Annotated in this window: 54 protein-coding genes and 2 pseudogenes (2 of these 56 running past the window's edge); 38 read left to right on the top strand and 18 right to left on the bottom strand. The window is 62.7% G+C overall.

Going from position 1 to position 56,688, the window contains the following annotated elements; all coding sequences use genetic code 11:
• From NKJ13_RS10845 to NKJ13_RS10800, 10 genes are all read left to right on the top strand, one after another.
• Positions 1 to 330, top strand: partial view of an IclR family transcriptional regulator gene (locus NKJ13_RS10845; RefSeq protein ID WP_352507026.1) — the end only. It extends 522 nt beyond the left edge of the window; only the last 330 of its 852 coding nucleotides appear in the window; the start codon falls outside the window, past its left edge; it ends in the stop codon at positions 328 to 330.
• 23 nt (positions 331 to 353) lie between these two features.
• Complete coding sequence (locus NKJ13_RS10840; RefSeq protein ID WP_352507025.1) at positions 354 to 1,385, top strand: sugar ABC transporter substrate-binding protein; 1,032 nt, start codon at positions 354 to 356, stop codon at positions 1,383 to 1,385.
• A gap of 141 nt (positions 1,386 to 1,526) precedes the next feature.
• Complete coding sequence (locus NKJ13_RS10835; RefSeq protein WP_352736873.1) at positions 1,527 to 2,510, top strand: ABC transporter permease; 984 nt, start codon at positions 1,527 to 1,529, stop codon at positions 2,508 to 2,510.
• Positions 2,500 to 4,032 carry a sugar ABC transporter ATP-binding protein gene (locus tag NKJ13_RS10830; protein WP_352507023.1) on the top strand — a complete coding sequence of 511 codons (1,533 nt, stop codon included), beginning with the start codon at positions 2,500 to 2,502 and terminating at the stop codon, positions 4,030 to 4,032. Before NKJ13_RS10835 ends, NKJ13_RS10830 begins: the two co-directional genes overlap by 11 nt.
• Before the next feature lie 30 nt (positions 4,033 to 4,062).
• A complete protein-coding gene (locus NKJ13_RS10825) occupies positions 4,063 to 5,058 on the top strand; it encodes an ABC transporter permease (RefSeq protein WP_352736872.1) in 996 nt (331 codons plus the stop codon).
• Between the two features lies 1 nt (position 5,059).
• Positions 5,060 to 5,845 carry an SDR family NAD(P)-dependent oxidoreductase gene (locus NKJ13_RS10820; RefSeq protein ID WP_352507021.1) on the top strand — a complete coding sequence of 262 codons (786 nt, stop codon included), beginning with the start codon at positions 5,060 to 5,062 and terminating at the stop codon, positions 5,843 to 5,845.
• 17 nt (positions 5,846 to 5,862) lie between these two features.
• Positions 5,863 to 7,068 (top strand): CaiB/BaiF CoA transferase family protein, encoded by a 1,206-nt coding sequence (locus NKJ13_RS10815; protein WP_352507020.1) that lies wholly within the window; start codon positions 5,863 to 5,865, stop codon positions 7,066 to 7,068.
• A gap of 2 nt (positions 7,069 to 7,070) precedes the next feature.
• A complete protein-coding gene (locus NKJ13_RS10810; protein ID WP_352686292.1) occupies positions 7,071 to 7,856 on the top strand; it encodes an enoyl-CoA hydratase/isomerase family protein in 786 nt (261 codons plus the stop codon).
• Entirely contained in the window at positions 7,853 to 9,628 is a 1,776-nt protein-coding gene (locus NKJ13_RS10805) for a CoA-transferase (protein ID WP_352686295.1), read from the top strand. The genes NKJ13_RS10810 and NKJ13_RS10805 overlap by 4 nt, the downstream gene beginning before the upstream one ends.
• A gap of 11 nt (positions 9,629 to 9,639) precedes the next feature.
• Positions 9,640 to 10,473, top strand: a complete 834-nt coding sequence (locus NKJ13_RS10800) for an SMP-30/gluconolactonase/LRE family protein (RefSeq protein WP_352736868.1) — start codon at positions 9,640 to 9,642, stop codon at positions 10,471 to 10,473.
• A 20-nt stretch (positions 10,474 to 10,493) separates the two neighbouring features.
• Here NKJ13_RS10800 and NKJ13_RS10795 read toward each other — a convergent pair whose 3' ends face one another.
• Positions 10,494 to 10,835: an antibiotic biosynthesis monooxygenase family protein gene (locus NKJ13_RS10795; RefSeq protein WP_352736866.1), complete on the bottom strand. Its 342-nt coding sequence runs from the start codon at positions 10,833 to 10,835 to the stop codon at positions 10,494 to 10,496.
• A gap of 169 nt (positions 10,836 to 11,004) precedes the next feature.
• A complete protein-coding gene (locus NKJ13_RS10790) occupies positions 11,005 to 11,499 on the bottom strand; it encodes an EF-hand domain-containing protein (protein ID WP_352476969.1) in 495 nt (164 codons plus the stop codon).
• A gap of 169 nt (positions 11,500 to 11,668) precedes the next feature.
• Between NKJ13_RS10790 and NKJ13_RS10785 the strand changes: the two genes are divergently transcribed.
• Positions 11,669 to 11,935 carry a DUF3606 domain-containing protein gene (locus NKJ13_RS10785; protein ID WP_352701054.1) on the top strand — a complete coding sequence of 89 codons (267 nt, stop codon included), beginning with the start codon at positions 11,669 to 11,671 and terminating at the stop codon, positions 11,933 to 11,935.
• A 33-nt stretch (positions 11,936 to 11,968) separates the two neighbouring features.
• On the opposite strand, the gene NKJ13_RS10780 is transcribed toward NKJ13_RS10785, so the two are convergent.
• Positions 11,969 to 12,517, bottom strand: coding sequence for a DNA-3-methyladenine glycosylase (locus NKJ13_RS10780; RefSeq protein ID WP_352736865.1), 549 nt, complete (start codon positions 12,515 to 12,517; stop codon positions 11,969 to 11,971).
• 94 nt (positions 12,518 to 12,611) lie between these two features.
• Positions 12,612 to 12,941: a hypothetical protein gene (locus tag NKJ13_RS10775; RefSeq protein ID WP_352507011.1), complete on the bottom strand. Its 330-nt coding sequence runs from the start codon at positions 12,939 to 12,941 to the stop codon at positions 12,612 to 12,614.
• Between the two features lie 243 nt (positions 12,942 to 13,184).
• Here NKJ13_RS10775 and NKJ13_RS10770 point away from each other — a divergent pair, with 243 nt between their 5' ends.
• Together NKJ13_RS10770 and NKJ13_RS10765 are read left to right on the top strand one after the other, a co-directional pair.
• Positions 13,185 to 13,703: a metallophosphoesterase gene (locus NKJ13_RS10770; protein WP_352736934.1), complete on the top strand. Its 519-nt coding sequence runs from the start codon at positions 13,185 to 13,187 to the stop codon at positions 13,701 to 13,703.
• Positions 13,704 to 13,777: 74 nt separating this feature from the next.
• Complete coding sequence (locus NKJ13_RS10765; RefSeq protein ID WP_352736936.1) at positions 13,778 to 14,086, top strand: hypothetical protein; 309 nt, start codon at positions 13,778 to 13,780, stop codon at positions 14,084 to 14,086.
• Between the two features lie 110 nt (positions 14,087 to 14,196).
• Here the strand turns inward: NKJ13_RS10765 and NKJ13_RS10760 are convergent, their stop codons facing one another.
• On the bottom strand, positions 14,197 to 14,430 hold the full coding sequence (locus NKJ13_RS10760) for a hypothetical protein (protein ID WP_254815811.1): 234 nt from the start codon (positions 14,428 to 14,430) through the stop codon (positions 14,197 to 14,199).
• A gap of 212 nt (positions 14,431 to 14,642) precedes the next feature.
• On the opposite strand from NKJ13_RS10760, the gene dcm reads away from it, so the two are divergent.
• Together dcm and NKJ13_RS10750 are read left to right on the top strand one after the other, a co-directional pair.
• A complete protein-coding gene (gene dcm / locus NKJ13_RS10755; protein WP_352736863.1) occupies positions 14,643 to 15,851 on the top strand; it encodes a DNA (cytosine-5-)-methyltransferase in 1,209 nt (402 codons plus the stop codon).
• Complete coding sequence (locus NKJ13_RS10750) at positions 15,832 to 16,299, top strand: very short patch repair endonuclease (RefSeq protein WP_352736861.1); 468 nt, start codon at positions 15,832 to 15,834, stop codon at positions 16,297 to 16,299. Before dcm ends, NKJ13_RS10750 begins: the two co-directional genes overlap by 20 nt.
• A 65-nt stretch (positions 16,300 to 16,364) precedes the next feature.
• Here the strand turns inward: NKJ13_RS10750 and NKJ13_RS10745 are convergent, their stop codons facing one another.
• From NKJ13_RS10745 to NKJ13_RS10730, 4 genes are read right to left on the bottom strand one after another with little or no spacing between them, the layout of a single operon-like run.
• Positions 16,365 to 16,793 (bottom strand): EcoRII N-terminal effector-binding domain-containing protein, encoded by a 429-nt coding sequence (locus tag NKJ13_RS10745; protein WP_352736859.1) that lies wholly within the window; start codon positions 16,791 to 16,793, stop codon positions 16,365 to 16,367.
• Positions 16,786 to 18,600: a DEAD/DEAH box helicase gene (locus NKJ13_RS10740; protein ID WP_352736857.1), complete on the bottom strand. Its 1,815-nt coding sequence runs from the start codon at positions 18,598 to 18,600 to the stop codon at positions 16,786 to 16,788. The genes NKJ13_RS10745 and NKJ13_RS10740 overlap by 8 nt, the downstream gene beginning before the upstream one ends.
• Complete coding sequence (locus tag NKJ13_RS10735; protein WP_352736855.1) at positions 18,593 to 19,417, bottom strand: HNH endonuclease; 825 nt, start codon at positions 19,415 to 19,417, stop codon at positions 18,593 to 18,595. The genes NKJ13_RS10740 and NKJ13_RS10735 overlap by 8 nt, the downstream gene beginning before the upstream one ends.
• 1 nt (position 19,418) lies before the next feature.
• On the bottom strand, positions 19,419 to 21,050 hold the full coding sequence (locus NKJ13_RS10730) for an ATP-binding protein (protein WP_352736853.1): 1,632 nt from the start codon (positions 21,048 to 21,050) through the stop codon (positions 19,419 to 19,421).
• A gap of 352 nt (positions 21,051 to 21,402) precedes the next feature.
• Here NKJ13_RS10730 and NKJ13_RS10725 point away from each other — a divergent pair.
• The 3 genes and pseudogenes from NKJ13_RS10725 to NKJ13_RS10715 all read left to right on the top strand — a co-directional run.
• Positions 21,403 to 21,708, top strand: a pseudogene (locus NKJ13_RS10725) (aspartate aminotransferase family protein); the annotation flags it as partial.
• Positions 21,709 to 21,722: 14 nt separating this feature from the next.
• The gene (locus tag NKJ13_RS10720) at positions 21,723 to 23,144 is read left to right on the top strand and encodes a glutamine synthetase family protein (RefSeq protein WP_352736852.1); all 1,422 of its coding nucleotides are present in this window, start codon (positions 21,723 to 21,725) and stop codon (positions 23,142 to 23,144) included.
• A gap of 86 nt (positions 23,145 to 23,230) precedes the next feature.
• Complete coding sequence (locus NKJ13_RS10715) at positions 23,231 to 23,953, top strand: UdgX family uracil-DNA binding protein (protein WP_352736933.1); 723 nt, start codon at positions 23,231 to 23,233, stop codon at positions 23,951 to 23,953.
• 1 nt (position 23,954) lies between these two features.
• On the opposite strand, the gene NKJ13_RS10710 is transcribed toward NKJ13_RS10715, so the two are convergent.
• The 4 genes from NKJ13_RS10710 to NKJ13_RS10695 all read right to left on the bottom strand — a co-directional run bounded on the left by NKJ13_RS10710 (position 23,955) and on the right by NKJ13_RS10695 (position 28,327).
• Positions 23,955 to 25,220, bottom strand: a complete 1,266-nt coding sequence (locus tag NKJ13_RS10710) for a glycerate kinase type-2 family protein (protein WP_352736850.1) — start codon at positions 25,218 to 25,220, stop codon at positions 23,955 to 23,957.
• Positions 25,217 to 25,720, bottom strand: a complete 504-nt coding sequence (locus tag NKJ13_RS10705) for a heme-degrading domain-containing protein (RefSeq protein ID WP_352736848.1) — start codon at positions 25,718 to 25,720, stop codon at positions 25,217 to 25,219. Before NKJ13_RS10705 ends, NKJ13_RS10710 begins: the two co-directional genes overlap by 4 nt.
• 74 nt (positions 25,721 to 25,794) lie before the next feature.
• Positions 25,795 to 27,108: a guanine deaminase gene (gene guaD, locus NKJ13_RS10700; RefSeq protein WP_352736846.1), complete on the bottom strand. Its 1,314-nt coding sequence runs from the start codon at positions 27,106 to 27,108 to the stop codon at positions 25,795 to 25,797.
• 1 nt (position 27,109) lies between these two features.
• On the bottom strand, positions 27,110 to 28,327 hold the full coding sequence (locus NKJ13_RS10695) for a urate hydroxylase PuuD (RefSeq protein ID WP_352505900.1): 1,218 nt from the start codon (positions 28,325 to 28,327) through the stop codon (positions 27,110 to 27,112).
• Between the two features lie 139 nt (positions 28,328 to 28,466).
• On the opposite strand from NKJ13_RS10695, the gene NKJ13_RS10690 reads away from it, so the two are divergent.
• The 4 genes from NKJ13_RS10690 (at position 28,467) to dps (ending at position 32,362) form a co-directional block, all read left to right on the top strand.
• Entirely contained in the window at positions 28,467 to 29,387 is a 921-nt protein-coding gene (locus tag NKJ13_RS10690) for a LysR family transcriptional regulator (protein WP_352480068.1), read from the top strand.
• Between the two features lie 75 nt (positions 29,388 to 29,462).
• Positions 29,463 to 30,476: an LLM class flavin-dependent oxidoreductase gene (locus NKJ13_RS10685; protein WP_352736845.1), complete on the top strand. Its 1,014-nt coding sequence runs from the start codon at positions 29,463 to 29,465 to the stop codon at positions 30,474 to 30,476.
• On the top strand, positions 30,473 to 31,726 hold the full coding sequence (locus tag NKJ13_RS10680) for an LLM class flavin-dependent oxidoreductase (RefSeq protein ID WP_352736844.1): 1,254 nt from the start codon (positions 30,473 to 30,475) through the stop codon (positions 31,724 to 31,726). Before NKJ13_RS10685 ends, NKJ13_RS10680 begins: the two co-directional genes overlap by 4 nt.
• A 147-nt stretch (positions 31,727 to 31,873) precedes the next feature.
• A complete protein-coding gene (dps, locus tag NKJ13_RS10675) occupies positions 31,874 to 32,362 on the top strand; it encodes a DNA starvation/stationary phase protection protein Dps (protein WP_023676226.1) in 489 nt (162 codons plus the stop codon).
• Between the two features lie 8 nt (positions 32,363 to 32,370).
• On the opposite strand, the gene xdhC is transcribed toward dps, so the two are convergent.
• From xdhC to uraH, 4 genes are all read right to left on the bottom strand, one after another.
• Positions 32,371 to 33,351, bottom strand: coding sequence for a xanthine dehydrogenase accessory protein XdhC (xdhC, locus tag NKJ13_RS10670; protein WP_352736932.1), 981 nt, complete (start codon positions 33,349 to 33,351; stop codon positions 32,371 to 32,373).
• A gap of 62 nt (positions 33,352 to 33,413) precedes the next feature.
• Entirely contained in the window at positions 33,414 to 35,765 is a 2,352-nt protein-coding gene (xdhB, locus tag NKJ13_RS10665; protein ID WP_352736931.1) for a xanthine dehydrogenase molybdopterin binding subunit, read from the bottom strand.
• A complete protein-coding gene (gene xdhA, locus NKJ13_RS10660) occupies positions 35,765 to 37,246 on the bottom strand; it encodes a xanthine dehydrogenase small subunit (RefSeq protein WP_352736842.1) in 1,482 nt (493 codons plus the stop codon). Before xdhA ends, xdhB begins: the two co-directional genes overlap by 1 nt.
• A gap of 1 nt (position 37,247) precedes the next feature.
• Positions 37,248 to 37,622, bottom strand: coding sequence for a hydroxyisourate hydrolase (gene uraH / locus NKJ13_RS10655; protein WP_352777717.1), 375 nt, complete (start codon positions 37,620 to 37,622; stop codon positions 37,248 to 37,250).
• 173 nt (positions 37,623 to 37,795) lie between these two features.
• Between uraH and puuE the strand changes: the two genes are divergently transcribed.
• From puuE to NKJ13_RS10595, 12 genes and pseudogenes are all read left to right on the top strand, one after another.
• On the top strand, positions 37,796 to 39,229 hold the full coding sequence (gene puuE, locus NKJ13_RS10650; protein WP_352736840.1) for an allantoinase PuuE: 1,434 nt from the start codon (positions 37,796 to 37,798) through the stop codon (positions 39,227 to 39,229).
• A gap of 63 nt (positions 39,230 to 39,292) precedes the next feature.
• Positions 39,293 to 40,141: a bifunctional allantoicase/(S)-ureidoglycine aminohydrolase gene (locus NKJ13_RS10645; protein ID WP_502896203.1), complete on the top strand. Its 849-nt coding sequence runs from the start codon at positions 39,293 to 39,295 to the stop codon at positions 40,139 to 40,141.
• Positions 40,138 to 40,641: an ureidoglycolate lyase gene (locus NKJ13_RS10640; protein ID WP_352505910.1), complete on the top strand. Its 504-nt coding sequence runs from the start codon at positions 40,138 to 40,140 to the stop codon at positions 40,639 to 40,641. Before NKJ13_RS10645 ends, NKJ13_RS10640 begins: the two co-directional genes overlap by 4 nt.
• Positions 40,641 to 41,234, top strand: coding sequence for a nucleoside deaminase (locus NKJ13_RS10635; protein WP_352505911.1), 594 nt, complete (start codon positions 40,641 to 40,643; stop codon positions 41,232 to 41,234). The genes NKJ13_RS10640 and NKJ13_RS10635 overlap by 1 nt, the downstream gene beginning before the upstream one ends.
• A gap of 69 nt (positions 41,235 to 41,303) precedes the next feature.
• Positions 41,304 to 43,286 carry a CocE/NonD family hydrolase gene (locus NKJ13_RS10630; RefSeq protein WP_352686590.1) on the top strand — a complete coding sequence of 661 codons (1,983 nt, stop codon included), beginning with the start codon at positions 41,304 to 41,306 and terminating at the stop codon, positions 43,284 to 43,286.
• Positions 43,287 to 43,441: 155 nt separating this feature from the next.
• Entirely contained in the window at positions 43,442 to 45,028 is a 1,587-nt protein-coding gene (locus tag NKJ13_RS10625; RefSeq protein ID WP_254816007.1) for an ABC transporter substrate-binding protein, read from the top strand.
• A 16-nt stretch (positions 45,029 to 45,044) separates the two neighbouring features.
• Positions 45,045 to 46,004: an ABC transporter permease gene (locus NKJ13_RS10620; RefSeq protein WP_352505913.1), complete on the top strand. Its 960-nt coding sequence runs from the start codon at positions 45,045 to 45,047 to the stop codon at positions 46,002 to 46,004.
• Positions 46,005 to 46,015: 11 nt separating this feature from the next.
• Complete coding sequence (locus tag NKJ13_RS10615; protein WP_254816006.1) at positions 46,016 to 46,843, top strand: ABC transporter permease; 828 nt, start codon at positions 46,016 to 46,018, stop codon at positions 46,841 to 46,843.
• Positions 46,843 to 48,528, top strand: a complete 1,686-nt coding sequence (locus NKJ13_RS10610; RefSeq protein ID WP_352736838.1) for an ABC transporter ATP-binding protein — start codon at positions 46,843 to 46,845, stop codon at positions 48,526 to 48,528. Before NKJ13_RS10615 ends, NKJ13_RS10610 begins: the two co-directional genes overlap by 1 nt.
• A 93-nt stretch (positions 48,529 to 48,621) precedes the next feature.
• Positions 48,622 to 49,461, top strand: a complete 840-nt coding sequence (locus NKJ13_RS10605) for an alkaline phosphatase family protein (protein WP_352686584.1) — start codon at positions 48,622 to 48,624, stop codon at positions 49,459 to 49,461.
• Between the two features lie 133 nt (positions 49,462 to 49,594).
• Positions 49,595 to 49,998: pseudogene (locus NKJ13_RS10600) on the top strand (sigma-70 family RNA polymerase sigma factor).
• Positions 49,995 to 50,663, top strand: a complete 669-nt coding sequence (locus NKJ13_RS10595) for an anti-sigma factor (protein WP_352686581.1) — start codon at positions 49,995 to 49,997, stop codon at positions 50,661 to 50,663. The pseudogene NKJ13_RS10600 and the gene NKJ13_RS10595 overlap by 4 nt, the downstream one beginning before the upstream one ends.
• Positions 50,664 to 50,990: 327 nt before the next feature.
• On the opposite strand, the gene NKJ13_RS10590 is transcribed toward NKJ13_RS10595, so the two are convergent.
• Positions 50,991 to 52,013: a substrate-binding domain-containing protein gene (locus NKJ13_RS10590; protein WP_031213013.1), complete on the bottom strand. Its 1,023-nt coding sequence runs from the start codon at positions 52,011 to 52,013 to the stop codon at positions 50,991 to 50,993.
• Between the two features lie 353 nt (positions 52,014 to 52,366).
• Here NKJ13_RS10590 and NKJ13_RS10585 point away from each other — a divergent pair, with 353 nt between their 5' ends.
• From NKJ13_RS10585 to bglA, 4 genes are all read left to right on the top strand, one after another.
• A complete protein-coding gene (locus NKJ13_RS10585; protein ID WP_352686578.1) occupies positions 52,367 to 53,722 on the top strand; it encodes an ABC transporter substrate-binding protein in 1,356 nt (451 codons plus the stop codon).
• A 225-nt stretch (positions 53,723 to 53,947) separates the two neighbouring features.
• Positions 53,948 to 54,961, top strand: coding sequence for a carbohydrate ABC transporter permease (locus tag NKJ13_RS10580; RefSeq protein ID WP_352505917.1), 1,014 nt, complete (start codon positions 53,948 to 53,950; stop codon positions 54,959 to 54,961).
• 1 nt (position 54,962) lies between these two features.
• Positions 54,963 to 56,117, top strand: a complete 1,155-nt coding sequence (locus NKJ13_RS10575; protein ID WP_352736836.1) for a carbohydrate ABC transporter permease — start codon at positions 54,963 to 54,965, stop codon at positions 56,115 to 56,117.
• A 4-nt stretch (positions 56,118 to 56,121) separates the two neighbouring features.
• A protein-coding gene (gene bglA / locus NKJ13_RS10570) for a beta-galactosidase BglA (RefSeq protein WP_352736834.1) crosses the window boundary here: on the top strand, positions 56,122 to 56,688 show its 5' end (the start). It continues 1,098 nt past the right edge of the window; 567 of the gene's 1,665 nt are visible here — the first part of the coding sequence; its start codon is at positions 56,122 to 56,124; its stop codon lies beyond the right edge, outside the window.

Here is a 56,688-nt window from a genome sequence, read left to right as displayed (position 1 = left end):
ATCGTCGCTGCAGGCGAAGGCCAAGGCAGCCGGGCGGAAATCGAAGCGCGGCTGAACGAAGTCGCAAGGCTCGGCTATGAAATGCGCGCCTCGCTGGCTGTCGAGGGCTGCATCAACATCTCGACGCCGGTGCGCGACCATACCGGCGCAGTCATTGCCGCGCTCACCGTCCCGTTCCTGCCGCAAAAGGCCGCGCGCTTCGATCGCAGCACCGTCTTTGAGCGGACTAAGGCGGCGGCCGAGACGATATCGGCGGCGATGGGCGCGGGCGAAGCTGCCGCCTCTTCACGTGCCGACCCGGAACGGCGGGACTATCCGTTCAGCAACTGACAAGAAATACAGGGAGAAGAAACATGAACTGGTCCAAATCGATGCTGTTTGCCTCGGCGGCCGTGCTGGCTCTGAGCGGCGCCGCGGCACAGGCCGAAAACATGCCGAAGCGCATCGGCTACGTCACCAACTACGCCACGCATGAGTGGTATCAGAACGTCATCAAGGGTATGCAGGCCCGCGCCAAGGAACTCGGTATCGAGCTCGAGGTGCAGGACGCCAATCTGGACGTCGCCAAGGAGGTCTCCGCCGCCGAAGATTTCATGGCCAAGGGCGTCGACGTCCTGATCATCACGCCCGTCAACGAGGAAGGCGTCGTGCCGCTGCTGCGCCAGGCGAAATCCAACAACGTTCCGGTCGTGCTCGAAGGCAATCCGGTTAAGGGCATGACCACAATGGTCGCGATCTGCGACTACGACACCGGCTACACCGCCGGCGTCGAAGCCGGCAAATACGCCAAGGAAAAGCTCGAAGGCAAAGCCAAGGTGATGAATGTCGGCCTGCCGCTGCTGTCCGCCACCGTCCTGCGGTCGCAGGGTTTCATGGACGGCCTGAAGACCATCATCCCCGACGCGGTCATGGTCCACGACCTCGACGGCGGCGGCAATCCCGATCGCGCACTCGAAGTCTCTTCGGCGGCTCTTGCCAAGAATGCCGACATCAACATCATCTACGGCATCAACGATTCCTCCTCGCTCGGCGGCCTTCAGGCCTGGAAAGCGGCCGGCAAGCCGCAGGACGGCCTGTTGACTGTCGGCACCGGTGGCGAAGGCCTCGCCTTCATCAATGCGATGCAGAACGAGCCGTCCTACCGGATCGAGGCCGCGATGTTCCCGGAAAAGGAAGGCTACACCGCCATCGATGCAGCGGTTAAGCTCTTCAACGGCGAAGAGGTGCCGGAACACATCGTCAGCCCGACCGCGCCGATGAACGGTGACGCCTGGAAGAAGTTCTACGACTACGATGGCACCACACGCAAAATCAAATGGGATGCCGTCAATTCGCTTCAGCCACCGGAAAAATGCATGAAAACTTCCGCCGATCTGAAGAAGTAAGGATTCCGGGTAGCCCTTCCCGCACGGCGGGAAGGGCAGCGGATCGGATATGCCGACGGAAAAACAGGGCAACCGTCCTGTTTTGGCCCGCAGGTTTCCAAACGGCGACGGCACCGATACGGGCCCGGAAATGAAATGGACATGAGCGAGCTTACGCAATCCTCTGCGCCAAGGCGTTTCATCGGCGGCCAGCTGCTGGGCAGCAGCCAGCTGGTGCTCGGCGTGATCCTGGCCGTGCTCTGCATCGCCATGTCGATTGCGGCGCCGCAATTCTATTCCGAGGCCAACATCATCGCCATCCTGCGCCAATGCGCGCTGGTGCTGATCGTTGCCTCCGGCATGACGATGCTGATCATCACCGCGGAAGTCGACCTGTCGGTCGGTGCATCGCTGGCTTTTGTCGGCTGTATCGGCATGGCCGTGCTCAATTCAACACACAGCCTGACGCTCGGCCTGCTGGCGGCACTCGCCTTTTCAGGCGCGGTCGGCCTGTTCAACGGGCTGGTCGTCACCATGCTCAAGGTGAACTCGCTGATCGCCACCATCGGCACCATGATGATGCTGCAGGGCGGCGTCTATCTGTTCACCCGCGAGGCGGTGCAGAACCACCACCGACTTGCCGGCTTCACCGATCTCGGCGCCGGCTATATCGGCGCGATCCCGCTGCCCGTGGTCGTTGCCGCGGTGATTTTCGCGCTGGCCGCGGCAACGCTGCGCTTCACCACGCTCGGCCGTTATCTCTACGCTGTCGGCGCCAACGAGCGCGCGGTTCGTCTCTCCGGCGTGCGCTCGCAACGCTTAAAACTCTTCGCCTTCGTCGTCACCGGCCTCTGCGTCGGCATTGCCGGCATGATCCTGTCGTCGCTGATGAATGCCGGCCAGCCGACCGCCGGCCGCGGCTTCGAGCTGACGGTGATTGCCGCCGTCATCCTCGGCGGCACCAGCCTGCTTGGCGGCCGCGGCTCGCTGCTTGGCACGTTGCTGGGCGTGCTGGTGCTGAAGGTCATCGACAACGGCATCATCATCCTCGGCTGGAACCAGGATCTGCAGCTGGTGGTGCCCGGAATCGTCATCATCCTGGCGACCTATCTCGACATCGTGCGGAACAGAGCCAATGTCGGTTGATTTCCTTCACCCCGCCGAAACCGTGGCTGTCGATAAAAGCGTGCCGGCGCTGGAGATGCGCGGCATCGGCAAGCGCTTTCCCGGCGTGGTGGCGCTGGATAACGTCGATCTGACCCTGGAACCCGGCAAGATCCATGCATTGATGGGCGAGAACGGCGCCGGCAAGTCGACGCTGATCAAGATCATGGCCGGGGTCTACGGCAAGGATGCCGGCACCATTCGCCTGCGCGGCCGCGAGGCCGACATCAAGTCGCCGCGCGACAGCCTGAAAGAGGGCATCAAGGTGGTGTTCCAGGAGATCGCGCTGATCGCCGAATTCAGCGTCGCCGAGAACATCTTCCTCGAAGGCTATCCGACCGGCAAAGGCGGGTCGATCGACTGGAAGAAGATCCGTGCCGATGCGGCCGCCCTGTTCAAGCGTATCGGCTTCAACGTCGACCCGGCGGCGCGCACGGGATCGCTGCCGGTCAGCCAGCAGCAGATGGTCGAGATCGCCCGCGCACTCGCCCATGAAGCACGCGTCGTGGTGATGGACGAGCCGACCTCCTCGCTGACGCCGAACGAGGTCTCGCTGCTGTTCACCGTCATTCGCCGGCTCGCCGCGCTCGGCATCGCCGTGCTCTATGTCAGCCACAAGCTCGACGAGGTCTTCGAGATCGCCGACACCGTGACCGTATTGCGCGACGGCCGCCACGTCTCGACCAGGCCGATCGGCGAGCACACCAACGATACGCTGATCCAGGACATGATCGGCCGGCGCATCGAAAACCTGTTCCCGCGCAAGCGCGGTGCACCAGGCAGCAAGGTCGCCCTTTCCGTGCAAGGACTTAGCACGGCTAAGAAGCTGAAGGACGTGTCGTTCGAAGCGCATGCCGGCGAAGTCCTCGGCTTCTTCGGCTTGATGGGGGCGGGTCGGACCGAGCTCGCCAAGGCGATTGTCGGCTTCGATCCGATCACCTCCGGCACTATTTCGGTCGATGGCAGCCCGCTGCTGCCGCACGACACGCACACCGGCGTCCGGCTCGGCATCGGCCTGCTCACCGAAGACCGCAAGAGCGAAGGGCTGATGGGCGAGCTGCCGGTCTACCAGAACGCCAGCCTCGCCTCGCTCGGTGCCTTCGCCAGGATGGGCTTCGTCGATAAGGCAAGCGAACGCAAAGCGGTGCAGGACTATGTCGACCGTTTCCGCATCAGGACGCCCAGCTTGTTCCAGCAGGTCAAGAACCTGTCGGGCGGCAATCAGCAGAAAGTGCTGATCTCGCGCTGGCTGATGCGCGGTCTCAAGGTGATCGTCGTCGACGAACCGACCCGCGGCATCGACGTCGGCGCCAAGTCGGAGATTTTTGCGCTCATCGACCGGCTCGCCGGCGAAGGCCTGGCGGTCGTCATGATGACGTCCGAAATGCCCGAGCTGCTGGGGCTTGCCGACCGCATCGCGGTGATGTGCGAAGGCCGCCTCACCGCTATCATGTCCCGCGACGAGGCCACGCAGGAGAACATCCTCAATGCGGCGATCGGCTAAGACGATGACGCCTCGGAACGGGACCAAGTGATGAGCCTGGCAGGCACCGACACGATGAAAGCTGGGCCGTCCATGCTGGCGCGGCTCGTCGCACGGCAGGAAGTGGCATTGCTCCTCTGCCTCATCCTGGTGATCGCGTTCTTTTCCTTCACCGCCGAGAATTTCTTCTCTGTGCGCAACATCACCAATGTGCTCGGTCAGGCTTCGCTAGCACTGACAGCCGGCATAGGCTGCGCCATCGTCTTCATCTCCGGCGAGGTCGACATCTCGATCGGGTCGCTGCTGGCGACCATCGCGCTGCCGCTGATCATCATCATGAACGACACCAACTCGCTTGTGCTCGGCATCAGCGGTGCGCTGCTGTTCGGGCTGATCATCGGCGTCGTGAATGGTTATCTGACGGCCTATGCCGGCATCAACTCGCTGATCGTGACCCTGGGCACGATGTTCATCATGCGCGGCGGTGTCTACCTCTACACCGGCCAGCGCGCCATCCCCGACGATGCAGCGCTCGACAGCTTCATCGCGCTGTCGGACGGTCGCCTGTTCAACGTCGTTCCCTATTCGGCTGTCATTGCCCTCGTTCTGCTCGCCGTCTTCGCCTACGTGATGCAGCACCGGCCGTTCGGGCGGCAGATCTATGCCGTCGGCGGCAATCCGGAAGCAGCGCGGCTGGCAGGCTACGACGTGCGCCGCGTCAAGTTCATCTGCTTCATCATCAGCGCGCTGCTGGCAACGGTAGCCGGCATTATCCTGGCCGCCCGCGTCGGCTCGGCGCAGCATACGGCTGGGCTGAATTTCGAGTTCCAGGTCGTCGCCGCCACCGTGCTCGGCGGGGTGAGCCTTGCCGGCGGCATCGGCAGCCTGACCGGCATGGCGCTCGGCGTGTTGATCCTGCAGTTCCTGTCCAACGGGCTGCGCGGGCTCGGCCTGCCGACCGAATGGCAATTGGTCATCACCGGCATGATCATCATTGCCGCCGTCGCTTTCGACGAAGCGAAGCGCCGGCGCGCCATTGGAGTCTGACATGGATCGTCTCAAAGGGAAAACCGCAATCGTCACCGGCGCCGCCGACGGCATCGGCCATGCGATCAGCGAGGCAATGGCGCGTGAGGGCGCGCACGTCTTCCTCGGCGACATCGATGATGAGAAGGGCGAAAAATTCGCAGCCGAGCTGCGCGCCGCCGGCCACCGCGCTGACTACATCCATTGCGACGTGGCGGAGGAGGCCGACATCGCCGCCCTGGTAGACGGCGCCGTCGGCAAAACCGGCCATCTCGACATTCTGGTCAACAATGCCGCCATCGCCATCGGCGGCATGCCGGTCCATGAGATGACCGACGAGCAGTGGCACCGGCTGATCGCAGTCAACCTGACCAGCGTGTTCCGCGGCTGCAAATATGCGCTGCCGCATATGATCGCGCAGAAATCGGGCTCGATCATCAACATGGCCTCGGCGCAAGGTCATATCGGGCTCGACGGCTGGACCGCCTATGCCGGCGCCAAAGGTGCGGTGATGGCGATGACGCGTCAGATGGCGGTCGAGTTCGGCCCGCTCAACATCCGCGTCAACTCGATCTCGCCCGGAACCATCAACACGCCGATGAACGACAAACTGATCAAGGAGATCGGCGGCAATCTCGCCAAGGCCTGGGTGAAAATGCATCCGCTCGGTCGCATCGGCAAACCGTCCGAAGTGGCAGAAGCCGCCGTCTATCTCGCCTCCGACGCCGCCGGCTTCACCACCGGTACCGACCTGCGCGTCGACGGCGGCCTCACCGCGGCACCCCGCTACGTACCCGACCTGCTTTGACAACCAATGAGACAAAAATGAACAAGGCCCTCGAAGGCGTCCGCATCCTCGATTTCAGCCATCTGCTGCAGGGGCCGTTCGCCACGCAGCTGCTCGGCGACATGGGCGCCGACGTCATCAAGATCGAGCGTTCAGGCGCCGGCGACATGTTCCGCGGCATGACCTTCTTCGCCAAATGGGTCGGCGGCTCCGAAAGCCCGAATTTCCTCGCTTGGAACCGCAACAAGCGCTCCATCGCGCTCAACCTGAAAAGCCGCAAGGTGCATGCCATCATCATGGACATGGCTGAGAAGGCCGATGTGGTGGTGCAGAATTTCCGCCCCGGCGTGCTCGCCAGGCTCGGCTATGGCTACGAGGATTTCAGGGCGGTCAATCCCGCCATCATCTATTGCTCGGGTTCCGGCTATGGCGAGGAGGGCCCCTACGTTGAGCGCCCCGGCCAGGACATGCTGATCCAGGGATTGTCCGGGCTGATCTCCAACACCGGCCGCGGCGATCAGGCTCCTGTTCCGGCCGGTGCCGGCCTGGCCGACCAGATCGGCGCCATGAACATGGTCTACGGCATCCTGTCGGCGCTCTACTATCGCGAGAAGACCGGCAAGGGCCAGAAGATCGAGGTCAATCTGCTCGCCGGCATGCTGGCGCATCTCAATCAGGAATATGTCGCCGTGCTCAATCTCGGTGAGGATTTCGTGCGCCCGAATTCCGGCATCGGCCACCCCGGCATGCAGGCGCCGTTCGGTGTCTATGAAGCGAAGGACGGCGGCTATGTGTCGATCGCCATGAGCCCGTTCAAGACGCTGTACGAAGTGCTGGAGGCGCCGCAGCTTGCCGTCTACGACGATCTGAAGACCCTGTTCGACAGGCGCGACGAGGTGTTCGACAAGGTCAACGCCGAAACCAGGAAGTTTGCCACGCAGGACCTGCTGGCGCGGCTGCTCGCAGCCGACATCTGGTGCGCCGAGGTGAAGGACATAAGGCGCGCAGCCGAGGACCCGCAGGTTAAGCACCTGGGCATGATCACCAGCTACGATCATCCGCGCGGCGGCAAGGTCAGGGTGGTCGCGCCGGCTGTCAAGATGAGCGAGACGCCGGCTACCATAGAGCGGCCGGCGCCGCTGGTCGGCCAGCATGGCCGCGAGATACTGGCCGAGTTCGGCCTCTCCAGCGGCGAGATTGCAGCGCTTGAGGCGTCCGGCGATATGACCGTGGATGCTGCCTGACGATGAGCGTTTACCAGACACTCAGCTTGGAAATATCCGGGCGCGTCGCAGTCGTCACCTTCCGGCGCGCCGATCAGCTCAACGCCATGAACCGGCTGATGCAAAGCGAGATCACCGAGGTTTTCGAGGCGCTGTCGCAGGATGACGGCGTCGGCGCGATCGTAGTGACCGGCGAGGGGCGCGGCTTCATGGCCGGCGCCGACATCAAGGAATACGCTGCCCAGACAGCTATCGAGTTCGACGCCTTCCAGGCCGCCGGCACGCGCATGTATGCGGCAGTCGAGAACAACCGCAAGCCGGTCATCGCCGCGGTCAACGGCTTTGCGCTCGGCGGCGGCATGGAGCTGGTGCTGTGCTGCGACATCGTCATCGCCAACCAGTTCGCGAAGCTCGGCCTGCCCGAGATCAAGCTCGGGCTGGTCCCGGGCGGCGGCGGCACGCAGCGCAGCGTCCAGAAGCTCGGCCGCAACCGCTCCAACCTTTTGCTGATGACCGGCGCCATCGTGCCGGCTTCCGAGCTCGTCGCCGCCGGGCTGGTCAACGAGGTCGTCGACGCCGAAAAGCTGATGCCACGGGCGCTGGAACTCGCCGGCATGATAGCCGCCGAACCGGCTGCCGCGATCGAGGCATTGAAGGCGCTGACGGCGCACGCCGTGTCGGGCGACTTGGCGGAAGGCCTTGCCATGGAGCGCGACGTACTGGGCGGGCTTTATCGTAGCGAGACCGGCCAGCAGCGGGTGAAGGCGTTCGCCGAAAAAAGCGCCGCGCGGGCGAAGGCTGGGCAATGACGTCCCTGGTCAAGCAAAACCGGCCGCGCTTCACCGATGTCGAGGGCCTGGCCGCGATGGTCGGCGGCGGCGACGTCTTCGGTGTCGGTGGCCATCATTTTGCCCGGCTGCCGATCGCCCTGCTGCGGGCCATCGCCCGCTTGGGCGTCAAGGATCTTCGCTATGTCTGCTGGGCCGGCGGCCTGCCGCTCGAACTGCTTCTCGAAGCGAATGCCGTGGCGGCGGTCGATATCTGCTTTTCCAGCCTCGATATTTTTGGCTTGCCGCCGCGCTTCCGCGCGGCCGCCGAGACCAATGCCGTGCCGGTCCGCGACTGGACGGCGCTGGCTATGATCCAGGCGCTGCGGGCGGGGCAGCAGAACCTGCCGTCGATGCCGTTTCAGCTTCCGGAGGGTTCGGACATGCTGGCGCGCGTGCCGGGTGCGATCGCCGCGCCCGATCCGATCGCGGGAATTACGACCGGGATCATCCCGGCCTTGCGGCTCGATACGTTCGTCGTCCATGCCCAGCGTGCCGACGAGAGCGGCAATGTCCAGATCATCGGACCACGGGCGCTGGATTTCGCCATGGCCGGCGCGGCGCGCCAGGTGCTGGTGACGGTCGAGGAGATCGTCCCGGTCGGAGCGCTGCGGCATGATGGTCGGCAGAGCATTTTGACCCGCAACCGGGTGTCGGCGATCGCGCTGGCAGCAGGCGGCGCCTATCCCGCCTCCTGCCTGCCATTCTATGTGACGGATTATCAAGCGTTGGCGGGGGCGTTCGCGGCCAAGGAAATACCTTTGTCGGACAGCCTGGGCATGCCTTCGGAAGGCGTGCCGGAGCGGGTTCAAGATGCTGCAAAAGTCGGCGCTGAAACAGTCCTCGCAATGCCCAGGCTCGTGCACGGCAACAAGGAGGCGTCCATCGACGAGATCATCGCCGCCCGCATCGCCGCTGAGCTCGACAATGAGAGCTTTGCCAGTGCCGGCGCGGTGTCGCCGCTCGCCAATGTCGCCTACCGGCTGGCCAAAGCGACGCACGCGCCGGACATGATCATCGCTACCATGAGTTGCGGTCATCTCGACATAGCACCGAGCCCGATGATCCTGTCGCTGATCGAAAGCCTCGATTGCGAGACGGCGGTGGCGCATGCCGGCGGCGACGACACCTATTCGACCTACTATCAGGCCGGCGCGGTGACGCATGAGATCGTCGGTGCCGCGCAGGTCGACCGCCGTGGGCGCGTCAACACCATTGCGCTGCGCAAGCGTGACGGCAGCCTTATCCGGCTGCCCGGGCAAGGCGGCATGGCCGACGTCGCCAACATGCATCGCGATTATCTGCTCTACGTCCCCCGCCATTCCGTGCAGTCGCTGGTCGAGACGGTCGAGATTGCCAGCTCGGCGCGCGGCCTGTTGACTGAGGCCGAACGCGAGCCGATGGGCTATCGGACCGGCGCGGCATTGGTGTTCACCGACCTTTGCGTGTTTCGGCTCGACGGGGAGAGCCGGCAATTGGCCGTCATCGAAACCAGGCCGGGCGTGACGCGCCAGCAGCTCCAGGATGCCACCGGCTTTGCCCTGACATTCGATGCCGATTGCCGCGAACTTGCGCTACCCTCGAACGAGACGCTCGACATCCTGCGAAACCGCATCGACCCGCTCGGTCTGCGGCGCCTCGAATTCGTCAGCGCGAGGGAGCGCAGCGCCCTGATCGCCGAGATCCTCGCCACCGACCGGCGGATGGTCGAGCGCTGCATCGCCGCACAGCGGTCGCATACTGCACCGGATTGAAGGGGGTGCGCATGGCAAAGCCGTTGCTCGAAATGTCGGCCGCGAGGGTCTTCTTCGATGGCATCTTCACCAGCCCGCGCGTCGCGCATCCGGAAGGCGTGGCGATCCATCGCGACGGCTCGATCTGGTGCGGCACCGAAACCGGCGACCTGCTGCGCTTGGCCGCCGATGGCGGCTCGGTCGAACGCATGGGCGGCACGGAAGGCTTTCTGCTTGGCATCGCGTTCGATAGCGCAGGCAACTGCTTTGCTTGCGATCTCAGACATGCGGCGGTCTTTCGCTGGGATGCCGCGGTGGCCGAGATGCAACGCTTCGCTTCGGCCGGCATCCGCGTGCCGAATTATCCGATCGTCGACGAGGCGCGCGGCTGGCTCTATGTCTCCGATAGCCTCGGCGAAGACAACCGTTCCGGTATCTTCCGCTATGATCTGAAGACCGGCGAAGGCGGCCTGTGGTGCCGCGAGGCCATGGCCTTCGCCAACGGCATGGCGTTGGCGCCGGATGGCAATGGGCTTTACGTCGTGGAAAGCCACGCGGCCTGCGTCAGCTATGTGCCGATCCGTGCCGACGGCACGGCAGGACCTCGCCAGCTCGTCGTGGACGGCGTGAACAACGTCCCCGATGGCGTCGCCGTGGCGCCGGACGGTTCGCTGTTCATCTCGTGCTACGAGCCGAGCCGCATCTATCGCTGGCGACAGAATAGCGGGCTCGAGGTGCTGATCGAGGATCCGGCGGCAACCACGCTCGCCCATCCCACCAACATCGCCTTCAAGGGCGACAAGCTCTACACCGCAAATCTCGGCCGCTGGCACATTACCGAAATCGACTTGACGGCGATTCCATAGATCTGGGCAGCGGCGCCGCCCTATGCCAGGCGGCCATGACTGGAGCGGATGCGCAGCACCTGCACCCTCGACGGCAGCTCGATCAGGAACTCTTCGTCACGCTCCAGATGGTGGATCCTCGTCGGATCGCCGCCGGTGAACGCCGCCATCGCCTCGACATTTTCCCAATAGGAGATCGTCACGAATTCCGAATGGCTCGGCGTGTCCTCGCGAAAGGTCTGCACGCCAAGTGCCTTCTCGATCAGCGGCTTGATGCCGGCTTCGTAATTGTAACTCTCGTAGGCATCCGCCTTTTCAGGCACGGTTCTGCCGCGCCAGATACGGGCGATGGTCGGAGTTTTCTCCGTAATTTTCTCTGTCATGGCAACGAATCCCTGCTGGTCTGATTGGTCCGCCGGCGTTCGAAGGCCAGCCAAGGAACGGATCTCCCTGGCTGGCAGCCTGGTATCCCATTGCCAGCGACTTTTCATCTTCCCCGGCCGACATAGGTGGCGCTGCCCGGATAGGCCTCCTTGCCGACCGGTGGGAGACTTACTCCTGATCCTCGGCGCCGCCTCCGTGAAAGAAGGACCGGATTTCCTGCATGTCGACGCTGCCGTCACCGTCCTCATCGACGGCGTTGAATATCCGCCCGACGAAATCCTGGACTTCGGTCTGGGAAAGCGCGCCATCGCCGTCCGCATCGACTATGGCGAACATCATTCGCATCCTCGCGCCATGCATCCCGCGTCCCATGCCGCCGCGGCCTCCCGTCTCCCAATCTCGGTCAGGCGGGCCCATCCTGTAGTCGTGATGCCAGCGGTCGCGACCGCGCCGTTCCGCCCGGGGCGCGCGATCCTCTTGCATTCTCTCCTCCAGCATCTCGGTCATCATCTGGCGCATCATATCGCGCATGGCATCCTGGCTCTGCCCGCTCATTCCGGGCGCCGGAGCTGCGGGCGCGGGCGGGCTCGTCTGGCCGAATGCCGGCGCGGCCAACATAGCCAGCGCCGCGGCAACTACAGTGGTTTTGCTTGCGAGCGTCATCGTAATCTCCATCGGTATGAATTGGTGGCTGCTGCATCCAAGCCAAACCGGCTGCTCGCCTCATGGTTCCTGGTCAGTCGGCTCGACCGCGCAAAAGTCCGCCTGGTCGCGGCAACGAAAGCCGCTTGCCCACGTTGCCGTTGATGCGAAGCTCCACCAGGAGGAAAAAATGGCCGACGATAAGAGCAAGCGGGATTTCCGCGACCGCGATCGCGTTGCTGCGGAAGACGACCGTGAAGTCGAGTATTTTGCCCAGCAGAACGGCATCACCGCCGACCAGGTCCGTCAGCTGATCAAGAGCTTCGGCAATGATCGCGGCCGCCTGGTCGAAGCCGCGAAGGCGTTGCGGGGGATTTCACCTGCCGGAGCCGACGAGGTGACCAGGGAAGCCCGCCAGCAGGCGACACCCATGCATCTCGGCAAACCCGACGAGTGATGCCAGGCAGCTGCTCTGCCGCTGCCGCAGGCGTCAGAATTTGCGGCTCAGATAATCCGAGCCGCGCAGGCCGAACCGCCACTCGGCATCGATAGCCTTGGAAATGCCGATCCGGCGGCCTGTAAGAATGGCGCTGGCGTCGCCCGGCTGCCTGAATTCGAATGGCGGCACGTCCAGTGGCAGCCCGTCATGGAATGTGTCGATTGCCAGCGCCTGGCAAAGACGACCGGGTCCCGAGCAAAGCAGCCGGGGGTCGTCAACGCCGCGATTGGCCCGCATAACCTCCAGCCCGGATTGCGGTTCGATTGCGCGGATGAGCACGGCACTGCCGGGCAGGCACACGGCATTGAGGCACCAGTGCAGGCCATAGGAGCGATAGACATACGCGCTGCCCGGGGTGCCGAACATGGCGCCATTGCGCACCGTCCTGCCACCGAAAGCATGCGAAGCCGGGTCATCGGGGCGATAGGCCTCGGTCTCGACGATGATGCCGCCAACGCCGTGCAAAAGCAGCGTCGCGCCAATCATGTCGCGCGCCACGGTGGTGGCGTCTCGGGCAAAGAATTGGTGGTTCGTGGTCAACGGGCACCGGACTGATCGCGCCTCAACCTGGCGCGTCAGCAAGTTCCCGGACCGGAAGCAAAATGTCCAGCCACTGCTCTCGGATCTGCGATATTCAGCGCAGCATGGCTGCGCCGATGAAAACCGCCGCGGCCAGCACGACGATGGCGGCAATCACCAGCACCGGCCCATATCGGCGCGGCTGGACGTCGGGCTCATCCTTCAGCGGACGCATCGCATTGGCATAGCTCGCCTGGTTGGTGAACTCCGGCTTTTCATGAGGCGCAGACCGATCCTTTGCCGGAACGCTGCCGGCCGATTCCGCGTCCGTTTCCATGGGAGCCGCGGCTGGGTCGATTCCCGGTGTCTTATCCCCTCCGCGCCCGGCGTCGATATCGCCCCGCGCTTGAGCCGGGCTTCGCCCAACGGGTGCTGCGTCGGTCATCGTCGAGGTCCTTTCAGAGCATCGGCCTCAAGCATTCTAACCTGCGTCTCATTTCAAAGTTCCCCCGTTTCAAAGTTCCCCTTCTTAAAGTTCCCCCTTCTTAAAGTTCCAACAAGCGGAAACCGCCTGGGCCTGCTTACAGGAACAACCGGCGATCGAGCGGGTTGAGCAAGCATTGGGGAGAGCAAGATGGACTTGGTGCGCCACGCGCCCAGATCGGCAGTTCGAAACAGGCTCCAGCGCATGATCTACTTCACCGCCGACACGCATTTCAGCGACCCGCGCATTTTGCGCATCGACCGCCGCCCGTTCGGCTCGCTGGCGGAGCATGATCGGGCGCTCATTGCGTTCTGGAACGAGACTGTCGGGCCGGACGACGAGGTCTGGCACCTCGGCGATTTTGCCAAGGGCTCGGCGTCCTTCGTGTCGTCGCTGCTGTCGTCTCTTCATGGCAGCAAGCACTTGATCATCGGCAACAACGATGCTGCGGCCACCATTGACGCGACGGGTTGGGCTAGCACGCAACACTACAAGGAGCTGACGCTCGGCGGCAGCCTGCTGATCCTTTGCCACTATCCTTTTCGCACCTGGAACCAGATCGGCCGGAGGTCGATCGACCTGCATGGCCATTCGCACGGCCGGCTCACCCCGGTCACGCGCCAGTATGACGTCGGGGTCGACAGCTGGGATTTTCGTCCGGTCACGCTTCCCACCATCCTCGCCAGCCGCGGCCGCCGGCCGGCGCGGGCAAAACCCGGCTGAAGGCGGCTGGCCGCAACCGGAACCTCTGCGGAGCTGAGGCGTTCGAAAAATTGCAAGGCGTAAAGGCAACGGCAATGGCTCAGAAGATCACGACAGGCATGAATGACCGGCCGCGCAATGAAACCATCGGCCAATCCGGCGAAGGCCTGCCGGACGATAGCAGCAAGCCGCTTGAGGTCGACGAAGGCTTGGTCGCCCGATTGAGAAACAAGCTGCAGGGCAAGCCCCGGCAAGCCGCTCAAACCAACATGGACGAGGTTCCGGCAGGCGTTCCCGGCGCCGGCGAGAACATTTGCCGCCGCTGTGCAGGGTCAGGCATGATCGACGGCCGGACCTGCCCCGAATGCGGCGGAACCGGCAAGGTGACGACGCCGATTGGCTGAGGCTAGAGCAATTTCAGGAAAAGTGTGAAACGGTTTTCCGTCCGGAATTGCGTCAAAAAAAGATAGACCGGTTCTGCGTTTCCGTGAAACGATGAACCGTCTAGCGCCGGTCAGATCGCCGGCACCCACTTCCAGAACACGCCCTCCTTGCGGTCGGGGTAGTGCTTGAAGTCGCATTCGAAGCGCCAGCCGTAATTCTTGGCAGCGGCAAGCGCCTCCTTGCTGACCGGGTTCATGCCGGTTCCCGGCGCAAACCAGTCCTCCAGCAGGTCGTCAGGTATGTAGGCGCCGATCCTCAACGGCAGCTTTTCGAGAACGACATCCATTTCGGGTGGTGCGGGCACGGGGCGCTCCCTTCGGGGTCTACTCACGAAGAAATCGTTCGAGGCGGATTGGGTTCCAGAGGTCAGATTGACTTCCGCCTTTCGAGATTGGCTGAGCAGGAAGGATTGGCAGATTGCAAGCATGGCGCACGCGTGAGCCAACCAATTCATTTGTGCCCTGAGTCAGATTCTGCCAAATTGGGAAAAAATGACACAGTAGGAGATTCGGCCCCTTGAACACTCATCCCGTGCCGAGAACCGAATTTTCCATGCTCCGGGAACAGGCCGGACTCACCATTGAAGAAGCCGCTCGGATCACCAGATCTTCAATCAGTTCCGCTTATCGGCACGAGCGGGGAGAATCAGCTCCAACTGCGCTGGCGATGGATGTCCTCAGGCTTGTTGCAGAGAACCATAAGAAGGCGCGCCCTGAGAGCACGTTCCGCTTCATTGACCTGTTCGCCGGCATAGGTGGCCTCCGGTCGGGGTTCGAAACGATTGGCGGCAAATGCGTTTTCACCAGCGAATGGGACAAATACGCGGTGCTAACCTATCGCAAGAACTTTCTGGAGGATCCGGAACATAAGTTCGGGGGTGACATTCGTGAGTTCACCAAAGACGCAAAGGCCTTAGACACCATTCCGAAACATGATGTCTTGCTTGCTGGTTTCCCTTGCCAGCCTTTTTCTATTGCAGGTGTTTCCAAGAAGAATGCACTCGGTCGCAGCCACGGCTTTCTTGATGAGACACAGGGAACACTTTTTTTCGATGTAGCGCAGATCATTAAACATCACAGGCCGAAGGCATTTTTACTGGAGAATGTAAAAAATCTTGAGCGCCACGACAAGGGCAGGACGTTCGAGACGATCCTGAATGTACTTCGCAATGACCTTCAGTATCATGTCACGACAAAAGTACTTAGCTCGCGTCCGTGGGTGCCACAAGGACGCGAACGTATCTTTATTGTCGGGTTCCTTGAGAAAATTAATTTCTCGTTCGATGAGGTCAAAATACCCAACGGTCCTGGGCCGAAGCTTGCCAGCATACTTTCGAAGACAGTTGACCCAAAATACACGCTGACTACCGATCTCTGGCAATACCTAAGGGACTACAAGAAGAAGCATACGGCGAAAGGTAATGGATTCGGTTACGGTCTTTTCGGCCCAAACGATGTCGCGCGCACTCTCTCTGCTCGCTACTACAAAGATGGCTCCGAAATCCTGATTGACCAAGGCGAAGGAAAACGCCCGCGTCGGCTCACTCCCGATGAGTGCGCAAGGCTTATGGGGTTCGCGCGCGAGGGTAAGGAATGGTTTATCCCCGTGTCCGATATGCAGGCCTACAAGCAGTTCGGAAACGCTGTGGTGGTCCCTGTGGTAGAAGCTGTGGCGAACGCCATGAAGCCACACATCCTCTCATTGGTTGATCGCGAAGTTGGTTGATATCGTATCCCAGGAGGCGCGTAGCCGGATGATGGCCGGCATTCGGGGGAAGGATACCAGACCCGAGCTGTTGGTCCGTCGCGCGCTACACGCTAGAGGCTTCCGATACCGTCTTCACGGCACGGGGGTCCCAGGGAAGCCCGATTTGATCTTTCCGAAATATCGTGCAGTGATTTTTGTCCACGGATGCTTCTGGCACGGTCATGACTGCTGCCTGTTTCGAATGCCGGAGACAAGGCGAGATTTCTGGAGTGCCAAAATCCTGCGCAACAAGGCCCGCGACCTAAGTGTGGAGCTAGAGCTGATCGCCTCTAATTGGCGGTCGCTGACGATATGGGAGTGCTCATTACGAGGGAGGCACCGGTTGGGCGCTGACGAGACCTTTTCAAGGGCGGTAGCGTGGCTGCTTGAAGGTCAGGAAAACGCCGAACTGCGGGGTTGGGCTTGAAGACTCGGATCAAGAAGGTGGGCGATGAATGAACGGCCCGGATTCCGCAGCCAACTGGCGTGACGTTAGTGAAGACGGCGCCATCCGCGAAGGCGCACCGTACGTGCCTTGGGTCCTCCGGCCGCCATATTTTCCGCCACGACGCTAATGCGGATCTGTCCGCTTCCAGGTTCGCCAGAGATCATCATCCGATCACCTGGGCCTGCACCTGCTGCCCGGAAGTATGCCGTCAGATGCGTAATGCGGAACTCGTTCCGAGTTCCCTTGGGACTATGAAGCCGGTTATTATAATGGATGTAGCGAAGCCTCCAGGTCGTGCCATCCTCGTCGCGGGCCGTCAGCCAGACGCTAGGGTTGAGGGTTTCGGCGTCTAGCGGCGGTAGGAACGCAATTAGATCCCGCTGAGTCTTGGGGACATGAATGCCTGCCTGATGGCTACGCGATCGCCCAGTGTCGTTAGCGGTCAAAGTCTTTTCAAAGCGCTGCTCAGCCATCTTCTGCCTCCGGCCGGATCGTGAGCGCGCGGCGCAGGTCGGCGTGTTCGCGCGCGGAGATTGGGACGGCATCATTAGCGAGATCACGCCGCCAGTTAGACCGGTCTATCATTACCCGCTCAACCGTGTTCTCGTAAAACAGGTGGTAAATCGCTACGGGATCTTTCTGGCCCCGCCGGTGCGCTCGTGCGCTGGCCTGCATTTCGAGCGCTGGATTCCAAGCTTGGGTATAGTGGACCACGATCGTGGCGGCAGTTATGTTGAGGCCCGCACCTGCTGCCTTAGGATTGAGCACGAGACAGGCCGGACCTGCATGGACCGTAAATGCTTCTACAATCCGCTGCCGGTCCGACTGCGGCGTCGATCCGTTGATTGCGCCCCAGAAAGCCGGTGGCAGATGCCGCCCCGCCTCGCGGATCAGTTCGCCACACCGATTGAATATTGCAAAAATGAGAACTTTCCGTCCCGTGAGGAAGGCCTCCTCAAGGAGCGCGACCGTACGTTCAAGCTTGGGCGTCATAAGAGGCAAGGTTTGGTTCGAGCAAAGTACAGCGTCGTCATCAGTGTCAGGCTCGCCGCCGCCTTGCAGCCAAGGATGCGCGCAGAAAAGCTGGAGCTGTCCTGTCGCGACCAGTGGGCCCGCACTCGGATATCGCGCAAGCGTATTGGCCAGTACCCGCGAATAGTGGGCAGCAAGTTCGTCCCCCAGCTCAAGGGGGACGTCAATGTCACGGCGCTCAGGCAGGTCGCCGGCAACGTCCGCCACACGGCGCCGCAGCACAATCGGCGCAGTGATGTCGGCTAGCTGACGCGCAGCCGTTTCATCGTCGGGGTAGTAGGTCAAGAATTGGTTACGCGGGCCGAGAAGGCCGGGAATAGCTAGATCGGTGAGTGACCACAGGTCCTGCAGCGATGTCTCGACCGGAGTGCCGGTCATCGGGATCGTACGGCGGCGCGGCAGCGACGCCAAGACTGTGCGACGCCTGGCGTCCGGGTTCTTCACTGCCTGAGCTTCGTCACAGATCAGCCAACTCCACTCTACACCTTGGAAAATCGCAACGTCGTTTACGACCGTGTCGTAGGTGGAGACGACGACTTCGGCGCGCACCAACCCCGCTGAAGTTCCGGCGCGGTGTGGGCCGCCGTGAATCATCACGGAAAGGTCGGGGGCAAAACGCAAGATTTCGCTACGCCAGTTGGCCACGAGGCTGGTGGGACAGACGATAAGGGCTGGTGCTGTGAGGGCCGGACGGTCAAAGAGTAGCAGCGCGATAATCTGGACCGTCTTTCCAAGTCCCATTTCGTCAGCAAGGATGACCCCGCCAGTATGGCGAACTGTGTCAAGCATCCACCGGACGCCGCGTGCCTGATAGGGAAAGAGAACCGCATTCAGACCGGGTGGCGCAGCCCCAGGGTCCATCGCGTCGGACTCGGTTTTCGCTGGCGTGAACACCGAAGGCTCAGCTTGGACTTCGATCAAGGGGTTATCGAGCTGCAGTATCTGCACCACCTTGGCAAAGCTGAGGCTCCCATCCAGAAGATCCCGAACCCTTGCGGGCGTGTCCGCTGGCAGCGGCCGGACCGTACTGCCGTCGAGCACCCAGCTGAAGCTAAGGGCTGGCGCGGGAATGAGGACCGCTTCTCCACCAACTAGCCGCCGCCCGTAGAGGCCGGCCGAAAAACCTGATGCTTCACGCCGAATTCTCAGCACAGGCTGCAGCAACCGCTCGGAGAATAGGACATCCCGCGGAAGGCTTCGCACGACCTCCGCAAACGTATTCGGTGCTGCTGCTGTCCACTCAACCATCGCGACCCAGTATCGCTCTAAGTTCATCGGGCGACCAAGGCATCGGCCGGCGGGTATGAGCAGCACGATGGCAACTTGGACACAGCGGGATCAGGTCGGTTTCTGGGTCATAGGCACGCGGCTCACCGGCCAGTGACAGAGGTTGGATGTGATGCACCTCGATGATGTGACCGGCGTCCCCGTAGACGGCAGTCGGGTCGGTGCCGCACACACCGCAGATTGGTCTATGAATCCGGAGGCACAGGAGGCGATTGCGCGGATTGCGTTCCCGGCGCCTCACCACCGAAATAAGCACCGTGCCCTCGATCTCGCCCTCTAAGCTTGGCGCCTCTGGCGGCAAGATAGGGTCATAACCATAGAGTTCGGCCATAGCAGCTAGCATCGGGATCACCATTGCCCGACAGGTCGCGGTGAGCGCATCTGCGCCGAAGCGGTCTTCGACGCCCTTTTGGAGGGCGATGATCGAAAAGCTGCTGTCACGAATATCCCAATCCTCGAGTGACTGGCCGGGAATCGTCACCTCAGCCCCGCTAGCAGCGCTGCGAATGAGGGCACGGGCGAGCTGTTTTTCCTCAGGCTGCGCGACCTGCATCTGCGTAATCGTTCCCGCCGAAAAGGAAGCAAAACGCAGCCGGGCCTCGTAACGTTTGAGGCCCCGTGGGACCAGCTCTACTATCGGGCTGCGCGCCCGGCCGAGATCGTCGAACCAGAGCCTGAGCCCCGTCTGGGCACCGTCCCTCACAGTCTCGACGCCCACGGCTGCGCCAGTTCCGTCCTCGACCTCGCGTCGGATCAGTGCTTGCTGCGCCGCCAGCATCTCAAGCCTCTTCGTCGGACCCGATCAGCTCGTCGTCATCGGGCAGTGGGACCTCCCGCAGCAATCTCCTAAGATTGGTCGAGATTTCATCGCGCATGTCCTCGAAGATGGGCTCGAGTTCGCTGTTAGTGTTGTTCTGCTCCGCCGTTGCGAAAGCCCACATCAGCAGATCGATGCCTTCAACCGCATAGCCGCTTGCGGCCGCCCGCTGGTAGATCTTCTGGTAAAAATCGTGGTGCTTGTTGATTCGCACCCCCGTAACGAAGCCGGTGCCTTCGCCGCTGCGCATCGCGGGCTCCCACAGGTTACCACTGGTGATGTCGTCGACCGCCTCAACGTAGATGTTCTTCGGATCAACGTTTGTTTCGACCGGAACCTTGAGGCGGATACTAGGTCCCCGATTGTTGGCGAGCGTAGCAATTTTCGATGCCGGGTCGAACGAATCAACCGACGGCTTCTTGGTGGATGGCGTGTTGCCAATTACTTTATTGGCGCTGTCGTGATCGACGCCGCGTTCGACCGCGGCCGCGCGTTCTTTGCGGCGATAGCGATTGCCAGCTTCGCGATAGGTCGGCTGCAAGCGACGCCTTAGCTCGTCCTCGAGTGCAGGATCGAATAGGATCTTGGATTTCTTGACGTCCACTTTAAACGCATGATCGAGTTTGTGATCGAAGTCGAACTCCACCCTCAGCAACGACGTGTGAGGTTCGACCGCGCCAAACACGCCAAGCCAGCCGCCCTGCTGGATTACGCGGCCCTCGCGATGGATGTAGAAGCCCTGCCCGCGGTTGGTGATACGCGCTTTCTTGCGCTCCTCGCCATTGAGATCGCGCTGGTTGGGCAGGATCCAGGCACGAATGTGAGCCACCTCGACAGCTCCATCATCCATTTCGACCTCAAGCTTCTGTAGGTCCTTGCCAAGCACCTGCTCAGCTTTTTCCGGGTAAAAGGGATTCCACGGTTCCACCTTTTCATGGTCGATGCAGATACTGACCGTGCGCTCGCGCTTATCCGCCGGATCGAGGAAGCGGTAGTAAATGAGCGCCACGTGCTCTCGCAGCCTTTCTGAGAGGCGACGCATCGCCGCCTGTTCTTGGGTTCCTCCGGGCTGGTTGTATTCCTTGGAGAGAAGTCGATCGCACTTAGACCAGATAACGAGCGTCCCCCTGTCTCCGCAGAGCTCCTCAAACCAATCAAGCTCGTCTGCGCTCACCGCCTCGCTTAGCATGACCCATTCATTGGTGGCTTCGACGTGTTCAAGGTCCCATGCTAGCTTGGCAAACCCATCACCGGGGCCGCGTCGTGAGATCACTGTCAGCCTCAGGCAAACTGAGGTGGAAGCGGTTTTGAGACCAAGGCCGAATTTGCCAAGGCTCGCGAGGTTGGCTCTGGCCGGCGCGCCATAGCGCATCGCTGCAAAAAGCATGGCCGCGTCCATCCCGTCCCCGTTGTCGCCGAAGCACACGAACTTTCGGCCATCGTTCATCAGCTCAAGGACAACATTCACTTGGGTCGCATTAGCAGCTATTGAATTGTCAATGACGTCCGCTGCTGCGGTATTGAAGTTGTATCCGGTGTCCCTAAGGCCGTAGATCAGCCGTGTAGCATCAGGTTCATTGGTTAGATCTGTCACTTTCCCCCCAAGCTGCAGCTCCACAATGCAGCGGCGCCATGCCGTCCCGCCTATGATGGCCGCTCTGTGCGACAGACGGTCGAATCGATGTACTCTAACGGCTCAGCGTTTTTCGTCAAAGTCTAGATCGGATTTAGAATACGGACCTCGAAGTCCAGGAGACCGCGTTGCGGCTGGCCGCAGCCTCGTCTTCGCCGGCCAAAGTCGGCATCAAACAGGTCGAGGACCGCATCTGGCTGGTCCAGCCTCATGGAACTATGATTTGGGATATATCGACTTGGAACAGAGGACGGCACGAGGTTGCCACCCACGTCTTAGGTACATTCTGTTACCCATGTCTCCGGGTCGTACCCTTGCGCGGCGGCTCGACGCCGGACTGACCGCCGTCATCGACCGCTACCGGCTGCCCTGGCATGTCTCACGTGTCGGCGCCCGCGTCGAGTTCATCTGCGCGCCCGGCCCGCTGAGGAATGGCGGCCAAGCGGAAGCAGCCCATGCGCCCGAACTCGAAGCGGCGATCCATGTCGCGCTGGTCAATCGCGGCGTGTTGATCGCGCCCTTCCACAACATGATGCTGATCTCCCCGGCCACGAGTGCGGCCCAGGTGAACCGGCTGATCACCGCCTTCGCGGCGGTTGCGGCCAGGCTCACGGCGTGAGACAAGCTTGCGACATGAGAGAAGCACGCAAGCCAGATTTGAGTTCCATCGTGACGTCACCTTCGGGTTCCACGCCCGCAGAGGCGCGAGCCTTTCTCGAGGCCCATCCCGAGATCGAAGCCTTCGATATCGTGCTGACCGACGCCAACGGTGTCGGGCGCGGCAAGATCGTGCGCCGGCACGAACTGATGAGCATCTTCGAGAACGGCCGGCACATGCCGATCTCGATCCTCGGCCTCGATATCACCGGCGAGGATGTGCACGAGACCGGGCTGATCTGGACGACTGGCGACGGCGATCTCCGGGCATGGCCGATCCCTGGCACGCTGGTGCCGCTGTTCGGCACGCAGCCGCCGCGCGGCCAGGTGCTGATGGCGATGTACCATCTCGACGGCCAGCCAATGTCGTCCGACCCGCGGTTGGCGCTCGCCCGCCAGGTAGATATGCTTGCGGCCAAGGGCCTGCATCCGGCCGGCGCCTTCGAACTCGAATTCTTCCTGCTCGCCAACGAGCGCGATGCCGAAGGCAAGGTGCAGCCGGCGCACGCGGTGCTCGACGGACGCCGCTCGGCCAAGACGGAGGTCTATTCCGTCGATCATCTGCACGGCATGGAGCCGCTGTTTTCCGACATCTATGCTGCAGCCAAGGTGCAAGGCATCCCGGCCGAGACGGTCATTTCCGAATATGCGCCGGGCCAGTACGAATTGACGCTCAACTACCGCAAGGATGTGATGCGGGCGGCTGACGATCTCGTCATGCTCAAGCGTCTGGTGCGGGCGCAGGCGCGCCGTCATGGTGTCACCGCTTGCTTCATGGCCAAGCCGATCGAGAAATATGCCGGCTCGGGCATGCATTTTCATGTCTCGCTGCTGGACGATGCCGGCAAGAATGTCTTTGCCGAAACCGGCGGTGAAAGCTGGTCGCTGCCGCTGCTGCGCGGCCTCGGCGGACTGATCCAGACGATGGCGGAATCGATGCTGGTCTTCGCGCCGCATGCCAACTCGTGGCGGCGCTTCGTCTCGCAATCCTATGCGCCGGTGGCGCCGACCTGGGGCGTCAACAACCGTTCGGTGGCACTGCGTGTGCCGGCCGGCGACGCAAAAAATCGGCGCATCGAGCACCGGCCGTCGGGCGTCGACGCGAATCCTTACCTGGTGGCAGCAACGGTGCTGGCAGGCATCGTCAAAGGCCTTGACGAAGGCCTCGACCCCGGTCCCGAAACCACGGGCAATGGCTACGAATCCGCCGTCACGCGCACGACGATGCCGGTCGACTGGCGTGCCGCGATCGAGGCCGCAAGGGCGTCGAGCTTCCTCAAGGGCGCATTGGGCGAAGACCTGCACCGGACGTTCGTGGCAATCAAGCAATCGGAATATCTGCGCGTGGCGCGCACGGTCAGCGAACTGGATTATCACCTCTATCTGCACGAGGTGTAGGGCATCACATCGTCGGCCATCCGCCGTCGAAGGCGCATGCGGAATAATTTCAGCGGAACCTTCGGCGGGCTTTTCTCATTGCGTATCTGATTGCAGGAGCGAACAAGGCCGCCTTAGTCATGATCGCCAGGATGCAGACAACCCCGACGCCGCACCATGCCAAGGTGCAGGCAAGAAGCTTGCCTGCAAGCAAGTCTCCGGAAACGACAGAAATCGACGCCAGAACGATTCCTGAACTGCGCGAAACGGCCAAGATCTGCCGCCGCTGTCCGCTATGGCACGACGCCACGCAGACCGTGTTCGGTGAAGGCCCTGATAAAGCCAAGGTGATCTTCGTCGGCGAACAGCCGGGCGATCAGGAGGATCTGGCGGGCAAGCCTTTCGTCGGTCCGGCCGGCAAGGTGTTCGACGCGATCCTGGACGATGCGGGCGTCGATCGGCTGAAAGTCTACGTCACCAACGCGGTCAAGCATTTCAAGTTCGAGCCGCGCGGCAAGCGGCGCATCCACTCGAAGCCCAACGCCGGCGAGGTGCAGGCATGCCGCTGGTGGCTCGACAAGGAGATCGATCTGATCAAGCCCAATCTGGCGGTAGCGCTCGGCGCGACGGCGGCGCAGGCGCTGCTCGGCAAGGTGGTGCCGATCATGAAGATGCGCGGGGCGGTGGTGGAGCGCGACGATGGCTTGCGTGTCTTCGTCACCATCCACCCGTCCTTCATCCTGCGCATTCGCGAGCCGGCGGATAAGCAGGCAGAACGCGACCGGTTCCTGCAGGATATGAGAGCGGTGAAAAAGCTGATGGCCGCCTGAGCTATTTGATCAATATCGCCCGGAAATCGTTGACGTTTGTGCCGGTCGGACCGGATACGAAAAGGTCATCTACGGCATTGAATGCCGTCCAGGCATTGTTGCCGGCAAGCATGGCCTTGGCATCGACGCCCGCCTTACGCATCCGCGACACCGTCGAGCCGTCGGCGAAGGCGCCGGCATTGTCTTCCGAACCGTCTATGCCGTCAGTGTCGGCGGCCAGTGCGTGCACGCCGACTATGCCGCTGATGCCAATGGCGAAGGCGAGCAGGAATTCCGAGTTGCGGCCGCCTTTGCCTTTTGCACGCAGGGTCACCGTCGTCTCGCCGCCGGACAGGATCAGAACCGGTTTTGCAAACGGCCGGTTGCGCGTTGCCACTTCGCGCGCGATCGCGGCGTGGACGCCGCCGACCTCACGCGCCTCGCCTTCGATGGAATCGGAGAGAATGACCGCCTGAATGCCTTGGCGCTTCGCTTCGGCCGCTGCGGCTTCCAGCGAGACGCCGGCGGAAGCGATCAGATGCACCTCGTTGCGGATAAAACGCGGGTCGTCCGGTCGTGGCGCATCGGCCGCCGGCGAATTGATATGCGCCATGACCGAAGCCGGCAGGTTCATGCCATAGGCAGCGATCGACGCCAATGCGTCCTTACGACTGCCTATATCCGGTACGGTCGGACCAGAAGCGACCAGAGCCGGATCGTCGCCCGGAATGTCAGAAACAACCAGCGAGACCACCTTGGCCGGATATGCGGCGGCCGCCAGCCTGCCGCCCTTGATCGTGGAAAGATGTTTGCGGATGGTGTTCATCGCGGCGATCGGCGCGCCGGAGGCGAGCAGCGCCTCGCTGACGGCGATCTCGTCGGCCAGCGTCAGGCCTTCGGCAGGTGACGGCAGCAGCGCCGAGCCGCCGCCCGAAATGAGCGCCACGACGAGGTCGTCCGCAGTCAGTCCCTGGACTTTTTCGAGCAGCCGCCGGGAAGCTGCGAGCCCCGCGGCATCCGGCACCGGATGCGCCGCCTCGATGATCTCGATGCGCCGGCAGGCCGCGCCATAGCCGTAGCGGGTGACGACCAGCCCTTCGATCGGCCCGTCCCACACCTTCTCGAAAGCCGCCGCCATCTGCGCCGAGCCTTTTCCTGCACCGATGACGATCGTGCGGCCCTTCGGCCTTGCCGGCAGATGATCCTTGATCGTCCTCTGGGGATCGGCGGCGGCAACGGCGGCGTTGAAGATCGAAATGAGAAAGGATTTGGGGTCTACCTCTGTCATTTTGCTTCCGCCGGCAATGCCAGCTCGCGCGCGTCGATGCGGAGATGCTCACACAGCGCATCGACGACCACGCCATGGTCCTCACGCTCCGGCAGGCCGGAGACGGCGATCACGCCAATGACGCCGGCGCCCTTGACAGAGATGGGAAAGCCGCCGCCGGCCAGCACGTAGTCGGCAGTATCCAATCCCTCGCCTGGCTTGAAGCTGCGGTCGGGGCGCTGCTGCTCCAGCACCATGCGGTAGGTGCTTTTCAGGAACCGCCGCACCACGTTGATCTTGCGCCGCGCCCAATCCGGATTGGAAGCGTTCGAGCCGGGCATTGCCGCATAGAACAGCGGCCGGTCGAAGGTTCTGATATCGACGATGATCGGCAGGTTTTCCTTGAGAGCCCGGTCGCGGATCGCCGAGCCGATCTCGAAAGCGACGGCTTCATCGAAGCCCGAAAAGACAAGCGTGGCTTCCTGTTTCTTGATCAGAGCGATGTCGTCCGCAACGGCCATGTCGTTCCCCTGTCAACTTCGCCGCACGCTTTGCCGGATGGCTGCCGCACGGTCAAGCCGGTCGCATGCGACAGCTAAACCGCCATGTCCGTCTTGGCCGCGCGGCCGGCGACATAGACCTCGCGCACGGCGCGGTCGTCGCCGAGCGTCTGCAGCAGAAACAATTCCTCGGCGAGCGTGTCCGCCGTCTCCACCCGCAGCCGCATCGCCGGCGTGGCGCGGGCGTCGAGCACGACGATATCTGCGTCGCTGCCTTCCTCGAGGGTGCCGATCTTTTCCGCAAGCGACAGCGCCTCGGCATTGCCGCGGGTCAATTGCCAGAACGACTGGAACGGATTGAGCTTCTCGCCGTTCAGCGCGATCACCTTGTAGCCCTCGTCCATGGTGCGCAGCATCGAATAGTTGGTGCCACCGCCGACATCGGTGGCGGCGGCGATGCGAAGCGGCTTCTCGCGGCGGCGATAGCGCTGATAATCGAAAAGGCCCGAGCCGAGAAACAGGTTGGAGGTCGGGCAGAACACCGCCACCGAGCCGCTATCGGAAAGTGCGTCCGCCTCGCGTTCCGAGAGATGGATGCAATGGCCGAACAGGCTTCTTCGGCGGAGCAGCCCGTAATGCTCATAGACATCGGTATAGTCGCGCGCCTGCGGATGAAGCTGCTGCGTGAAGGCGATCTCGGCGTGGTTTTCCGACAAATGCGTCTGCATGTGCAGATCAGGATATTCGCGGCAGAGCGCGCCCGCCATCTCCAATTGCTCGGGCGACGAGGTGATGGCGAAGCGCGGGGTGATGGCATAGTGCTGGCGCCCCTTGCCGTGCCACTCCTCGATCAACGCCTTGCTGTCGTCATAACCCGATTGCGGCGTGTCGAGCACGCCTTCCGGCGCGTTGCGGTCCATCATCACCTTGCCGGCGATGTTGAGCATGTTGCGGTCATGCGACTCGGCAAAGAACGCTTCGGCAGATTCCTTGTGCACCGAGCAATAGGCGGCGACAGTCGTCGTGCCGTGGCGCAACACTTCATCCAGGAACAGCCTGGCGATACGGCGGCCATGCTGGGCGTTCTGGAATTTGGTCTCTTCCGGAAAGGTGTAGGTGTTCAGCCAGTCGAGCAGCTCGGCGCCGAAGGAAGCGATGACCTGCATCTGCGGAAAATGCGCGTGCGCATCGATGAACCCGGGCAGCAGCAGATGTGGCCTATGGTCGATCTTTTTTGTTCCCTCGCCCGCCTTTTTCTCGACTTCGGCATAGGCGCCAGCGGCAACGATCCTTCCGTCGCGCATCAGCAGGCCGCCATCTTGCTCGTAGCGCCAGGCGGAATGGTCGTCGATAGTTTCTGGCCAACGCAAAAACGACAGCGTGCGGCCGCGCAGGAGCGTGCTGGTCATGCTATTTCCCCGCGCCTTCGAACCAGGCTACCAGCAGTGCCCGTTCCTTGTCGGTGATCTGGGTGACGTTGGCGGGCGGCATGGCGTGGCTGCGTCCGGCCTGCAGGTAGATCTCGCCGGCGTGCTCGGCGATGCCGGCATCGGTATCGAGCATCACGCCCTTAGGCGCGTGGTAAATGCCCTCGTAGGACGGCTCCGCCGCATGGCACATCGAACAGCGGCCAAGCACCGTATCACGCACGGCGGGAAAATGCGCCGAGGCGACGTAGACCTGTGCCGCCGAGGACGTTTTGACCTCGCCGGTCAGCAGCTTCGGTGCCGTCGACAGCCAGATGATGACGACGAACAGGACGGCGGCGGCCAGCCAGGTCCAGGTCGGATTGCCTTTGCGCGCATGCCTGGTGTTGAAATAGTGCCGGATCAGCACGCCGATGATGAACACCAGCGAGGCAATGACCCAGTTGAACTCTGTGCCGAACGCCAGCGGATAATGGTTCGACAGCATCAGGAACAAAACCGGCAGCGTCAGGTAGTTGTTGTGCAGCGAGCGCTGTTTGGCGATCTTGCCGTATTTCGGATCGGGCTTACGGCCGGCGATCAGGTCGGCGACGACGATCTTCTGGTTGGGGATGATGACCATGAAAACGTTGGCCGACATGATCGTCGCGGTGATGGCGCCGAGATGCAGGAAAGCGGCGCGGCCGGTGAACAGGTGGGTCAGGCCCCAGGCGATGAACACCAGCACGCCGTAGAGCACCAGCATCAGGCCGGTGTCGCTGTTGCCAAGCGGCGAACGGCACAAGAGATCGTAAACCACCCAGCCGACGCCGATCGTCGCCAGCGACAGCAAGATGCCTGCAGGCACCGACATGGCAAGCACATTCGGATCGATCAGGAACAGGTCCGCCCCGGCATAGTAGACGATGCACAGCATGGCGAAGCCCGACAGCCAGGTGGCGTAGGATTCCCATTTGAACCAGGTCAGGTGCTCGGGCATTTCGGCCGGCGCCACCAGGTATTTCTGCACGTGGTAGAAGCCGCCGCCATGCACCTGCCATTCCTCGCCGAAGGCTCCGGCAGGCATGCCCGGACGCTGGCGCAGCCCGAGGTCGAGCGCGACGAAATAAAAGGACGATCCAATCCAGGCGATACCGGTGACGACGTGCAGCCAGCGCACGGCGAAACTCAGCCAATCCCAGAATATCGCGAAATCCATCATGAAAAATCGTCCCTGCCGATCGGCTGACTTTACGGGTTGGAGCGCAAACGGAAAGGGCCGAGACGCGCGATGACTTTCAAAAAAAATTGGAAAATACTAGGCTGATCCTACGCAGCCACATGAGAGCCACGAAAGCCGCATGGCCTATCTCGATAACATCGCCGTTTTCGTCCGTGTCGTCGAGCTCGGCAATTTGTCGGCGGCTGGGCGCGACATGCGCATTTCGCCGGCGGTCGCTTCCAACCGGATCAAGGAGCTCGAGAAGCACCTGGGCGTCAGGCTGTTCAACCGTACGACGCGGCAGTTGATGCCGACCGAGCACGGCACGGTGTTCTACTCCGGCGCCAAGCAGGTGCTGGAGGCGGTCACCGAGGCGGAAGCGGCGGTCAGCGCATTATCCGGCCAGCCGCGCGGCACCATAAAGGTGACAGCGCCGCTCGGCCTCGGGCGGCGGCTGGTAGCATCCGGCATCCCGGATTTCCACGACAGGTACCCCGATATCGAGGTACGACTCCGGCTTTCCGATCACAATGTCGATATCATGAAGGAAGGCATCGACGTTGCCTTCCGGCTGGGCATCATCGAGGATTCCAGCCTCAGGATGCGCGGCATTATGGAATGCGAGCGCGTGCTGGTAGCGGCCCCGCAATATCTGGAAGTGCGCGGCGAGCCGAGCGAGCCGCAGGAATTGATCGGCAAGAAACACGATTGCCTGATGCTGCGCTATTCCGGCGCGCGTGAATATGTCTGGACTCTGCAGACGCCGAACGGCCCGCAAAAGTTCGAGGTGCACGGCCCTTACGATACCGATGATGGCGACGTGCTGACCGGCTGGGCGCTGTCCGGCCGCGGCATCATCAACAAGCCGCGCTTCGAGGTCGAGCCGTTTATCCGCGACCAGCGGCTGAAGGTGATCCTGAGCAACACGCCGCCGACGCCGGTGCAGTTTGCCGCCGTCTACCCACACAAAAAGCTGCAGGATCCGAAGGTGCGGCTGCTGCTCGATTTCATGGCCGAGCGCTGCCAGCGGCTGATCCGGGATATTCTGGCCGGCAAATGATCGCCGGCTGGCCGGTTGCTTTCCGTCCAGCCGACGAGATAATTCCCAAGGAATCTCGCTCAACAGGGAAAAGCGATGGCCGACGGCGCCACAATGTGTCTCGCCGTTTCACTGTCTCCGGAAGCCGCCCCTTCCCATCCGCCCGGCGCCGGCCCGGACTTCAGTCTGCTGGCGCGGTTCGTGCAAGAAGCCGAAGCGGCCGGCCTGGACATGGTGTTGCTCGGCGATTCCGCGCCGGTTGCAAGTGGGCCGAACCGGCAAATGCGCTTCGAAGCGACGACCTTGCTGGCAGCGCTGGCTACGGTGACAAGCAGGATCGGCCTCGTCGCGGCAGCGTCGACGGTCGCCCACCAGCCCTACAATCTCGCGCGTCGTTTCGCCTCGCTCGATATTATCAGCCATGGTCGCGCCGGCTGGAACGCGAGCATGACGCCCGACCCGCGCGAGGCGGCCAATTTCAGCCGGCCGGAAGGGTTTTTCGGCGACGATCTCCGCCTGCGCGCAGAGGAATTCATCGGCATCGTGCAAGGTTTATGGAAAGGCTGGGACGCAGACGCGCTGCTGTTCGACAAAGTTGCCGGCCGCTTCTTCGATCCCGAGAAGATGCACCTTCTCGACCACAAGGGCGAATATTTTTCCGTGCGCGGGCCGCTCAACGTGGCGCGGTCGCCGCAGGACACGCCGGTGCTGGTCATGTCCGGCCTGTCCGAGCCCGCCATGGATATCGCCGCCCGCACCGCCGATGTCGTCCTGCTGGATGAGCCATCGATCGAGCCGGCCAAGTCGGGCGATCTGAAGCGCCGTGCGCTTACTTTGGGGCGCAGGCCGGAGGCGCTGAAAGTGCTGATGAACGTTACCGGCAGCGCCGAAATAACCGCCGCGCCGGACCTTTTTGCGGACAGGCTCGAAGAGTGCTTTCGCTCGAAAGCCTGCGACGGTTTCAACGTCGCCATGCCGTTCACATCGGCGCTCGACGATTTCGTCGGTCTCGTGCTGCCGGAGCTTCGCCGCCGCGGCCTTGTCCGGTCCGGGTACAGCACGACGACACTGCGCGCCCATCTCGGGCTTGCAGGGGAGGATCGGCAATGAGCGCCGGTCGGGGCCAGATGAAGCTCGGCGCCTTCCTGTGGGCGACAGGCCACCACATCGCCGCCTGGCGCCATCCGCAGGCGCATGTCACGGCCGGCATCGACGTCGATCATTACATCCAGCTGGCGCGGACGGCGGAAGCGGCAAAGTTCGACATGATCTTCTGCGAGGACGCCGCCGGCGTGCGCGAGGCCAATGTCAACATCGCCAGCCAAACGTCGCGCTCGATCGGCTTCGAGCCGATCAGCCTGCTTGCGGCGCTCGCGGTGCAGAGGGAGCGCATCGGCCTCGTCTCAACGGCGTCGACAAGCTATAACGAGCCTTACGGGCTTGCGCGAACCTTCCTGTCGCTCGACCATCTGAGCGGCGGCCGAGCCGGCTGGAACCTTGTCACTTCGGCCAGCCAGATCGAGGCCGCCAATTTCGGCTCGACCGGACTGCGCCCACATGCGAACCGCTACGAACGCGCGCGCGAATTCGCTGCCGTGGTTGCTGGCCTTTGGCAAGGCCAGGGTGGACACGAAGGCAGAAGTTTTTCGGCGCGTGACCCGCTCGATCTGCCGCGCTCGCCACAAGGTGCACCGGTTATGGTCCAGGCGGGAGCGTCGGATGAGGGCCGCGATCTCGCCGCCCGGACCGCCGATGTGGTGTTCACTGCGGCGCAAACATTCGAGGAGGCAAAGGCCTTCTACGACGACCTCAAGGGACGGCTGGCGGCCCATGGGCGCGAGCCGGAGGACGTCAAGATCATGCCCGGCGTCGCGCCGGTCGTCGCGGCAAGCGAAGCGGAAGCCCGGGCAAAACATGATGAACTGCAGGAGCTGATACCGGACGATGTCGGTGTCGCGCTGCTTTCCAGCTATCTCAGCATATCCGATCTCGCGCGCTATCCCATCGACGGACCGCTGCCCGAGCTGCCGGCCAGCGAAGGCATGCAGAGCCGGCAGGCGCTCGTCATCGAGCAATCACGCCGCGACAAGCTGTCCATTCGCCAGCTTGCCCGTCATTTCGCCGGCGCGCGCGGCCATTGGCGCGTCGTCGGAACGCCCGCCCAGATCGCCGACGAGCTCGAAGCACGCTTCGAGGGCGGCGCGGCGGACGGTTTCAACGTCATGCCATCCTATTTTCCCGGCCAACTCGATGCCTTTGCCACACTAGTCGTGCCGGAGCTGCAGCGGCGCGGGCTGTTCCGAACGGATTATGAAGGCAGCACGCTGCGCGACCATCTGGGCTTGAAAAGGCCGGCGTAAACGACGAGCGGAACGAAAGTCGGAGATCGCCGTTTTGGGATGCTGTGCCGCGCGGCGATGAGGGCGTCTGCGCGCATGTTCGATTGACCTTCCACAAACTTCGCCCTTTTTTAAACCAAGCGGACGCAACCGCCACAGGAGCCGATCATGGATGCCATCGCCACCCGCAACGACCTGCAATCCAATGCCAAGAAAGAGTGTATCGATCTTCTCAATGCCCGCCTTGCCGACGCCATCGATCTGGCCTTGATCACCAAGCAGGCGCACTGGAACGTCAAGGGACCGCAATTCATCGCCATTCACGAGATGCTCGACACGTTCCGCGAGGAGATCGACGGCCATGTCGACACCATTGCCGAGCGCGCCGTACAACTCGGCGGGACGGCGCTCGGCACATCGCAAGAGGTGTCGAAGGCGACTATGCTCGAGGCCTATCCGACCGACATCCACAAGACCCGGGATCATCTGGCGGCGCTGATCGACCGCTATGCCGCAACCGCCAAGCGGGCACGCGCGGCGATCGACGAGGCGGCTGGCGCGGGCGATGCCGACACCGCCGACATCTTCACCGCCTATTCACGCTCGCTCGACAAATTGCTGTGGTTCCTTGAGGCGCACACGCAGGAGAAGGAATAGCCAAAACGTCAGCCGGCCATCGCCTTGCGGCGAGGGGTTTTGGACTGAGCGGACGGTGCCGCCGCATGGCCGGCCAACGCCGTCATAATCTCGGCTACGGCGAGTGCGGCGATCACCTGCGGGCGCTTGTCCTTAACGGCATCGCCGCCGATCGGCGAGACGAGGCGGGCAAATTCCGCCTCGCTTCCGTCCGCCGATTTCAGGAACCAGTTCCGGAACGTCGCCTTCTTGGTTCTGGAGCCGATCATGCCGACATAGGCGGCATCCCGGCGTTTCAGAGCCTCGGCAACGATCAGGAAGTCCAGCGCATGGTCATGGGTGAGGACAACGAAGGCCGATCCAGCCGGGGCTTCGCGCACCATCGCCTCAGGCATCGGCGTCAGCTTGGTTTCGACTGCTTCCGGCATGCCTTTGAGCGCCTCGGCTCGCGTCTCGACAACGACGATATGCACCGGCAGCAAGGCCATCGCCGAGGCCAGCGCTTGGCCGACATGGCCGCCGCCGAGGATGTAGACATGCGGTAGCTGCGCTTCCTCGGCTTCCGCCGCCGCAACCAGCTTGGCTTCAAGCGCCGGGTCGACCAGCTGGATCAGCAGCTCGACCCTGCCGCCGCAGCACTGCCCGATCTCCGGGCCGAGCGCGATGTCGAGGGTATCCCTCCCCCTTGAGGGGAGGGTGGCGGCGAAGCCGCCGGGTGGGGTCGCTGCGGCAGTGCTCGACGCACCGGCGGTGCCTTCTGAGACGACCCCCTCTGGCCGCTCCGCGGCCATCTCCTCCTCAAGGGGGGAGAAAAGCATCTGCCGCGCTTTGTCGATCGCCATGTATTCGAGCAGGCCGCCGCCGATCGTGCCGAAAGTGGCCGATCCTGAGACGAGCATGAAGGCACCCGTCTCGCGCGGCGTCGAACCTTTTGTCCCCGCCACCTCAACGAAGGCGACCCGGCCGGCGCCGGCAAGAAAGGCTTTCAGGCTCTGCACTTTCGCGTTCATCATTTCGTGTTCCCTATCGGGAAATATAGAGTTTTTCGGCCTGAATTGCACGTTTCCGGGATTCAAGTGCCGGTCTTGGCTTCCCGCTTCAGCCGTTCGATCGCCATCAGCACACGCTCCGGCGTGGCCGGCGGGTCGAGGCGTGGGCAGATCTTGTGGCCGGCAACGCTCGCCACTGCGTCCGACAGCGCATGCAGCACCGACATTGCGAGCGGAAAGGGCGGCTCGCCGACCGCCTTGGAGCGGTACACCGTCGGTTCGCCTGCTTGCGCCCAGTCGGCCAAAGTCACATTAAAAATCTTCGGCCGGTCCGACGCGAGCGGGATCTTGTAGGTCGATGGCGCATGGGTGCGCAGCCGCCCCTTGTCGTCCCACCACAGTTCCTCCGTTGTCAGCCAGCCCATGCCCTGGATGAAGCCGCCCTCGATCTGGCCGAGGTCGATGGCGCGGTTCAGCGAGCGGCCGGTTTCGTGCAGGATATCGGTACGCTCGACGATATATTCGCCGGTCAGCGTGTCGACAGAGACTTCCGAGCACGCGGCGCCATAGGCGAAATAGTAGAAGGGACGGCCCTCGCCCTTGTCGCGGTCCCAATGGATTTTCGGCGTCTTGTAGAAACCCGCCGCTGAAAGCTGGATGCGCGCCATATAGGCCTGCCTGACGAGATCGGCGAAGGCGATCTCCTGGTTGCCGATGCGCACGCGGTTGGGCAGGAACAGCACCTGGTCGCGCGGCACCTGGTATTTCTCGACGGCAAAATTGGTCAACCGGTCCTTGATCTGGCGGGCGGCATTCTGCGCCGCCATGCCGTTGAGATCGGAGCCGGAGGACGCGGCGGTGGCCGAGGTATTCGGCACCTTGCCGGTTGTCGTCGCGGTGATCTTGACCTGATCGAGGTCGATCTGGAACTCTTCCGCCACAACCTGCGCCACCTTGACATAGAGGCCCTGCCCCATCTCGGTGCCGCCGTGATTCAGATGCACCGAACCGTCGGTATAGACATGCACCAGCGCGCCGGCCTGGTTATAATGGGTGGCGGTGAACGAGATGCCGAACTTGACCGGCGTCAGCGCCAGTCCGCGCTTGATGAAGCGGCTGTTGGCATTGAAAGCATCGATGGTGCGGCGGCGCCTCGCATAATTGGAACTCGCCTCCAGCTCGGCGACTATGCGGTGGATGATGTTGTCCTCGACCGTCTGGTGGTAGGGCGTGATGTTGCGGTCTGAGGTGCCGTAGAAATTCTTCTTGCGGATTTCGAGCGGGTCCTTGCCGACGGCAAACGCGACTTCGTCGATGACGCGCTCGGCGCCGACCATGCCTTGCGGGCCGCCGAAGCCGCGAAAGGCGGTGTTCGATACCGTATTGGTGTAGAGCGGCGCCGACTGCGCGTGCACCGCCGGCCAGAAATAGGTGTTGTCGCAATGGAACAGCGCGCGGTCGGTGACCGGGCCGGAGAGGTCGGCCGAGAAGCCGCAGCGCGCCGCGAACATGAAATCTACGCCCAGAATATTGCCCTCATCGTCGAAGCCGACCTCGTAGTCGACGAGGAAATCGTGGCGTTTGCCGGTGGCGATCATGTCGTCGTCGCGGTCGGGCCGGATTTTTACGGCCCGATGATGTTTCTTCGCGGCAATAGCGGCCAATGCCGCAAACTGATTGCCTTGCGTTTCCTTGCCGCCGAAAGCGCCGCCCATCCGGCGGATTTCCACCGTCACCGCGTGGCTCGGCACACCGAGCGCATGGCTGACCATGTGCTGGATTTCGCTCGGGTGCTGGGTCGAGGAATAGATGGTGACGTCGTGGTCCTCGCCGGGGATGGCCAAGGCGATATGGCCTTCGAGATAGAAATGCTCCTGGCCGCCTATGCGCATTTTTCCCTTCAGCCGGCGCGGCGCCGCATAGATCGCAGCCGCTGCATCACCGCGCTTTAGCGTCAGCGGCGGCGTGACCAGCTTGTCTTTCCCGGGATCGAGCTCGCCGATATCGGCGACGAACGGCAATTCCTCGTATTCGACCTTGGCCAGCCTTGTCGCGCGGCGCGCTTGCTCGCGGGTTTCAGCGATGACGCAGAAGATCGGCTGACCGAAAAATTGCACCTTGCCGTCGGCCAGCACCGGCTCGTCGTGACGGCCGGTCGGCGAAATGTCGTTCTCGCCTGGCACGTCGCTCGCGGTCAGCACATCGACGACGCCGGGTGCGGCGCGTACCGCCGAAAGATCCATGCTGGTGATGGTGGCATGCGTCGCCGTCGAAAGCCCAAGGCAGCCGTGCAGCGTGCCGGCCGGTTCCGGCATGTCGTCGATGTAAACGGCCGTGCCACTGACATGCTTGTGCGCGGAATCATGGCGCTGGTCAGTGGCGACGCCGCCGGCGATTTTTTGCGCCTTCAGGTTTGGCGTGGCGTGCTTGTTCATCATGCCGCCTCGTGCCGTGATACCTGGATCGGCGCCCGGGTGCCGGTGGTTTCGGCAAAGAAGCGCAGCAGCAGGTTGCGTGCCGCCAGCGCCCGGTATTCGGCGCTTGCCCGCATGTCGGTAAGCGGGGTGAAATCGCCGGCGTACGCGGCCATCGCCGCCTCGACCGTCGCTTCCGTCCAGGGCCTGCCCAGCAATGCCTTTTCGACGCCAAAGGCGCGCTTCGGCGTTGCCGCCATGCCGCCATAGGCGATGCGCACATCCGCCACCGTGCCATCCTCGGCGAGCTTCAGGAAAAACGCGCCCAGCGCTGCTGTGATGTCTTCGTCGCGGCGCTTGGTGATCTTGTAGACGGCAAATTTCGTCTCGCCGGCCGGCACCGGGACATGCACGGCCTCGACGAATTCGCCGGGCTGCCGGTCCTGTTGGCCATAAGCGATGAAGAAATCCTCCAGCGGGATCGTCCGCCGCTTGTCGCCGCGGCGCAGCGTCAGGCGGGCACCGAGTGCGATCAGCGGCGGCGGCGTGTCGCCGATCGGCGAACCGTTGGCGATATTGCCGCCGATGGTGCCCATGTTGCGCACCTGATCGCCGCCGATGCGATCGAACAGCGGGCCCAGCGCCGGGATGCGTTTCGCCAGCGTCGAGAAGGCCTCGCTATAGGTGACACCGGCGCCGATCGAGATGACGCCCTTGTCCTCGGAAATCCCGCACAGACCATCGAGATTGCCGATGAAAATCGCCGGCGCAATATCGCGCATGTGCTTGGTAACCCAAAGGCCGACATCGGTCGAACCCGCGACGATAGTGGCGCCCGGCTCCTTGACCAGCACGCTGGCCAGATCGTCAGCATTGGCCGGCACGATCAGCCGCTTGTTGGCGGAGCCGATCTCGATGCGCGAACCGTCCTTCATCGCTTCGAGCTTGGCCGTAACTGCCTTGCGCTCCGCCGCCAGCGGATCCTTTGCCGCCTTGCCGTAGCTTGAGATGGCGCGTGCGGCGCGCATGATCGCCTCGTAGCCGGTGCAGCGGCAGAGATTGCCCTGCAGCGCCTTTTCTATTGCCGCGTCCGACGGCTCCGGCGACCGCATCCACAGCGCATAAAGCGACATGACGAATCCCGGCGTGCAGAAGCCGCACTGCGAGCCGTGGAAATCGACCATCGCCTGCTGCACGGGGTGCAGCTTTCCTGCGCCGCCGCGCAGATGCTCGACGGTCACGACATGCGTGCCGTCCAGCGAGCCAAGGAAGCGGATGCAGGCATTGACGCTTTCATAGACCAGTCTGCCGGCCGAGAGCCTGCCGACCAGCACCGTGCAGGCGCCGCAGTCGCCCTCGGCGCAGCCTTCCTTGGTGCCGCTCAGCGAGCGGTCGAGCCGCAGCCAGTCGAGCAGGGTCTGGTCGGGTGCAACCGCGCCGAGCGCGACGTCCTCGCCATTGAGGATGAAGCGGATTTCGTTGCGTGTCTTGATCCCGGCCATCTCAGCTTCCCCGGTAGGTCGAATAGCCGTACGGCGACAGAAGCAGCGGGACATGATAGTGCATCGGCTCGGCCATACCGAAGCGGATCGGCACATGGTCGAGGAAGGCCGGTTCCGCCAGTTTTGTCCCTTGCCCGCGCAGATAATCGCCGGCCGCAAAGACCAGTTCGTATTCGCCGGTGCGGAATTCCGCGCCGGCAAGCAGTGGAGCATCGCAGCGGCCGTCATCATTGGTGACAACGGTTTTCAGATGCGTCCGGGCCTGCCCGCCAAGATGATAGAGCTCGATCGACAGACCGGCCGCCGGTTTGCCGGCCGCTGTGTCGAGGACATGGGTCGTCAGGCGCCCGCCTTCGGCTTTCGACGTTTCCGCCACTGGCTGCTCCATTCCCTGAACGGTCGAACACTATTCATGAATTGTGCGCCAATTAAAGGCGATGCATAAGTCCCGGTCGAGCGGAGCGCGACAAAAACACTTTCAAAAATTTCGGGGGAATGCGCAGGCACTCCTTTCGACTATCCTGATCACAATTTCCGGCAGGAGCAAGAATGCGTTACGAACGAGACATGCGCGGCTACGGAGCCAATCCGCCGGATCCGAAATGGCCCGGCGGGGCGCATGTCGCGGTGCAGTTCGTCGTCAATTACGAAGAGGGCGGCGAGAATTGCGTCCTGCACGGCGACAAGGCTTCGGAAGCCTTCCTGTCCGAGATCGTCGGCGCCGCGCCCTGGCCCGGCCAGCGCCACTGGAACATGGAATCGATCTACGAATACGGCGCCCGAGCCGGCTTCTGGCGATTACTGCGCCTGTTCAGCGAGGCACAGTTGCCGATCACCTGCTATGGCGTGGCCACGGCCCTGGCGCGTTCGCCCGACCAGGTTGCGGCGATGCAGGAGGCCGGCTGGGAGATCGCTTCGCACGGGCTGAAATGGATCGACTACCGCGACCATACCCCGGAAGACGAGCGCCGCGACATGGAGGCGGCGATCCGGCTGCATTATCAGGTCACAGGGGCGCGGCCGACCGGCTGGTACACCGGCCGCACCTCGATCAACACGGTGCGGCTGGCGGCGGAAGAGGGCGGCTTCGACTATGTGTCGGACACATATGACGACGAACTGCCCTACTGGTTCGAGCATGTGACACCGGACGGGTCGGCGAAGCCGCAGCTGATCATCCCCTACACGCTCGACGCCAACGACATGCGCTTTGCCACGCCGCAGGGCTTCAATTCGGGCGACCAGTTCTTTGCCTATCTCAGGGATAGTTTCGATACGCTCTATGCCGAGGGCAAGGCAGGGCGGCGGCGCATGATGAATATCGGCCTGCACTGCCGCCTGGTTGGGCGGCCGGGCCGGGTCGCGGCACTGAAGCGCTTCATCGACTACGTCAAATCGCACGACAAGGTCTGGCTGGCACGGCGCATCGACATTGCAAAACATTGGCAGGAGACGCATCCGTTCCGGTTGCCGGCGCTGCGCCCGTCGAAAATGGCATTCGAGGCCTTCGTCCACACATTCGGCGGCGTGTTCGAGCATTCGCCGTGGGTTGCCGAGCGCGCTTATGGGCTGGAGCTCGGCCCGGCCCATGACAGTGCCGGCGGCCTGCACAATGCGCTCTGCCGCGTGTTTCGCGCAGCAAGCGAGGCCGAGCGGCTTTCCGTGCTCAATGCCCACCCCGATCTTGCCGGAAAACTGGCGCAGGCCAGAAGGTTGACGGACGAATCGGCCAAGGAGCAAGCTTCGGCAGGGCTCGACGCGCTGACCGAGAAGGAGCGCGAGCTGTTCGCAAAACTCAATGCCGCCTACGTCACCAGTTTCGGTTTCCCCTTCATCATCGCGGTGAAAGGCAGGACCAAGGCGGAGATCCTGGCCGAGTTCGAAGCGCGTATCGGCAACAGCCACGACGTCGAATTCGAAACCGCCTGCAGACAGGTCGAGCGCATCGCGCTGCTTCGTCTCAAGGACATGCTTCCGCAATAGGCCTTGGCTGCCGCGATAGGCCCTGGCTTCCGCAACAGGCTTGAATTTATGGATATGATGAAAATGGCCGAGCGAACCTATTATGCGCCGCAAGGCGGACATCCCGGCCAGAGTGAATTGCTGACCGGCCGCGCTGTGTTCACACAGGCCTATGCCGTGATCCCCAAAGGCGTGATGCAGGACATCGTCACCAGCGCTTTGCCGTTCTGGGATGGGACACGGATCTGGGTGCTGTCTCGGCCGCTGTCGGGTTTTGCCGAGACGTTTTCGCAATACATCGTCGAGCTCGCGCCCGGCGGCGGCAGCGACCGCCCTGAGCTTGACGCCGCCGCCGAAGGTGCGCTGTTCGTGGTCGAAGGCGAGCTATGCGTTTCGCTTGCCGGCAAGAAACATAGCTTAAGGCCGGGCGGCTTTGCCTTCCTGCCGCCGGCGAGCGGATGGACGGTGCGCAATGAAAGCGGTGCCGCCGTCCGCTTCCACTGGATCCGCAAGACTTATGACGCAGTCGACGGCATCGACCAGCCGCAAGCGTTCTTCGCCAACGAACAGGACATCGCGCCGACGCCGATGCCGGGTACCGAAGGCCGATGGGCGACGACGCGCTTCGTCGATCCGGCCGACATGCGCCACGACATGCATGTCACCATCGTCACGCTCGAGCCTGGTGCGGTCATTCCCTTCGCCGAGACTCATGTGATGGAGCACGGGCTCTACGTGCTGGAAGGCAAGGCGGTCTACCGCCTCAACCAGGACTGGGTCGAGGTCGAGGCCGGCGACTATATGTGGCTGCGCGCCTTCTGCCCGCAGGCCTGCTATGCCGGCGGCCCCGGAAAATTCCGCTACCTGCTTTACAAGGACGTCAACCGGCATGCCAAGCTTGGCGGCGCCGGCGTCGCGAGGCGCGCGCCATGACCCGAATCGTCGCCCGGCCGCTGACCCGCGAGACCTTCGCCGAATTCGGCGACGTCATCGATATGGGCAGCGACAACCATTATCCGATCAATGGCGGCAAGGCCGAGCGCTACCACGACCTCGCCACCGCGGAAGCACGAGGGCCGAATGCGCGCGTGCTGATCTCCATGGTGCGTGGCACGCCCTATGAACTGCCGTTGAAGCTGACAATGGTGGAGCGCCATCCGTTCGGCAGCCAGGCCTTCATCCCGCTGTCACCACGGCCGTTCCTGGTCGTCGTCTGCCATGATGGCGAGGAAGGACCTGGCGAGCCGCACGCCTTCATCACCGCGCCCGGGCAAGGCGTCAACTACCCGCGCAATCTGTGGCACGGCGTGCTGACGCCGATCGGCGACGTCCAGGATTTTGTGGTCGTCGACCGCGGCGGCGACGGCTCCAATCTCGAAGAGTGTCATTTCTCGCATCCTTACGAAATCCATCTTCCCGACGGGAGCCGGTGATGACCGACAGTTCGCTGATCGATCGCCTGCTCGATGTCATCGAGCACGACATCGTGCCGAAGACCGTCGAAGGCGTCGCGCACGGCAACAAACTGTTCGGCGCGGCGATCCTGCGCAAGGACGACCGTTCGCTGGTGCTTGCCGAAACCAACAACGAGATCGAAAATCCGCTCTGGCACGGCGAGATGCACTGCCTGAAGCGCTTCTACGAAATGCCTAAGGCCGAACGCGTCGATACCAAGAACGCGATCTTTCTTGCCACGCACGAACCCTGCTCGCTCTGCCTGTCGGCGATCACCTGGACCGGCTTCGACAATTTCTACTATCTTTTCAGCCATGAGGATTCGCGCGACAGCTTCGACATCCCGCACGATCTGAAGATCCTGAAGGAGGTCTTCACCCTCGATCCCGGCGGCTACAATGCCGAGAATGCCTACTGGAGGAGCTTTTCGATCCGCAAATTGGTGCGATCGCTGCCTGAGACCGAACGCCTGCGACTGGAGACGCGGATCGGCAAAATCTCCGCACGCTACGACGAACTGTCCGGCGCCTACCAGGCTAGCAAGGCCGACAACGACATTCCGCTGAGTTGACGCGGATTGACCAGCCGAATTCGTTGGCTGGCCCACGACGCATCGGCAGCGGCTCCATCATGTGGCCGCATGAAAACCGTCACTGAATTCCCGCGCAAGGTCGTTGAATTTCCCGACATGGGGATCATCATGCCGGACGGCTGCCGGCTGTCGGCGCGGGTGTGGATGCCGGCCGATGCCGCCGACGATCCGGTGCCGGCAATCCTCGAACACCTGCCCTATCGCAAGCGCGACGGCACGATCTATCGTGATCAGCTGACGCATCCCTATTTTGCCGGCCATGGCTACGCCTCGATCCGCGTCGACATGCGCGGCAATGGCGATTCCGAAGGGCTGATGGACGACGAATATTCCGAGCAGGAATTGCAGGACGCTTGCGACGTCATCGCCTGGGCGGCGGACCAGCCCTGGTGCAACGGCAATGTCGGCATGATGGGCATTTCGTGGGGCGGCTTCAACTGCCTGCAGGTGGCGTCTAAGCAGCCGCCAGCGCTGAAGGCGGTCATCAGTCTCTGTTCGACGGTCGACCGCTATGCCGACGACATCCACTACAAGGGCGGCTGCCTGCTGATCGAGAATTTCGGCTGGGCCTCGACCATGCTGTCCTATTCGTCAAGGCCGCCGGATCCGTTGCTGGCCGGCGACAACAGATGGCGCGACCTGTGGCTGACCAGGCTGGAGAACCAGCCCTTTCTGGCACCGCTGTGGCTGAAGCACCAATATCGCGATGCCTATTGGAAGCGCGGCTCGATCTGCGAGGACTATTCCGCCATCCATGCCGCGGTGCTGTCGATCGGCGGCTGGCATGACGGCTATCGCAATACGATTTCCCATCTCGCCGCCAATATCGAGGCACCGGTCAAGGGCATCGTCGGCCCGTGGATCCACAAATACCCGCATTACGCCGCGCCCGAACCGCGCATCGGCTTCCTGCAGGAGGCCTTGCGCTGGTGGGACCGCTGGCTCAAGGACATCGACACCGGCGTCGAGGCCGACCCCGCCTACCGCGCCTATCTCATGGACAGCGTGCGTCCGGCGCGCTGGCATCCCGCGCGGCCGGGCCGCTGGGTCGCTGAATCGGAATGGCCGTCACCCAACATCCGGACGCAAGAGGTTGAGCTTATCGCTGAAGGCAATCACGCTATCGTCGCGTCGCCGCAAAACTGCGGCCTTGCCGGCGGCGAATATTTCCCCTTCACCTTCGGCCCGGAACTGCCGGGTGACCAGCGCCCCGACGACGCGCTGTCGGTGTGTTTCGACCAGCCGGTGCTGACCGAAGCGATCGACATTGTCGGTGCTCCCGAAGTTTTGGTCAGAGTCTCGTCGGACCGGCGCCAGGCGAACATCGCGGTTCGGCTGTGCGACGTCCACCCGGACGGAGCGTCGGAGCTGATCTCGTACGGCGTGCTTAACCTTACGCATCGCAACTCGCACGAATTTCCCGAAGCGCTGGTGCCCGGCGAAACCGTCAGCGCCCGGGTGGTGCTCGACCAATGCGCCTATCGGGCGCCGGCCGGCCACCGCTTGCGCGTTGCCATCTCCAACAGCTATTGGCCGATGATCTGGCCGTCGCCGGAGCCGGTCCGGCTCGAATTGTCGGCCGCGACATTGATGCTGCCGCTGCGCCCGCCGGCGACGGGCGATGAGGTCACCTTCCCCGCCCCCGAAGGCGCGACGCCCTGGGCAACGGAGACACTTCGGCCCGCCAATTCCGAACGTCATGTCGATCGCGACGAAAAGACCGGACTGATCACGCTTTCCATCGTCGACGATTTCGGCGAAGTGCGCGACCTGGAGCATGGCCTCACCCACGGGAGCATCGCCAGAGAGACATGGGCGATCCATCCCGACAATCCGCTGTCAGCGTCGGGCAAGACGCATTGGACCCAGACGCTGTCGCGAAATGAATGGTCGATGCGCACCGAAACGTTCGCCGAAATGCGCTCCGACGCGCAAAGCTTCATGGTTAGCGCCAGAATTGAAGCCTATGAAGGCGAGAAACTGGTCTTCGAGCGCAACTTCAAGGAGAAAATCCCGCGCGTACTGCTTTGAGCGCTTATAGCGATTGGTCCAATTGCGACGCACGATTTACGCCACGGCATGTCGCATTCGGTCTTGCTTACCGCTTTCCCTTACGGTCATTATTCTCCCGATCGAAATGAGAAAAAACGACCATAAGGTCGGACCAACAGAGTGAGGAACTTAACATGTCGAACGAACTGGAATATCTGAGCCGGCGCGTTGCGTCCGGCAAGCTGAGCCGTCGCGATTTTCTCGGCCGGGCAGCTGCGCTTGGCGTCACCGCAACCTTCGCCAATTCGCTGCTATCCAGCGCTTCCCGCGCGGCGGGTCCGGTCAAGGGCGGCACGCTGAAGGCCGGCCTGGTCGGTGGCGAGTCCACCAACAGTCTCGATCCGGCGCTGTTCATGACGCAGGTGCCGTTCGCCTTCGGCAAGATGTGGGGCGAACTGATCGTCGAACTGTCTCCTGAAGGCAAGCTCGAGAACCGCATTGCCGAGGAGATCGGCTCGTCGGACGACGCCAAGACCTGGACGCTGAAGATCCGCGATGGCGTCGAGTTCCACAACGGCAAGAAGGTGACCGCAGAGGACGTGGCCGCCACCCTCGAACGCCATTCGGACGAGAAGTCGAAGTCCGGCGCGCTCGGTTATATGAAAGGCATCGAGAGCATAAAGGCCAGCGGCAAGGAAGTGGTGCTGACGCTGAAGGAGCCGAATGCCGATCTTCCCTATCTGCTTAGCGACTATCACCTGATCATCCAGCCGAACGGCGGCAAGGATAAGGCCGATGCCGGTATCTCGGCGGGTCCTTACAAGGTCACCACCAACGAGCCCGGCGTGCGCCATGGCGGCGAGCGCTTCGCCAATTACTGGCAGGGCGACAAGATGGGCCATGCCGACCAGATCGAGATCATCGTCATCAACGACGCCACGGCGCGTACGGCGGCGCTGCAGGGCGGCCAGGTCCACATGATCAACCGCGTCGAGCCGAAGATCGTCGATCTGATCAAGCGTGTGCCCGGCGTCACCATCCGCAACCATTCGGGACCGGGCCACTACGTTTTCATCATGCACTGCGACACCGCGCCGTTCGACAACAACGACTTGCGCATGGCGTTGAAGCTGGCGATCGACCGCGAGGAAATGCTGAACAAGGTGCTGCGTGGCTATGGCTCGCTCGGCAACGACTTCCCGATCAATGCATCGTACCCGCTATTCACCGAGATCGAGCAGCGCAAATACGATCCCGACAAGGCCAAGTTCCACTACAAGAAGTCGGGCCATGACGGTGCCGTCCTGCTCCGGACGTCGGATGTCGCCTTCCCCGGTGCCGTCGATGCCGCACAGCTGTTCCAGCAAAGCGCGGCCAAGGCCGGCATCAAGCTGGAGATCAAGCGCGAACCGGGCGACGGCTACTGGTCGGAAGTCTGGAACAAGCAGCCGTTCTGCGCCTCCTACTGGGGTGGCCGGTCGACGCAGGACCAGATGTACTCTACCGCCTATCTGTCGACGGCCGACTGGAACGACACACGGTTCAAGCGTCCGGATTTCGACAAGATGGTGCTGGCGGCTCGCGCCGAGCTTGACGAGGCCAAGCGCAAGGCAATGTACCACGACATGGCTGTGATGGTGCGCGACGAGGGCGGCCTGATTCTGCCGATGTTCAATCAGTTCATCGACGCGACGGGCGCCAAGGTTGCCGGCTGGGTGGATGATCCGCATCAGGAGTTGATGAACGGATATGCTCTGGCGAAGTGCTGGCTCGAAGCCTGAGCCCGGCCTTGCGGATATGTCCTCACCCATCGTGAAACTGGTGGCCCAGCGCATTGCGCTGGGCATCATCCTTCTATTGGCCGTTTCGGTCCTGATCTTCGCCGGCACCCAGATCCTGCCCGGCGACGTCGCGCAAGCCATTCTCGGGCAGTCGGCAACACCGGAGTCGCTCGCCAATCTGCGCGAGCAGCTCGGCCTCAATGATCCCGCCTACATCCGTTATTTTCGCTGGCTCGGCGGCATCCTGACCGGTGATCTCGGCACGGCTATGTCGAGCGGTCAGGATATCGCAACCTCGATCAAGGGAAGGCTGTGGAACACGCTGTTCCTCGCCTTCTGGGCGGCGATCGTCGCGGTGCCGCTGGCGATCATCCTCGGGCTGATCGCGGTGCGTTACCGCAATGGCTGGGTCGACAAGCTGATCTCGGGACTGGCGCTGGCCTCGACGTCCTTCCCGGAATTCTTCGTCGGCTATGTGCTCGTCTTTTTCTTCGCAGTGCAACATCAATGGTTTCCCGCCATTTCCACCGTCTATGAGGGGATGCCGTTCGGCGAACGCATCCAGGCCATAGCACTGCCGGCGGCGGCGCTGACCCTGGTGGTGCTCGCCCATATGATGCGCATGACGCGCGCTGCGATCCTCAACGTCATGCAGTCGGCCTATGTCGAGACGGCGGAGCTCAAGGGGCTTTCGGCCTTCGCGGTTATCCGCAGGCATGCCTTCCCCAATGCGATTGCGCCGATCATCAACGTCGTCATGCTCAACCTTGCCTATCTGATCGTCGGCGTCGTCGTCGTCGAAGTGATCTTCGTCTATCCGGGTATGGGGCAATACTTGGTCGACCACGTCACCAAGCGTGACGTGCCTGTGGTGCAGGCGGTCGGGCTGATCTTCGCCGCCGTCTACATCAGCCTGAACATCATCGCGGACATTGCGGCAATCGTCGCCAATCCGCGCCTCAGACATCCGAAATGAGGGGGTCGGGTATGCTCGTCATCAAACGCATTCCCATCCCGGCGCTGGTCGGACTGGTGTTGACGGCGCTGTTTGTGTTGGCGGCGATCTTTGCGCCGTGGATCGCGCCGCACGGCAATGCCGAGATCGTCAGCGACGTCCCTTGGGAGCCAATGTCGGCGGCGCATTGGCTGGGCACCGACAATCTCGGCCGCGATCTGTTGTCGCGCATGATCTATGGCGCCCGCATCACTCTGTTCATCGCGGTGCTGGCGACGGCGCTGTCGTTCTCGCTCGGCGCCATCCTCGGCTTCTCGGCAGCGGTTTTCGGTGGCTGGTTCGACACGCTGCTGTCGCGTCTCGTCGATCTCCTAATGTCGATCCCGACGCTGATCATGGCCCTTGTCGTGCTGTCGGTGCTGCCATCCAATCTGGTGACGCTGATCCTGGTCATGGGCGTTCTCGACTCGACCCGCGTCTACCGCCTGTCGAGGGCGGTCGCCGTTGACATCAACGTCATGGATTACGTCGAGGCGGCCAAATTGCGCGGCGAAGGCAGCGGCTGGATCATCTTTCGCGAAATCCTGCCCAACGCGCTGTCGCCGCTGGTTTCGGAACTCGGCCTGCGCTTCATCTATGCCGTGCTGTTCCTGTCGACGCTGTCCTTCCTCGGTCTTGGCGTGCAGCCGCCGGACGCCGATTGGGGCGGCATGGTCAAGGAAAACAAGGATGGCATCGTCTTCGGCATAGGCGCCGCCCTCATTCCGGCGGCGGCGATCGCAGCGCTGGCAATTTCCGTCAATCTCGTCGCCGACTGGGTGCTCAACCGCACGACAAGCCTGAAGGGAGGACGCGGGTAATGGCCGACAAGCAACCGAAGCCCGGGCAACCGAAGCCCGGGCAACCGAAGTCCGGCGTGCTGCTCGACATCCGCAATCTGCGCATCGAGGCCACGGTATATCCGCCGGGCGAGGCGCCGAAGAACATCGTGCTGGTGCACGATGTCTCGCTGACGCTCGAAAAGGGCAAGGTGCTCGGATTGATCGGCGAGTCCGGCGCCGGCAAATCGACCATCGGCCTGTCGTCGATGGGTTACGGCCGCGGCGGCGTGCGCATCACCGGCGGCGAGGTCATCCTCAATGGCCGCGACATCCTGAAGGGCGGCAACGAAGGGTTCCGCAAATTGCGCGGCCGCGAGGTCTGCTATGTCGCGCAATCGGCGGCAGCGGCCTTCAATCCGGCGCACAGGCTGATGGACCAGGTGGTCGAGGCAGCACTCCTGCACGGTACGGCGACGCGGGCCGAAGCCGAAAAGCGCGCCGTGGCGCTGTTCAAGAAGCTCAGCCTGCCGAACCCCGAAAGCATCGGCGAGCGCTTCCCCCACCAGGTGTCGGGCGGTCAGCTGCAGCGCGTGATGACGGCAATGGCGCTGTGCTCGGAACCCGACCTGATCGTCTTCGACGAGCCGACCACGGCGCTCGACGTGACGACGCAGATCGACGTGTTAGCGGCGATCAAGGATGCCATCCGCGACACGCATGTGGCGGCACTCTACATCACCCATGACCTTGCCGTCGTCGCCCAGGTCTCGGACGAGATCATGGTGCTGCGCCACGGCCGGCTGGTCGAATGGGGCGGCACGCGCCAGATCATCAAGGAGCCGCGCCAGGAATACACCAACGCGCTGGTTTCGGTGCATGAGATCGAACATCAGGAGCAGAAGCCCGGCCCGAGCCCGTTCCTGTCGGTCAAGAACATCACCGCCGCCTATGGCCGCAGCCACATCAAGGTGCTGAAGAACGTCTCGGTCGATATTTTCCCGGGCCAGACGCTGGCGGTGGTCGGCGAGTCCGGCTCCGGCAAATCGACGCTGGCGCGCGCCATCACCGGCCTCCTGCCGCCCGAACAAGGCACCGTCACCTTCGACGGACGGCCGCTCGCCAACCGGCTTGCCGACCGGCCGAAGGAGGATCTGCGCCAGTTGCAGATGATCTATCAGATGGCCGATGTCGCGATGAATCCGCGCCAGACGGTCGGCACCATCATCGGCCGGCCGCTGGAATTCTATTTTGGGATGCGCGGGCGCGAGCGCGACAAACGGGTCGCCGAACTGCTCGACAAGATCGAAATGGGTAAAGGCTATGTCGACCGCTATCCGGCCGAGCTTTCGGGCGGCCAGAAGCAGCGCGTCTGCATCGCTCGTTCGCTCGCCGCCAAGCCGAAGCTCATCATCTGCGACGAGGTGACATCGGCGCTCGACCCGTTGGTGGCCCACGGCATACTGGAGCTGTTGCTCGAGCTGCAGAAAGAGGAAAACGTCGCTTATCTGTTCATCACTCATGATCTCGCAACAGTGAAGTCGATCGCCGATTCGATCGCGGTGATGTATCGCGGCGAGGTGGTGCGCTACGGCCCCAAGAGCAAGGTTCTGACGCCGCCGTTCGACGCCTACACAGACCTTTTGCTGTCGTCGGTGCCCGAAATGGAGATTGGCTGGTTAGAGAAAGCGATCAAGGGACGGCGCATGGCCAGCGCGGGGAACTAGCCGGCTGCCCCTTGTGCCCGACGATCCTGTCCGGGCGTGGATTGAACGGCAGGCCCGCCCTGACTTTTCCGATCAAGCCGCATGGAGGCGCCCTTGGCGCTCAACACAAAACTTCTGCTCATCATCCTAGACGGCGTGCCTTACCGGAACTGGCGACGGCTGATGGGCAATCTCGAAGGCTGGGTGCAATCCGGCGACGCGCGCGTGTGGAAGATGCGCTCCGTGCTGCCGTCGACCTCGGCATCCTGCTATGCCTCGATCCACACCGGCGTGCCGCCTCAAGTGCACGGCATCCTGTCCAACGAGAACCGGTTTCGCGTCGAACAGCCGGACATTTTTTCCGAAGTCAGTAGGGCCGGCGGCAAGACGGGTGCGGTCACCCATTCCTACTGGTCCGAATTCTTCCGAGCCTATCCGTTCGACCTGGTTGAGGACATAGAGTTCGACCAGCCGGGCAGGCCGATCAGCCATGGCCGGTTCCACACCATGACCGGCTACAACGCCAGCAACCAGATGACGCCGAGCGACGTCGACCTGTTCGCGACGTTGACCCTGCTGACCAGGCGCTACGGCATCGACTACGGCATCCTGCACAGCTGCACGCTGGACTCGATGGGCCACCGGTTCGGCCATGACTGCCGCGAGATGGATCATGCCGTCTATGCAATAGACGCCATGCTCGCCGGCTTCCTGCCGCGCTGGCGGGAGGCCGGCTACGAGGTGATCGTCACAGCCGATCATGGCCAGACCGATCGCGGCCATCACGGTGGCCACGACGAAGAGATGCAGGATTTCGCACTTTATTACTTCGGATCGGGCGAGGGCCCGGAGGCCAATACGCTGCTCGATCAGCTGCAGCTCGCGCCGACAGTGCTTGCGCGCCTCGGCGTGCCGGTGCCGGTCACCATGAAGGCAAAGCCGTTCCTGAGTTGAGCGCGCGCCCTCTTCTCCCTCTGGCGACGCTCCCGCTCTTCAGTTAGCCTCCGCAAATATACCGGCGGATGCGGTGAACCTTTTTGGGCCGATCAGCGACAGAGCAGGCAGGAGCCAGGCGGCTCGACCGGCGATGACTGCCGCGGAGACCGATCGCGCGCTCGTCGAGCGCGTCGCGAAGGGCGACCGTGCCGCCGTGCGGCTCCTGTTCATGCGCCACCACGCGCGCGTCTACCGCTTCGCCGCACGCCAGACGGGATCGGAACTGATGGCCGACGATATCGCCGACGGTGCCGACACGCCGGAAATCGTGACGATGAAAGAAGACAAGGCCGCTGCCTTGCGACGCTTCATCGATGCCATACCGGAAGAGCACCGTACGGTGATCGACCTTGCCTATTATCACGGGCAATCGGTGAGCGAGATCGGCGAGGTACTCGGCATCCCGGTCGCCAGGTCAAGACCAGGATGTTCTTCGCCCGCAAGAAACTCGGCGAAGCCCTCAAGGCCGCCGGTTACGACAGGGGGTGGCCATGAGCGCCGCTGAAAAGATGTCGCGCCGCGACGAAATGGAAATGCTGCTGCCGTTTTATCTGAACGGCTCGCTGGAGGGCACCGAGCTCGAAGCCATCGAGGAATGGCTGGCAAGCGATCCGGCGGCGATGGCCGCACTAGGCGAGGCCGAGGCCGAATTCTCCGGCACCGCTGCCGCAAACGAGGCAATCCGCCCGCCTGCCGATGCGCTCAGCCGCTTTGCCAAGGCGCTCGATGCCGAGGCCGGCCCCGCCCGCGGGCCGGCGGCATCGTCCTGGCTGGCGCAGGCCTGGAGCCGCTTCATGGCGGCGCCCGCCGGCATTGCCTGGGCCGCGGCCGCGGTGCTGCTGGCCCTGGTCGTCACGCAATCCTTTGTGCAGACCGGCAACAGAGATGGCGATTTCGAGATTGCCGGATCGGACGACGATCTGGCCAAAATGCCGTTTGCCCTTGTGAAGTTCAAACCGGATGCGAAGCTGTCCGACATCGTCGCTTTTCTCGACAAGAACCAGTTGACGATCGCCGGCGGGCCCACCGCCGACGGCGTTTTCCGGCTCGGCGTTCCGGCCAAAACCGCCGCCGACTATCAGAAACTGCTTGGCCTTATTGCCGCCCAGCCTTTCACCGAAGCTGCCCTGGAGGGAAGGAAACCGGCTGATGGCGGCTAAGGCGGTCGTTCGATTGACGGCGACGATTACAATCTTCGCCACGTCTGCCGTCGCACAAACCAACGATCCTAACCTCACCCAGGCGGAGATCGACTGCCTGAACCGGGGACGTGCTGCCGACGCCGACTGCGCCAAGGCGGCTGCTCGGCAACACGCTGGTGCGCTTCGGCATTCCGGATGGCCGCCCGGTCGGCGTCATGCCGTTCTCCCGAAGCCGCTGCATAATGTTGGGCATCAGATATTGGGGGCAAAACTCAATCGGCCGGTTACCTCAAATGACCGATATGGGCTCGAACTCGGTCGCTCAGGGTAATTGAGTTTTGATCCCTAGGCCGGTGCGCCGGCGACCGATCCCCTGACCACCAGGTCGACCGGCCAGACCTCGCCGCGAGCGCCCTCCTCCAAGCCGGAAATCCGCGCCGCCAGCCGTTCGGCGATGCGTGCGCCGGCCAGGCGGATCGATGAACGCGTCGTCGACAGCGGCACCGAAAAATTTTCCGGCTTCAGCCAGGGAAAGACGTCGTCATGGGCGATCAGCGACAGGTCGCCCGGAATGGTCAGGCCGAGATCGCGCACCGCGCGCACCACGCCGAGCGCCATGATCAGGCTGGAGCAGGCGATCGCCGTCGGCGCGTCGCTTTGTTCCAGCAGACGCCTGGCGGCGCGATAACCGTTCTCCTCGGTCATTGTCAGGGAACAGACATGCTGATCACGAAGCACCAGGCCGCTTGCCGCAAGCGCGCGCCGCACGCCGCGCTCGCGATGTATGGCGAAGGTCTCGCGATCGTCGCCATTGATAAGCGCCAGACGCCTGTGACCGAGCTGGACGAGAAGCCGCGCCGCCTCGTGGAAGGCGCCTTCATTGTCGATGTCGGTGAAGGGATAGTCGAAATCGAAGCCTTCGCTGCGGCCGTGGACGATGAAGGGAATGCCGAGCGTATTGACCAGCGCCACCCGGCGGTCGGCCGGCCTCGGCGAGGAGATATAGACCGCGTCGACCTGCCGGTTGGCAACAATGCGGCGGTAGGTCGTCTCCTGGTCGTCGGCATCGGCCGGTGACAGCACCAGGTCGAGCTCGTGCGAACGCGCATAGTCGCCGAGGCCGGACAGGAACTCGACGAAATGCGGGTCGATATCAACGGTCGTTCCCGTCGGCAGCACATAGCCGATCATGCCGGTCTTGCCGGTCGCCAGCCGGCGGGCGCTCGGATTGGGGCGATAGCCATGACGCTTGGCGGCATCGACCACCCGCCGGCGCGTTTCCTCGTTGACTTCCGGGTAGCCGTTCAATGCGCGGCTCACCGTGGTCTGCGAAAGCGCTAGCATGTGGGAGAGCTGCTTGAGGTTCACCGGAGGCCTCCAAACCTCAAAGCGCTTTTAATCTGAAACGATCTGGCCGCGTTGCCGAGCGCAGTGACCATACGCACGGTTCGGACCGGTTTGAAGCCGAATTTGCTGCTGCACCGCCAGAAAACTGTGCTGCAGCGCACTTTTGCCGGCACCCGGCCGGAGAAATTAAATCGATTAGCCTGGCTTCCTCTTGACTCGCGATCAATTCAGTGGCGAGATCAAAAATGACCAAAGCGCTTTGGAAGACTCCACGAAAGGTTGCAGTTCCTTTCCGACTGAGTCACAGTCCTGCGGCGCCGGCGGACGGAATGGAGGTTTCGTTCGGTGTTTGTCACCACTGGGAGGGAATACCGATGAAAAAAATGCTTCTGCTGGGCGCTGCGTTTGCCACGCTCGCCCTGGCCATGCCCGCGCAAGCCGAACTGAAGTTCAAGCCGGGCGAAGATCCCCGTTTCAACTGGGCCAACTACGAAGAGCTCAAGAAGGTCGACCTCAAGGGCGAGACACTGACGATCTTCGGGCCGTGGCGCGGCGAGGACGAAGGGCTTATCCGCACCGTTCTCGATTACTTCTCCGAAGCCACCGGCGCCGAGATCAAGTATTCCTCGTCGGAGAATTACGAGCAGCAGATCGTCATCGACACGCAGGCTGGCAGCCCGCCCAACATCGCCGTGCTGCCGCAGCCGGGCCTGATCCAGGATCTGGCATCGAAAGGCCTATTGACGCCGCTCGGCGACGACACGGCCAACTGGGTCAAGGACAATTACGGCGCGGGCCAATCCTGGGTCGACCTCGGCACCTTCAAGGACAAGGACGGCAAGCCCGGCTTCTTCGCCTTTCCTTATAAGGCCGACGTGAAATCGCTGGTCTGGTACTCGCCGGACAATTTCGAGGAAGCCGGCTACAAGGTGCCGAAGACGCAGGAAGAGCTTGCCGAGCTCGAAAAGAAGATCATCGCCGACGGCGGCACGCCATGGTGCATCGGGCTTGGTTCGGGCGGCGCCACCGGCTGGCCGGCGACCGACTGGGTCGAAGACATCATGCTGCGCACCCAGACGCCCGAGATCTACGACAAATGGGTAAAGAACGAAATTCCGTTCAACGATCCGGCCGTGGTCAACGCCATCGACATTTTCGGCAAGATCGCGACCGACGACAAGATGGTCGAGGGCGGCGCCAAGGCGGTTGCGGCGACCGATTTCCGCGACAGCCCGAAGGGCCTCTTCTCGGTGCCGCCGAAATGCTATCTGCACCACCAGGCATCGTTCATCCCGACCTTCTTCCCGCAAGGCACCAAGATCGGCGAGGATGCCGACTTCTTCTATTACCCGCCCTACGCCTCCAAGCCCGAGCTCGGCACTCCGGTGCTCGGCGCCGGCACGCTGGCCATGATCACCAAAGATAGCAAGAGTGCCCGCGCGTTCATCGAATTCCTGAAGCTGCCGCTCGCTCATGAGATCTGGATGGCACAGGGCGGCTTCGTGACGCCGTTCAAGTCGGTCAACAAGGACGCCTATGCCAGCGACGCGCTGAAGAAGCAGGGCGAGATCCTGGCCAACGCCTCGACCTTCCGCTTCGATGGGTCCGACCTGATGCCGGGCAAGATCGGCGCCGGCGCGTTCTGGACCGGCATGATCGACCTGGTCGGTGGCAAGTCCGCCCAGGACGTCGCCACCGACATCCAGAAAAGCTGGGACGCGATCAAGTAAGCGGCCGGCTCGAGTCCCATGTGATGCGGTCCGGGCCTCAAACGGCCCGGACCTTCTTCGGTGCCTGGCGTCGCGTCGATTGTCGTGAGCACGACGCATTCCGGCATGACGCGCGCCCAGTGACCTGCTTTTCGGCTGGTCGCGCTCCAGACAACTGAATCGGCGCATGATCCCGTCGCCAAAGCCATTCTCGACTGGCGGATCCGTGCGCAGGGGGAGGGACCCATGGCGGCTCAGATTTTTTCGGCGATATTCGTCATCATCATCGGCGTGGGCGGCTGCGTCGCCTATTTCTGGGGTGCCAACAAGGCACTCGACACGATCTTTCCGGCACGCGGCGTTTCCGGCAAGGCGGCGATCGACAATCTGCGCTGGCAGGGGGTGATCCGGCCCTGGCTGTTCGTCGGCCCGGCGATGATCATCCTCACTATCTACCTGATCTACCCGGTGGTGGAGACGCTGAGGCTGTCGTTCCTCGATCGCGGCGGCGCCCATTTCGTCGGCCTGGCCAACTATCAATGGGCGTTCGGCGACCGTGAGTTCCGCAATTCGATCCTCAACAACATCATGTGGCTGGCGGTGGTGCCAGCCGCCTGCACCTTCCTCGGCCTGATCATCGCCGTGCTCACCGACAAGATCTGGTGGGGCACCATCGCCAAGAGCCTGATCTTCCTGCCGCTCGCCATCTCCTTCGTCGGCGCCAGCGTCATCTGGAAATTCATCTACGAGTATCGCGGCGAGGGCCAGACACAGATCGGCCTGCTCAACGCCATCATCCAGTATTTCGGCGGCCAGCCGCAGGTCTGGATATCGCTGCCGTTCTGGAACAACTTCTTCCTGATGGTCATCCTGATCTGGATCCAGACCGGCTTTGCCATGGTCATCCTGTCGTCGGCCTTGCGCGGCATTCCGGAAGAGACGCTGGAAGCCGCCGTGATCGACGGCGCCAACCCCTTCCAGATCTTCTGGAAGATCATGGTGCCGCAGATCTGGGGCACCATCGCCGTCGTCTGGACCACCATCACCATCCTGGTGCTGAAGGTTTTCGACATCGTGCTGACCATGACCAACGGCCAGTGGAACAGCCAGGTGCTGGCCAATCTGATGTTCGACTGGATGTTCCGCGGCGGCGGCGATTTCGGCCGCGGCGCCACCATCGCCATCATCATCATGATAGCGGTCATTCCGATCATGGTCTGGAACATCCGCCAGGCGAACAAAGAGACGGAGGGACATTGAGATGGCCGTGGCGACCGGAAAGTCCTTTGTCAGCCGTTTCGGCGTCCATATCGCCGTCTTCATCTTCGTTGCGATCTGGACGATCCCGACGCTCGGCATTCTGGTCTCGTCGCTGCGCGACAAGGACCAGATCATCGCTTCGGGCTGGTGGAACTCGTTCACCAGTTCCAGCCAGACGGAAGCCGGACGGCTGCCGCCCGCGTCGGCGCAGGTCGAGAAGGACGGCAAGTTCGTCCTGCAAGGCAACATCTTCGGCGACGGCCCGGCCCGCAATATCAGCGCCTTCGGCGTCAAGTCGGCAGCGCCGACGCAATATCCCGCCGGCACGACAGCCGATCTCGGCGAGGGCGTGACCCTGCAGCTCAATGCCAACGGCAGTTTCGTCATGACCTCGCCGAAGGCTTTCGAAGGCGAACGCGGCCAGCGCGTCTATTACGCCTCCTCGGCGCCGCCGAAATTCACCACCGACAATTACGACACGGTGCTGTTTTCGGAAGGCATCGGCCGCTCCTTCATGAACTCGCTGACCGTCACCATTCCGGCGACTGTCATTCCAATCCTGATCGCCGCGTTCGCCGCTTACGCGCTGGCCTGGATGCGCTTTCCTGGCCGGGCCCTGCTCATCGCCGTCATCATCGGCCTCCTGGTCGTGCCGCTGCAGATGTCGCTGATCCCGCTGTTGAAGCTCTACAACGGCGTCGGCAGCTTCTTCGGCGTGCCATCGAAGACCTATCTCGGCATCTGGCTGGCGCATACCGGCTTCGGCCTGCCTTTCGCCATCTATCTGTTGAGGAGCTATATCGCCGGCCTGCCACGCGAGATCATGGAGTCGGCGCGCATCGACGGGGCCAGCGATTTCGAGATCTTCGTCAAGATCGTGCTGCCCTTGTCGTTCCCGGTGCTGGCCTCGTTCGCCATCTTCCAGTTTCTCTGGGTGTGGAACGATCTGCTGGTAGCGATGGTTTTCCTTGGTACCGAGGGCGACCAGATCGTGCTGACCGCCAAGCTCAATGCGTTGCTCGGCTCGCGCGGCGGCGACTGGGAGATCCTGACGACATCGGCCTTCGTTACCATCATCGTGCCGCTGATCGTGTTCTTCTCGCTGCAGCGCTATTTCGTCCGCGGGCTGCTTGCCGGCTCGGTGAAAGGAGGTTGAGATCATGCAATCCGCTTTGAAGGCCACCCCGAAGCCCGATCTCGCTATCGATCGCGACTGGTGGCGAGGTGCCGTGATCTACCAGATCTACCCGCGCAGCTACCAGGATTCGAACGGCGACGGCATCGGCGACCTCAGGGGCATTATCGACCGGCTGCCCTATATCGCCTCGCTCGGCGTCGACGCCATCTGGATCTCGCCGTTCTTCAAATCGCCGATGAAGGACTTTGGCTACGACGTGTCGGACTATTGCGATGTCGATCCGATGTTCGGCACGCTGGCGGACTTCGACGCGCTGACCGCCGAGGCGCACCGGCTTGGCCTCAAGGTGATGATCGACGAGGTGCTCTCGCACACCGCCGACGTCCATCCCTGGTTCAAGGAGAGCCGCTCCAGCCGCAGCAATCCAAAAGCCGACTGGTATGTCTGGGCGGACGCCAAGCCGGACGGCACGCCGCCCAACAACTGGCTCTCGATCTTCGGCGGCTCGGCCTGGCAGTGGGACACCAGCCGCCAGCAATATTACCTGCATAATTTCCTGGCCGAGCAGCCCGACCTCAATTTCCACAGC

Source organism: Mesorhizobium sp. M0174, from assembly GCF_040322275.1.
Taxonomy (GTDB): Bacteria; Pseudomonadota; Alphaproteobacteria; order Rhizobiales; family Rhizobiaceae; genus Mesorhizobium.
This window is presented reverse-complemented; position numbering and strand designations above follow the sequence as displayed.

Bases quoted from the DNA above. Each gene is read 5' to 3' on its own strand.
- NKJ13_RS10835 (WP_352736873.1), top strand. From the start codon at position 1,527: ATGAGCGAGCTTACGCAATCCTCTGCGCCAAGGCGTTTCATCGGCGGC.
- NKJ13_RS10770 (WP_352736934.1), top strand. From the start codon at position 13,185: ATGATCTACTTCACCGCCGACACGCATTTCAGCGACCCGCGCATTTTG.
- NKJ13_RS10825 (WP_352736872.1), top strand. From the start codon at position 4,063: ATGAGCCTGGCAGGCACCGACACGATGAAAGCTGGGCCGTCCATGCTG.
- NKJ13_RS10645 (WP_502896203.1), top strand. From the start codon at position 39,293: ATGGCCGAGCGAACCTATTATGCGCCGCAAGGCGGACATCCCGGCCAG.
- NKJ13_RS10615 (WP_254816006.1), top strand. From the start codon at position 46,016: ATGCTCGTCATCAAACGCATTCCCATCCCGGCGCTGGTCGGACTGGTG.
- NKJ13_RS10840 (WP_352507025.1), top strand. From the start codon at position 354: ATGAACTGGTCCAAATCGATGCTGTTTGCCTCGGCGGCCGTGCTGGCT.
- NKJ13_RS10640 (WP_352505910.1), top strand. From the start codon at position 40,138: ATGACCCGAATCGTCGCCCGGCCGCTGACCCGCGAGACCTTCGCCGAA.
- NKJ13_RS10815 (WP_352507020.1), top strand. From the start codon at position 5,863: ATGAACAAGGCCCTCGAAGGCGTCCGCATCCTCGATTTCAGCCATCTG.
- NKJ13_RS10610 (WP_352736838.1), top strand. From the start codon at position 46,843: ATGGCCGACAAGCAACCGAAGCCCGGGCAACCGAAGCCCGGGCAACCG.
- xdhC (WP_352736932.1), bottom strand. From the start codon at position 33,351: ATGAACGCGAAAGTGCAGAGCCTGAAAGCCTTTCTTGCCGGCGCCGGC.
- NKJ13_RS10685 (WP_352736845.1), top strand. From the start codon at position 29,463: ATGGCCGACGGCGCCACAATGTGTCTCGCCGTTTCACTGTCTCCGGAA.
- dps (WP_023676226.1), top strand. From the start codon at position 31,874: ATGGATGCCATCGCCACCCGCAACGACCTGCAATCCAATGCCAAGAAA.
- NKJ13_RS10800 (WP_352736868.1), top strand. From the start codon at position 9,640: ATGGCAAAGCCGTTGCTCGAAATGTCGGCCGCGAGGGTCTTCTTCGAT.
- NKJ13_RS10620 (WP_352505913.1), top strand. From the start codon at position 45,045: ATGTCCTCACCCATCGTGAAACTGGTGGCCCAGCGCATTGCGCTGGGC.
- NKJ13_RS10680 (WP_352736844.1), top strand. From the start codon at position 30,473: ATGAGCGCCGGTCGGGGCCAGATGAAGCTCGGCGCCTTCCTGTGGGCG.
- xdhB (WP_352736931.1), bottom strand. From the start codon at position 35,765: ATGAACAAGCACGCCACGCCAAACCTGAAGGCGCAAAAAATCGCCGGC.
- NKJ13_RS10690 (WP_352480068.1), top strand. From the start codon at position 28,467: ATGGCCTATCTCGATAACATCGCCGTTTTCGTCCGTGTCGTCGAGCTC.
- NKJ13_RS10595 (WP_352686581.1), top strand. From the start codon at position 49,995: ATGAGCGCCGCTGAAAAGATGTCGCGCCGCGACGAAATGGAAATGCTG.
- NKJ13_RS10695 (WP_352505900.1), bottom strand. From the start codon at position 28,327: ATGATGGATTTCGCGATATTCTGGGATTGGCTGAGTTTCGCCGTGCGC.
- NKJ13_RS10635 (WP_352505911.1), top strand. From the start codon at position 40,641: ATGACCGACAGTTCGCTGATCGATCGCCTGCTCGATGTCATCGAGCAC.
- NKJ13_RS10785 (WP_352701054.1), top strand. From the start codon at position 11,669: ATGGCCGACGATAAGAGCAAGCGGGATTTCCGCGACCGCGATCGCGTT.
- NKJ13_RS10740 (WP_352736857.1), bottom strand. From the start codon at position 18,600: ATGGTTGAGTGGACAGCAGCAGCACCGAATACGTTTGCGGAGGTCGTG.
- NKJ13_RS10585 (WP_352686578.1), top strand. From the start codon at position 52,367: ATGAAAAAAATGCTTCTGCTGGGCGCTGCGTTTGCCACGCTCGCCCTG.
- NKJ13_RS10790 (WP_352476969.1), bottom strand. From the start codon at position 11,499: ATGACGCTCGCAAGCAAAACCACTGTAGTTGCCGCGGCGCTGGCTATG.
- NKJ13_RS10765 (WP_352736936.1), top strand. From the start codon at position 13,778: ATGGCTCAGAAGATCACGACAGGCATGAATGACCGGCCGCGCAATGAA.
- NKJ13_RS10575 (WP_352736836.1), top strand. From the start codon at position 54,963: ATGGCCGTGGCGACCGGAAAGTCCTTTGTCAGCCGTTTCGGCGTCCAT.
- guaD (WP_352736846.1), bottom strand. From the start codon at position 27,108: ATGACCAGCACGCTCCTGCGCGGCCGCACGCTGTCGTTTTTGCGTTGG.
- NKJ13_RS10735 (WP_352736855.1), bottom strand. From the start codon at position 19,417: ATGCTGGCGGCGCAGCAAGCACTGATCCGACGCGAGGTCGAGGACGGA.
- NKJ13_RS10805 (WP_352686295.1), top strand. From the start codon at position 7,853: ATGACGTCCCTGGTCAAGCAAAACCGGCCGCGCTTCACCGATGTCGAG.
- NKJ13_RS10705 (WP_352736848.1), bottom strand. From the start codon at position 25,720: ATGGCCGTTGCGGACGACATCGCTCTGATCAAGAAACAGGAAGCCACG.
- NKJ13_RS10820 (WP_352507021.1), top strand. From the start codon at position 5,060: ATGGATCGTCTCAAAGGGAAAACCGCAATCGTCACCGGCGCCGCCGAC.
- NKJ13_RS10830 (WP_352507023.1), top strand. From the start codon at position 2,500: ATGTCGGTTGATTTCCTTCACCCCGCCGAAACCGTGGCTGTCGATAAA.
- NKJ13_RS10580 (WP_352505917.1), top strand. From the start codon at position 53,948: ATGGCGGCTCAGATTTTTTCGGCGATATTCGTCATCATCATCGGCGTG.
- xdhA (WP_352736842.1), bottom strand. From the start codon at position 37,246: ATGGCCGGGATCAAGACACGCAACGAAATCCGCTTCATCCTCAATGGC.
- NKJ13_RS10720 (WP_352736852.1), top strand. From the start codon at position 21,723: ATGAGAGAAGCACGCAAGCCAGATTTGAGTTCCATCGTGACGTCACCT.
- NKJ13_RS10625 (WP_254816007.1), top strand. From the start codon at position 43,442: ATGTCGAACGAACTGGAATATCTGAGCCGGCGCGTTGCGTCCGGCAAG.
- NKJ13_RS10810 (WP_352686292.1), top strand. From the start codon at position 7,071: ATGAGCGTTTACCAGACACTCAGCTTGGAAATATCCGGGCGCGTCGCA.
- NKJ13_RS10795 (WP_352736866.1), bottom strand. From the start codon at position 10,835: ATGACAGAGAAAATTACGGAGAAAACTCCGACCATCGCCCGTATCTGG.
- NKJ13_RS10710 (WP_352736850.1), bottom strand. From the start codon at position 25,220: ATGACAGAGGTAGACCCCAAATCCTTTCTCATTTCGATCTTCAACGCC.
- puuE (WP_352736840.1), top strand. From the start codon at position 37,796: ATGCGTTACGAACGAGACATGCGCGGCTACGGAGCCAATCCGCCGGAT.
- NKJ13_RS10745 (WP_352736859.1), bottom strand. From the start codon at position 16,793: ATGGCTGAGCAGCGCTTTGAAAAGACTTTGACCGCTAACGACACTGGG.
- NKJ13_RS10630 (WP_352686590.1), top strand. From the start codon at position 41,304: ATGAAAACCGTCACTGAATTCCCGCGCAAGGTCGTTGAATTTCCCGAC.
- NKJ13_RS10775 (WP_352507011.1), bottom strand. From the start codon at position 12,941: ATGACCGACGCAGCACCCGTTGGGCGAAGCCCGGCTCAAGCGCGGGGC.